Source organism: Pseudomonas sp. RIT-PI-q, assembly GCF_001297125.1.
Lineage (GTDB): Bacteria > Pseudomonadota > Gammaproteobacteria > Pseudomonadales > Pseudomonadaceae > Aquipseudomonas.
Map to the genome: position 1 here is coordinate 286,685 of NZ_LHPC01000025.1, position 55,474 is coordinate 342,158.

Sequence of the window (55,474 nt, forward strand, 5' to 3'; positions counted from 1 at the left end):
TTCCGCGAGGTCGGACTGAAGCATTTGCGCGCTGAGGCTCGGATTCGGGTTCAGCAGGCTGCCGGAAGGGCGGGTCCAGATCGTGGTCTTGAAGCCGTCCTTGAGCCCGGCCTTGGCCATCAAGGCTTTGGCCTTTTCTACGTCATGCGGATAACCCGGCAAGCCTTTGGCGTAGCTCCAGGTGTTGGGTGGGTACGGGCCATTGGCGGGCTCGGCGGTGTCTTCGAAGACGGCTTTGATGTAGTTGGCCTTGTCGAACGCGAGGTTGATCGCCTGGCGCACCTCAGGTTTATCCAGCGGCGGATGCTGGCTGTTGATGCCGACGAACGCAGTCATGAAGGCGTCAGTCTTTTCGACTTTCAACGTCGGCTCTTTCAGCGCGGCCTGTACGTCCAGCGGCTTGGGCGACAGGGCGATCTGGCACTCATTGCGGCGCAATTTCTGCAAGCGCACGTTGGCGTCCGGCGTGATGGCGAAGATCAGCGGGTCCACCGATGGCTTGCCACGGAAGTAATCCGGATTGGCCTTGTAGCGGATCGAGGCGTCTTTCTGGAAACGCGTGAAAATGAACGGGCCGCTGCCGATTGGCTGGCTGTTGAGCTTCTCCGGGGTGCCGGCCTTGAGCAGTTTGTCGGCGTATTCAGCCGAATAGATCGAGGCGAAACCCATGCTCAGGGTCGCGAGGAAGGTCGAGTCCGGGTGATCGAGGGTGAACCGGATGGTGAGCGGGTCCAGTGCGTCGATCTTCTTGATCAATGCCGGCAACTGCATCGACTGGGCGTGCGGGAAGCCGCTCTGGGCGACTTTGTGCCAAGGGTGCGCCGGGTCGAGCATGCGGTCGAAGCTGAATTTCACGTCTTCGGCGGTCAGTTCACGGGTCGGGCTGAAGTATTCGGTGCGGTGGAATTTCACCTGCGGGTGCAGCTTGAACACATAAGTCAGGCCATCCGGCGTGACTTCCCAGCTGTCCGCGAGGCTGGCGACCACTTTGCCGCTGGCCGTGTCGAAGTCCACCAAACGGTTCATCAGCACATCGGCCGAGGCGTTGGTGGTGGTCAGCGAGTTGTATTGCACCACATCAAACCCTTCCGGGCTGGCCTCGGTGCAGACGCTCAGGGCGGCGGCAAAAGCCTGTGGGCTCAGCAGAAGCGGGGCAAGCAACAGCGGTAGGGCAGCGAGGCGCATGGTCGGATTCCTTTACAGATCGAAGGCCCATCTGCAAGTGCAGTCTGGAAAAGGCTTACCCTAGTGGGCTCTTTTGCAAATGACTATCCCCTTTTTCATTTTAAGGGGAGTATGTGCGATTGTTTTCGGTGAGCGCTGGCTGAGAAAAATCCTGAATTGGCCTGTTGGTCGATTCTCTGCGACGAGCGGTCTGCATCGACGATAGCCTTTATCCAAGGCGCTCGGCGCCCTGAAAATGGGGTTTTTATCAACTCAACGCACACGGAATGTTGTTGCTCTCTAGTCTTTCTGGTATAAAGCAGCGCTCTTTTCTAGGGGCCCGGTTCCTTCACTGTAGGTGTAGCCGGTAAGACCTCTAAAGAAACGCGGCGCCTGGCGCCAAATGACTGAGAGATTAAGCGGCCAACCCATGCCGGGTTGGGCATGTGGTTTTAGAGGGCTGAGGCATGTCGAGAGTATGTCAAGTTACCGGTAAGGGTCCGGTGACTGGGAATAACATTTCCCACGCAAACAACAAAACCCGTCGTCGTTTCCTGCCGAACCTGCAGCATCACCGCTTTTGGGTTGAAGAAGAGAAACGTTTCGTGCGTCTGCGCGTATCTGCCAAAGGCATGCGTATCATCGACAAGCGTGGCATCACTGTCGTGCTGGCCGAAATCCGCAAAGCTGGCAAGATCTAAGGGAGCTAATCATGCGTGAATTGATTCGTTTGATTTCGAGCGCCGGTACTGGTCACTTCTACACTACCGACAAGAACAAGCGTACTACCCCGGACAAAATCGAGATCAAGAAATTTGATCCGGTTGTTCGCAAGCACGTGATCTACAAGGAAGGCAAAATCAAGTAATTGATTTTTCCGACTGATGAAAAAGGCCCGTATCGCGAGATACGGGCCTTTTTTGTTGCCTGCGGATTGTGCAGTGCCTGTTAGTGCCCCTTCGCGGGCAAGCCTCGCTCCTACAGGGGATTGGTGGCGTTCACAAAACCTGTAGGAGCGAGGCTTGCCCGCGAAGAGGCCGGCCCAGCTAACACAAAACCTCAAGCCTTCTGTTCAAACGCCACATAGATCTTGCGGCACGTTTCCAGCACCTCCCAGGTGCCCCGGAACCCGGCCGGGATGACGAAACGGTCCCCCGCGCGAACGGTCTTGCTGTTGCCGTCGTTATCACGCAGCACGGACACGCCCTGAACGATTTCGCAGTATTCATGCTCGGTAAAATTCACCAGCCATTGGCCGACTGCACCTTCCCAAACGCCGGCGTTCAACTGGCCGCAAGGGCTGTTGTAGTGGTTGTACACTACTTGTTCGGGGTCGCCCTTGAGGACTTTCGCCTGGTCCGGCCGATAGCGATCGGGCTGGGTGGTGGCCTGGCTGAAGTCGACGACATCCTGGATATTCATTTTGTTGTAATCCCCCGTGATTGCGGCGCGATGGCTGAAAAGACCCAAAGTCTATGTTTATTAAAATGAACACTGCAAGGCCGTTTGCCGACCTTGTGTCAAATATATTGAAACAACCCCGGCCACTGGTTTAGGGTGGCAGGTGCCTTGGGCCGATAAGCAGGCTGGCCGGGCAGAATTCCTGAGACCGCCCGCGAAGACCGCGGGGCGCTCGTATTCAACAAGAGGAGGACACTCGTATGACCACCCTGACTCGTGCCGATTGGGAACAACGGGCTCGCGATCTGAAGATCGAAGGCCGCGCCTACATCAATGGCGAATACACCGATGCCGTCTCCAGCGAGACCTTCGAGTGCATCAGCCCGGTCGATGGCCGTCTGCTGGGCAAGATTGCCAGCTGTGACGCCGCCGACGCGCAACGCGCTGTTGAAAACGCCCGCTCCACGTTCAATTCCGGCGTCTGGTCGCGCCTGGCGCCAACCAAACGCAAAGCCACCATGATCCGTTTCGCCGGCCTGCTCAAACAGCACGCCGAAGAACTGGCGCTGCTTGAAACCCTGGACATGGGCAAGCCGATCAGCGATTCCCTGTACATCGACGTTCCCGGCGCGGCGCAAGCCCTGAGCTGGAGCGGCGAAGCCATCGACAAGATCTACGACGAAGTCGCCGCCACTCCGCACGATCAATTGGGTCTGGTCACTCGCGAGCCAGTCGGTGTCGTCGGCGCCATCGTGCCGTGGAACTTCCCGTTGATGATGGCCTGCTGGAAACTCGGCCCGGCGCTGTCCACCGGTAACTCGGTGATCCTCAAGCCGTCGGAAAAATCGCCGCTGACCGCCATCCGCATCGCTGCACTGGCCGTTGAAGCCGGCATTCCGAAAGGCGTGCTGAACGTGTTGCCGGGCTACGGGCACACCGTCGGCAAGGCCCTGGCCCTGCACAATGACGTGGACACCCTGGTGTTCACCGGTTCGACCAAGATCGCCAAGCAACTGCTGATCTACTCCGGCGAATCGAACATGAAGCGCGTCTGGCTCGAAGCCGGCGGCAAGAGCCCGAACATCGTGTTCGCCGATGCGCCGGACCTGCAAGCTGCCGCTGAAGCAGCGGCCGGTGCCATCGCCTTCAACCAGGGCGAAGTCTGCACCGCCGGTTCGCGTCTGCTGGTCGAGCGTTCGATCAAGGACAAATTCCTGCCGCTGGTGATCGAGGCCCTGAAAACCTGGAAGCCGGGCAACCCGCTGGACCCGGCGACCAACGTCGGCGCGCTGGTGGACACCCAGCAGATGAACACCGTGCTGTCCTACATCGAATCCGGCCATACCGACGGTGCCAAACTGGTGGCGGGCGGCAAGCGCATTCTTCAGGAAACCGGTGGCACCTATGTTGAGCCAACAATTTTCGACGGCGTGAGCAACGCGATGAAAATCGCTCAGGAAGAAATCTTCGGCCCAGTGTTGTCGGTCATCACTTTCGACACAGCCGAAGAAGCCATTGCGATTGCCAACGACACGCCTTACGGCCTCGCCGCCGCGGTGTGGACCAAAGACATCTCGAAGGCTCACCTGACCGCCAAGGCCCTGCGTGCCGGTAGCGTTTGGGTCAACCAATACGACGGTGGCGACATGACTGCGCCGTTCGGTGGCTTCAAGCAGTCCGGCAACGGTCGCGACAAGTCGCTGCACGCGTTCGACAAGTACACCGAGCTGAAGGCGACCTGGATCAAGTTGTAAGTCGGTTTCCCTAACGACGTAGATCCCCTGTGGGAGCGGGCTTGCCCGCGAAGGCGCCGTGACAGCCAACGATGATGTTGGATGTGATGGCCTCTTCGCGGGCAAGCCCGCTCCCACATTTGTTTTGTGCCGTCTGAAAATAATATCCACAGGAGCGTGGAACATGCGTTGGGCGACTTATTTCGCCGTGTTGGCGTCTGTCTTGAGTGTCGGCCTGGCCCTGGGTGTCAGCATGCCGCTGGTGTCGTTTCGCCTGGAAGGCTGGGGTTATGGCTCGTTCGCCATCGGTGTGATGGCGGCGATGCCGGCCATTGGCGTATTGCTGGGGGCGAAGATTTCCAGCCATCTGGCGGCGCGCCTCGGCACGGCCAATCTGATGCGCCTGTGCCTGTGGGCCGGGGCCGTGTCTATCGGCTTGCTGGCGCTGTTGCCGAGCTATCCAGTCTGGCTGGTGCTGCGGCTGATGATCGGGGGGATCCTGACCCTGGTCTTCATCCTCGGTGAAAGCTGGATCAACCAACTGGTGGTCGAGCAATGGCGCGGACGATTGGTGGCGCTGTATGGCAGCAGCTATGCGCTGAGTCAGCTGGCCGGGCCGTTGCTGCTGGGGGCTCTGGGCACCGAACACGATTACGGATTCTGGGTCGGTGTCGGTTTGCTGATGACGGCACCGCTCCTGTTGCTGGGCCGCAGCGGCGCGCCCTCCAGCGAAGCCAGCAGCGTGACCTTCGGCGACTTGCTGACCTTCTGCCGTGGCCTGCCGGCGATTGCCTGGGCGGTGTCGCTGTTCGCGGCGTTTGAAGCGATGATCCTGACCTTGCTGCCGGTCTATTGCCTGCGTCAGGGCTTCACCACGGAAATTGCGTTGGCGATGGTCAGCACGGTGGTGGTCGGTGACGCGTTGTTGCAATTGCCGATCGGCGCGCTGGCGGATCGTCTGTCCCGGCGCACGTTGTTCACCGGGTGCGCGGTGATCTTGCTGCTGTCGAGCCTGGCGATTCCGCTGTTGATCGACACGTTGCTGATCTGGCCGCTGTGGGTGCTGTTTGGCGCCAGTGCCGGCGGTTTGTTTACCTTGTCGCTGATTTTGATCGGCGAGCGTTATCGCGACGATGCGCTGGTGCGGGCCAATGCGCATATCGCGCAGTTGTGGGGGATTGGTTGTCTGGTCGGGCCGCTGGCGGCCGGAGCTGGCAGCCAGTGGATCAGTGGGCACGCATTGCCGCTGCTGATGGCGGCCGGTGCGTTTGGCCTGGTGATTTTGCTGTCGCGCCAAGGTGCATTTGGCGCCGTGCAACCGGCATAGATCAGAAGATCGCAGCCTCGTTTCACTCGACAGCTCCTACAGGGGGAGCGCGTTCTCTGTAGGAGCTGTCGAGTGAAACGAGGCTGCGATCTTTTGATCTACAACATTCGCTCAAGTCCGACGGTGGTGCTCATCCACGCATTGAAGCGCCGCCACCAGCTCGCCGGTTCCTTGGTCAGCGTGTGCAGTTTGCCGTCATCTTCGGTTACCCAAACGATCTGCCCCTGCTCCAGTTTCGCCTGATAACTCAGGGGCGGCGCCATGCCCTGCAAGGCCAGTTCGCGCACATGCGCGGCCAGCTCCGGGCTATCCACCAAGACGCCGACTTCGGTGTTCCACAGCACCGAGCGCGGGTCGAAGTTGAACGAGCCGATGAAGGATTTTTGCTGGTCGAAGATCATCGCCTTGCTGTGCAGGCTGGAATCGGAACCTTGTGATGATTTGCTGGCAAACAAATGCGGCCCGCTGCCACCGCCCTCGCCGGGTTGGCGACGCAGCTCGAACAACTTCACGCCATGCTCCAGCAGCGCCTTTCGATACGGCGCGTAACCGCCATGCACCGCCGGTACATCTGTGGCTTCCAGTGAGTTGGTGAGCAAACTCACCGACACCCCGGCATCGGCGCGCCCGGTCAGGTACACCAGCCCCGGTGGGCCGGGTACGAAGTAGGCCGAGATCATGATCAGTTCTTTGCTGACGCCATTGAGCTCGGGCGCCAATTGTGTGGTCAGCAGCAATTGCGGGTCAGGCTCGCCGTCGGACAGCACCTTGCTCGGTGCGTCCCATAACGCCTGGTTCCAGGCCCAGATCAACTCCCTGCGCCAGACATCAAGGCGCGGGTGAGTGGCGTAGGTCATCAGTTGCTGATAGAGCGCGTGATTCTGTTTGCGCGTTTCCTCCAGCGATTCTTCCAGCCGGGTCCGGGTGTTTTGCAGGTCCTTGGCGGTCGGTTTGCTCGAGAGGAATTCGTCGATCGGCTTGCTCAGGGCGCTGTTCCAGTACTGGTCGAAACTGTGGCCCAGTTGCTCGGCGACCGGGCCGACGCTGAGCATGTCGATGTCGGTGAAATTCAGATTGGGCTCGGCATCGAAATACTCGTCGCCCAGATTGCGTCCGCCGACGATGGCCACGCTGTTGTCGGCCAACCACAGCTTGTTGTGCATACGCCGGTGGTGCAGCGACAGGTTGAACAGCCGCCCCATGGTTCGCGTCACGCCGGTGCTGCGGCCCAAGTGCAGCGGGTTGAACAGGCGGATCTGGATCTGCGGGTGCGCGGCCAGGGGGGCGATGATCCAGTCCAGGCCATCGCTGGTGGTGTCGTCGAGCAGGATGCGCACGCGCACACCACGGTCGGCCGCCTTGAGCAGTTCCTCCACCAGCATCCGCGTGCTGATGCCGTCATGGACGATGTAGTACTGCAAGTCGAGGCTGCTTTGCGCGTTACGGATCAGTTCGGCACGGGCGGTGAAGGCTTCGGTGCTGTTGGACAGCAAGCGAAATCCGGACTGCCCCTCATGGGGCGCCGCTTGAGCCTGGATCGAACGGCCGAATGCGGAATCACTGGCGGGCAGCGCCTGGCTCGGTTCGCGCTGTACGTCGAAGCTGGCGCAACCGCTCAGGAGCGAGGCGAGGAGCAGAAAAGCGAGCAGGGGCTGTCTGACTCTCACGTGGGATCGTTCCGTTTGGCGGCTGGGGTCGGCATATGGACGCTGGTTTCCCGAGAAAGGTCAGTCGGTAATGCTGTCAGTTTCCGCCAGCAGTTTGATGGCCAAGGCACCGACCTTGCGCACCGCCTCTTCAATCTGCGGTGTTGGCTTGGCAGCGTAGTTCATCCGCAGGCAATTGCGGTATTTGCCGGAGGCGGAAAAAATGCTGCCGACGGCAATCTGTACGCCCTGGTCGTGCAAGGCACGATTCAGTTTCAGCGTGTCGAAGCCTTCCGGCAGTTCGACCCACAGCATGAAGCTGCCTTGCGGGCGACTGGCGCGGGTGCCGGCCGGGAAATAGCGGCTGACCCAATCGATCATCAGGTCGCGATTGCGCTGGTATTGGGTGCGCATCCGCCGCAAATGCGGTTCGAAGTGCCCGGCCTTGAGGAATTCCGCAATTGCGATCTGTGGTTGCGGCGCCGTAGAGCCGGTGCTGATGTATTTCATGTGCAGCACCCGCTCGAGATACCGGCCCGGTGCAACCCAGCCGATACGCAGCCCTGGCGCGAGGGTCTTGGAAAATGAACTGCACAGCAGGACGCGGCCGTCCTCGTCGAAGGATTTGATCGTGCGTGGTCGCGGGTAGTTGTAGGCCAGTTCGCCATACACATCGTCTTCGATGATCGCCACGTCGAACCGCTGTGCGAGCGTCAACAACGCGCGTTTGCGCGATTCCGGCATGATGTAGCCCAGCGGGTTGTTGCAGTTTGGGGTCAACTGTATGGCCTTGATCGGCCATTGTTCCAATGCCAGTTCCAGGGCGTCGAGGCTGATCCCGGTGAGCGGGTCAGTGGGGATTTCCAGGGCTTTCATGCCCAGGCCCTTGAGGGTCTGCATGGCGCCGTGAAAACTCGGCGAATCCACGGCCACGATGTCCCCGGGCTCGCAGATCGCGCGGATGCTGGTGGACAGCGCTTCATGGCAACCGGTGGTGACCACCAGGTCGCTGGCACTTAACTGGCAGCCGGAATCGAGCATCAGGCGGGCGATTTGTTCGCGCAGTTCGAGGGTGCCGTGGATGTTGTCGTAATACAGACCGGGCATGTCCTGACGCCGACTGATGCGCGCGAGATTGCGCAGCAGCGGTTTCATGGTCGGCGTGGTGATGTCCGGCATGCCACGACCCAGTTGCACCACATCCTTGCGCGGCACTGCGCGGATCAGCTCCAGCACCTGTTCCCACTGGGAAATATCCACCGGCCGTTGCGCCGGACGACCAATTGCCGGCAACTCCGGCAGTTCTCGGCCCACAGGCACGAAGTAACCCGACTTGGGTTTCGGCATCGCCAGCCCGCTGTCTTCCAGCATCCGATAGGCCTGCTGCACCGTGCTCAGGCTGACCCCGTGCTCGACACTCAACGCCCGCACTGACGGCAGCCGGTCACCGGGGCGATAGAACCCCTGTTCGATACGCGTGCCAAGCAATTCGGCGAGGTTGACGTAAAGGGTCATGGCGCAGTCTCGGTAGATGGATTCGGATGACCAGTACAGATTAGGCAAAAAACTGAGATTCAGAGGTTACAGCGCGGGATCTGTATGGAATTAATACTGCCGTGTTGAATCTGTAATGCTTTTCGCCGTCCACGCATCATGAAAGCTCTGGCTACCCAAGTAAACAGGAGCAATCAAAATGAACGGCTTGAGTGATGTGCGGCTGACGTTATGCAGTCAGGAACTGGCGGCAGGGCAAAATTACGGTATGCGCGAGGCGGTCAAGCGCAACGCGCCGTCCGACCTGAGTCGCTGGGGTCTGTTCTGGCATCGTCTGCACACGCGCAAGGCGTTGCTGAGCCTGACCCCGGAGCAGCTCAGGGATGTCGGGTTGAGTCGGGATCAGGCGCAGGAGGAGGGGCTTAAGCCGTTCTGGCGGATCTGAGTTCTTTGGCGTTCTTGCGGCCTAATCGCGGGCAAGCCCGCTCCCACAAGGTCTGTGTCGCTCACAAATCCCTGTGGGAGCGGGCTTGCCCGCGATTGGGCCCGTAAGAACACAGGTAAACTGTCAGACCAACTCTTTCAACCGATGCCACAACATCCCCAACGCCAACAACGGCGAGCGCAAATGCTTGCCGCCCGGAAAGGTAATGTGTGGCACCTTGGCAAACAGATCGAAACCGCCACTGTGCTGCCCAGTGAGTGCTTCAGCCAACAACTTCCCCGCCAGGTGCGTGGCATTCACGCCATGACCGGAATACGCCTGGGCGTAATACACATTCGGCTGGTCCTTTAGCCGGCCGATCTGCGGCAGCCGATTGGCACCGATACCGATCATCCCGCCCCATTGATAGTCGATCTTCACGTCGGCCAATTGCGGGAAAACTTCCAGCATCTTCGGGCGCATGTAAGCCGCAAGGTCATGCGGGTCGCGGCCTGAATAGTGGCAAGCGCCGCCGAACAGCAAGCGCCGATCCGCCGAGAGCCGGTAGTAATCCAGCGCCACTCGTTGATCGCAGACGGCCATGTTCTGTGGCAGTAGCGAGTGCGCCAGTTCTTCACTCAAGGGTTCGGTGGCGATGATGTAGCTGCCGGCGGGCAGCACTTTGCCGCTGAGTTCGGGGTTTAGCTCATTGAGGTAGGCGTTGCAGCCGAGCACCAGCGTCTTGGCGCGAACCGAGCCTTGGGCGGTATGAACCTTGACCTGAGGGCCGTAATCGATACGGGTCACCGCCGACTGTTCGAAAAGCTTCACGCCCAGTTGCTGTGCGGCGGCCGCTTCGCCAAGGGCCAGGTTCAACGGGTGCAGATGCCCCGAGCCCATGTCGATCAAGCCACCGACGTAGCGGTCGGAACCCACCACCGAGTGCATTTCATGGGCTTGCAGCAGGCGGGTTTCGGAGCGGTATCCGAGACCGCGCAGTTCTTCGGCGTCTTCGGCGAAACCTTCCAGGTCGCGGGGCTTGTTGGCGAGGTCGCAGTAGCCCCAGGTCAGGTCGCAAGGGATCTGAAAACGCTCGACCCGCTGTCGGACGATTTCCACCGCTTCCAGGCCCATGAGTTTCATCTGACGTACGCCGTCTGCACCGATGACATTGGCGAACTGATCGAGGCCATGGCCGACCCCGCGAATCAGTTGCCCGCCATTGCGGCCGCTGGCGCCCCAGCCGATCTTGTGAGCTTCGAGCAGCACCACGCTGAGGCCGCGTTCGGCCAGTTCAAGCGCCGTGTTCAGCCCCGAAAACCCGCCACCGACCACGCACACATCGGCCACCAACTCGCCGGCGAGCACCGGATGATCAGGCTGCGGCAGGCTGCTGGCGGCGTAATAAGAAGCGGTGTGCTGAGCGCGGGCATTCATGCGCGGAATCCTGATTTTTTGTGTTTCGAAAATTTGACGGAGCATAAGCCGGACCTTCACAGACGGGCAACACTGGTCGGTTGGTGCTGTCTGGATCGGGGCTTTTGCGTCAGAATCCCGGTCTATTCCGCTTTTGGTTACCGCTTCGATGAGCTGCAACAGTCAGAAAATTCGCACGCTTCGGCAGCAGATTCCCTCGTTCGAGTGCGTGCCCGGCTGCCATGACTGCTGCGGGCCGGTGACCACCTCGCCGGAAGAAATGTCGCGCCTGCCGCGCAAGACCCGCGCCGAGCAGGACACGGCGATGGATGAGCTCAATTGCGTACACCTGGGGCCCAACGGCTGCACCGTGTATGACGAACGACCGCTGATTTGCCGGTTGTTCGGCACCACCAAGACCTTGCCATGCCCCAATGGGCGCGGGCCGGTGGAGCTGATTCATCCGAGGGTCGAGAAGCAGATCCATGAATATATGGCCAGCACCCGGCAGGTGTTGGTTTAAACAGTGGTGTTAATTTAGTCAGCCCGAGTCGACTCCATCGCGGGCAAGCCCGCTCCCACAGGTATGGCGTCGAACCTTGTGGGAGCGGGCTTGCCCGCGATGGGGCCAGAACAGGCAGCATAAATCTCAATCCGGAATCGGCAGATTCAAGCTCTCTTTCACCTCTTCCATCACGATGTAGCTCTTGGATTCGCGCACATGCGGCAGCTTGAGCAGGATGTCGCCCAGCAGCTTGCGGTACGAGGCCATCTCGGAAATCCGCGCCTTCACCAGATAATCGAAATCCCCTGACACCAAATGGCATTCGAGCACGTGGGGCAGTTTCAGCACCGCGCGTCGGAACTCTTCGAAAGTATCGCCGGATTTGTAGTCGAGGCTGATCTCGACGAACACCAGCAGACTGCCCTTGAGGTGCTGCGGATTGAGCCGGGCGTTGTAGCCCATGATGATCCCTTCGCGCTCCAGGCGCCGGACCCGCTCAGTACAGGGCGTGGTCGAGAGCCCGACCTTTTCCCCCAGTTCGGTAAAGGAGATGCGCCCGTCCGTTTGCAGGATCCGCAGGATGTTGCGATCGATCTTGTCCAGCTCACGTTTGGTCTGAGTGTTGGTACGCATAGGGGATGCGCCTCCGTGAAAAGGGTTTTTGCCGAGAATTGTCGCCAAATATAGGCACTTATATAGTGAAAAGCACTGCCTAATCTTTTTTACACTGCGCACATCAATGCTCGACAACTACGAACGTCAGCGGCAAGCCGCGATGAGGGATATGAAAATGCGCGTTATGGTCTTGGGTAGCGGCGTCATCGGTACTGCCAGTGCTTATTATCTGGCCCGTGCCGGGTTTGAAGTGGTGGTCGTGGACCGTCAGCCGGCCGCTGCCATGGAGACCAGTTTCGCCAACGCTGGCCAGGTTTCGCCGGGTTATGCCTCGCCGTGGGCCGCGCCTGGCGTGCCGCTCAAAGCCATCAAGTGGCTGTTGCAGCGTCACGCACCGCTGGCGATCAAGGCCACCGCCGACATCGACCAGTACCTGTGGATGGCGCAGATGCTGCGCAACTGCACCGCCAGCCGTTATGCAGTGAACAAGGAGCGCATGGTCCGTCTGTCCGAGTACAGCCGTGACTGCCTCGACGAACTGCGTGCCGAAACCGGCATTGCCTACGAAGGCCGCAGCCTCGGTACTACACAATTGTTCCGCACACAGGCTCAACTCGATGGCGCTGCGAAAGACATCGCCGTCCTGAAAGAGTCCGGCGTGCCGTTCGAACTGCTCGACCGCGCCGGCATTGCCCGCGTCGAGCCGGCCCTGGCCAGCGTCACCGACATCCTCGCCGGTGCCCTGCGCCTGCCGAACGACCAGACCGGCGACTGCCAGATTTTCACCACCCGCCTGGCCGAAATGGCTGTGAAGCTGGGTGTGGAATTCCGTTTCGGCCAGGACATCCAGCAACTCGACTACGCCGGTGATCGTATCAACGGTGTGTGGATCGACGGCAAGCTGGAAACCGCCGACCGCTACGTGCTGGCCCTCGGCAGCTACTCGCCGCAATTGCTCAAGCCGCTGGGCATCCGTGCCCCGGTGTACCCGCTCAAGGGTTACTCCCTGACCGTGCCGATCACCAACCCGGCGATGGCCCCGACGTCGACTATTCTCGACGAGACCTATAAGGTCGCGATCACCCGCTTCGACAACCGTATCCGCGTCGGCGGCATGGCTGAAATAGCCGGTTTTGAGCTGTCGCTGAACCCGCGTCGGCGCGAAACCCTGGAGATGATCGTCAACGACCTCTATCCTCAGGGCGGCGATCTGGCCCAGGCGAGTTTCTGGACCGGTCTGCGTCCGACCACTCCGGACGGCACACCGATTGTTGGTGCCACGCCGTTCAAGAACCTGTTCCTGAACACCGGTCACGGCACGCTGGGATGGACCATGGCGTGCGGCTCCGGTCGTTTGCTGGCTGACCTGATGGCGAAGAAAACGCCGCAGATCAGCGCCGAAGGCCTCGATATTTCTCGTTATGGCAACAAAACCCAGGAGTCCGCAAAACATGTCAATCCAGCGCCAGCTCACCAATGAGCGCATGAGCCAGATCGTCGTTAACAACGGCACCGTGTATCTGGCAGGGCAGGTCGGCGACGATATGAACGCCGGGATTGAACAGCAGACCCGTGAAACCCTCGCCAACATCGAGCGTCTGCTCGATCTGGCCGGGACCGACAAGAGCCGTTTGCTGTCGGTGACGATTTACCTGAAAGACATTGATGCGCACTTCGAAGGCATGAATGCGGTGTGGGACAAGTGGCTGCCAAAAGGCGTCGCCCCGGCTCGCGCCACGGTTGAATCGAAGTTGTGCGAACCGGAAATCCTGGTTGAGCTGTCAGTTGTAGCCGCTCTGCCATAAGCCTGTCAGAAAGATCCCTCTTCCGGTGCTGCTGGCGGTTTACGCCGTCAGCCAGCGCCGGTTTTTTTTCAATGACCGACCAGAAGTCTGCCGCCATGCGTCCTGCCCGTGCCCTGATCGACCTTCAAGCCCTGCGTCACAACTACCAGATCGCCCGTGAAATCACCGGGGCCAAGGCCCTCGCGGTGATCAAGGCCGATGCCTACGGCCATGGCGCGGTGCGTTGCGCCCAGGCGCTGGAAGCCGAGGCGGACGGGTTCGCCGTGGCGTGCATCGAAGAAGCCCTGGAGCTGCGCGCTGCGGGCATTCGTGCGCCGGTGTTGCTGCTGGAAGGTTTTTTTGAGGCCGATGAGTTGTCGCTGATCGTCGAGCATGACTTCTGGTGCGTGGTGCATTCGCTGTGGCAGCTCGAAGCCATCGAGAAAGCCGCGCTGAGCAAGCCGATCACGGTCTGGCTCAAGCTCGACTCGGGCATGCATCGGGTCGGCCTGCATCCAAAAGATTACCAGGCGGGCTATCAGCGGCTGCTGGCCAGCGGCAACGTGTCGAAAATCGTGCTGATGAGCCACTTCGCCCGCGCCGATGAGCTGCACAGCCAGGCCAGTGCCGAGCAGGTCGCGGTGTTCGAAGCGGCGCGTCAGGGTTTGTCAGCCGAAGTCAGCTTGCGCAACTCGCCAGCGGTGATGGGTTGGCCACAGGTTCCAAGCGACTGGGTGCGCCCGGGCATCATGCTGTACGGCGCGACACCCTTCGAAGAAGCCAATGCCGTGGCGTCCCGCCTGCAACCGGTGATGACCCTGGAATCGAAAGTGATTTGCGTGCGAGAACTGCCGGCCGGCGAGCCGATCGGCTACGGCGCCAAATTCATCACTCAGAAGCCGATGCGCGTTGGCGTGGTGGCGATGGGGTATGCCGATGGCTACCCGCGTCACGCACCGACCGGCGCGCCCGTGAGGGTTGCCGGGCAACGCAGTCAGTTGATCGGCCGGGTGTCGATGGACATGCTCTGCATCGATTTGACCGATGTGCCGCAAGCCGGCCTCGGTTCGACCGTCGAGTTGTGGGGCAAAAATGTCCTCGCCAGCACCGTGGCTGAGGCTGCCGACACGATTCCTTACCAGATCTTCTGCAACCTGCGCCGGGTGCCGCTGCTCTATTCCGGGGCTTGACCCGAAACGTTGCGCACCGGAAGTCGCTTCGCCGAACAGGATTCAGGCCAAAGTGTTGTAAATACTGAACGCTGTCGCCATGATAACGCTCAATATTCCTACAACCTGAATCCTGGAGGCGCAAGCTTGGACGTCGGTGAACGACTGCAATCCATCCGAAAGCTCAAAGGTCTTTCGCAGCGTGAACTCGCCAAACGCGCGGGCGTCACCAACAGCACCATTTCGATGATCGAGAAGAACAGCGTCAGCCCCTCGATCAGTTCGCTGCGCAAGGTTCTGGGCGGGATTCCCATGTCCATGGTCGAGTTCTTTTCCGAAGAAATCCTGCAGGAAAAACCGACTCAGATCGTCTACAAAGCCAACGAGCTGATCGATATTTCCGATGGCGCAGTGACCATGAAACTGGTCGGTCGGGCTCATCCGAGCCGGGCCATCGCGTTCCTCAATGAAATCTATCCGCCTGGCGCCGATACCGGTGACGAGATGCTCACCCACGAGGGTGAGGAAACCGGGATTCTGCTCGAAGGGCGACTGGAGTTGGTGGTCGGGCTTGAAACTTTTGTGCTCGAAGCCGGCGACAGCTACTACTTTGAAAGTACCAAGCCGCATCGCTTCCGCAATCCGTTCGATGCGCCGGCGCGACTAATCAGCGCAGCCACACCCGCGAATTTCTAAGGGAAGAGGCGTCCTGCTAGCATTGCGCAGGCGCCCAAGCAGTTTTTCCGCCGATGATAAGACCCCTTCGACTTTGGGGTTGTTTCAGAGTGGCGGGCTTACCGCTATACTTGCGCCCGCCTGCGAACCGTGGCCGTAGGCGTGACTAGCCACCATTGAGGGTGAACGCGTGAACCTAATTATGAAAATGCTGGCTGCACCAGCAACCGTATTGGCCCTTTGGGCAGTGAGCGCACAAGCAGCAACCAACGACGATATCGCTAAACGCCTTGAGCCAGTCGGCCAGGTCTGTGTTCAGGGTCAAGAGTGCAAGGGTATGGAAGTCGCTGCTTCGGCAGGCGGCGGTGGGGCCAAGACCCCGGACGAAGTGATTGCAAAACATTGCAACGCTTGCCACGGCACCGGCCTGTTGGGCGCGCCGAAAATCGGTGATGCCGCCGCTTGGGGCGAACGCTCCAAGAAAGAAGGTGGCGTTGATGGCCTGCTCGCGAAGGCGATCTCGGGTATCAACTCGATGCCGCCAAAAGGCACTTGCGCCGATTGCGCAGACGAAGAGCTCAAAGGTGCCATCCAGAAGATGTCCGGCCTGAAATAAGCCTTCATCTTCATCGAAAAGCCGCTTACGAGCGGCTTTTTTGTGCCCGCGGATCCCTGATCCCCTTTTCTCTGTAGGAGCGAGCTTGCTCGCGAAGAATTCGAAGACGCCGCGGGGTGTCAGGTTCGCCGCGTTATCGTTGACGTCCATCGCGAGCAAGCTCGCTCCTACAGGTTTGAGTGTTTGGTTTTTTGAGGCTGTTCATTGCAGCAAAGACCCGGCAAGCTCGGTCCAACCCCAATTCACGGAATGTAAGGGAGGATCAGATGGTGCAGCTGTGTTCTATCGAGCAAGCGGTCGATGACGTTTTGGCACGGTTGCCAGCGCATATCCACATGGGCCTGCCCCTCGGCCTGGGCAAGCCCAACCCTTTCGTCAACGCGCTGTATCGGCGGATCGTGCAACTCCCTGAGCGGCAGCTAACCATTTACACCGCCCTGTGCCTCGGCCGCCCGTCCTTGGGTGACGGTTTGCAAAAGCGCTTTCTCGAACCCTTCATCGAACGGGTATTCGGCGACTATCCAGAACTGGATTTCCTCGCCGACCTGCATCGCGACAGTGTGCCGTCGAACATCCATATCCAGCAATTCTTCATGGCGCCCGGCAGCCTGCTCCACAGCACACAGGCCCAGCAGGACTACATCAGCAGCAACTACAGCCACGCCGCCCGCGACATCAACGCCGCCGGCTTGAACCTGGTCGCGCAACTGGTGGCCAGCCATGGCGAACATCCCGATCGCCTGAGCCTGAGCTGCAACCCGGACATCACCCTCGACCTGTTGCCGATGATCGCCAAACGCCGCGCGGCGGGGGAGACGATCCTGCTGGTAGGCCAGGTGCACAACGACTTGCCCTACATGCCGGGCGACGCGGAAGTCGGCATGGATACCTTTGACCTGCTGATCGACGAGAAGGACAACACCACGCTGTTCTCCACCCCGAACATGCCGGTGGGTTTCCAGGATCACTTCATCGGCCTGCACGCCAGCACGCTGGTGCGCGACGGCGGCACCTTGCAGATCGGCATCGGCGCCATGGGCGACGCGCTGACCGCTGCGTTACTGGCGCGGCAGGCGGATAATGGCGGTTATAAGGCCTTGCTGGCCGACGTGAACCTCAGCCAGTGGGCGCAGTTGATTGAGCGCGAAGGTGGTCTCGAGCCGTTCGCCCAAGGCCTCTACGGTTGCAGCGAAATGTTCGTCAACGGCTTGCTGGTACTGGCCGATGCCGGGATCGTGCGGCGCAAGGTCTACCCGGACGTGCCGACCCAACAGCAAGCGAATGCCGGCACCCTCGACGAAGCCGCGCAGACTGATGGCATCTCGGTGCATGGCGGTTTCTTTCTCGGGCCGCGCAGTTTCTATGAGCGCTTGCGCGAGTTGCCGCAGAACAAACGGCTCGAATTCAACATGACCCGCATCAGCTACATCAACGAGCTCTACGGTCAGGAAGAACTCAAACGGCTGCAGCGCCTCGATGCACGCTTCATCAACACCGCGTTCACCATGACCCTGCTCGGCGCTGGCGTGGCTGATCAGCTGGAAGACGGGCGCGTGCTCAGCGGCGTCGGCGGGCAGTACAACTTCGTGGTTCAGGGGCACGCGCTGGAAGGCGCGCGTTCGGTGTTGCTGCTGCGCAGCTGGCGCGAGGCGGGCGGTGAGGTGAGTTCGAACATCGTCTGGGAATACGGCCACTGCACGATCCCACGCCATCTGCGCGACATCGTGGTCACCGAATACGGCATCGCCGACCTGCGCGGCAAGAACGATGCGGCGGTGATCGAGGCGTTGCTGAACATCAGCGATTCACGCTTTCAGCCGGGGCTGATCGAGCAGGCGCAGAACGTTGGCAAATTGCCGAAAAACTTCCGCATCGATCCACGTTTCGCCGATAACAACCCGCAGCGTTTACAGGCGATTCAGGCGCTGCACCCGAACCTGTTTCCGGAATATCCGCTGGGCTGTGATTTCACCGAGGTTGAGCGCGATCTGCTGCGAGCGCTGAACTGGTTGAAGAGCAAGTTCAAACTCACCGAGATTCTGGAATTGGGCAAGGCGGCTCTGGACGCACCGGAGCCTGCAGCGTTTCCCGAACATCTGGAACGCATGCAGCTGACCAACCCGGAAGGGCTGAAAGAGGATTTGTTCCAGCGGCTACTGCTCACCGGCCTTAAAGCCACCGAGCAATAACCAGACACCACAATCCCCCGTATGAACTGGCTTGCCAGCGAAGAAGCCATCACATCCAACGTCAATGTTGGCTGTCACACCGCCTTCGCTGGCAAGCCAGCTCCTACAGGTTTATGTCGGCCACAAAATTTGGCACGACACAAACCCTGTAGGCGCGAGGCTTGCCCGCGAAGAACGATGACGCGGTTCATCAGAAGAACCGCATCACCCTTATTCGATAAACGTCACAACACCGCCCGCCAAGGACTGCACGCGAGCCAGCGATTCAACCCGATAACCCTGCGCATCCAGTTCCGCACGGCCACCCTGAAACGACTTCTCGATCACGATCCCCAAACCAGCCACTGTAGCGCCGGCCTGTTTGATGATCGAGATCAGCGCTTGCGAGGCCTTACCGTTGGCCAGGAAGTCGTCGATGATCAGCACGCGGTCGCTGCTGGTCAGGTGGCGCGGGGAGATGGCCACGGTGCTTTCGGTCTGTTTGGTGAACGAGTAAACGGTCGCCGACAGCAGGTTTTCGGTCAGGGTCAGGGACTGGTGCTTGCGGGCGAAAATCACCGGTACGCCAAGGTTCAGGCCGGTCATGATCGCCGGCGCGATGCCCGAGGCTTCGATGGTGACGATTTTGGTGATGCCCGAGTCCTTGAACAGCGTGGCGAATTCGTCGCCGATCAGCTTCATCAGGGCGGGGTCGATCTGGTGGTTCAGAAAGGCGTCGACTTTCAGGACCTGGTCGGAAAGCACGATGCCTTCTTCGCGGATTTTCTTGTGCAGTGCTTCCATGAAGCTTTCCTCTAATGACGCCTGTGCGTCCAGGGCTGGTTAAAAAGTAGTCGATTCTAGCGCTTTAACATCGCGCGTATATCCGCCAATGCGGTATTGCCGCGAACGGCTTTGACTTCAACGGGTGTGTCGTCGGTGCCTTCCCAGGCCAGGTCGTCCGGCGGCAGTTCATCGAGGAAGCGGCTCGGCGCGCAGTCGATGATCTCGCCGTATTGCTTACGCTTGGCGGCGAAGGTGAAGGCCAGCGTCTGACGTGCGCGGGTAATGCCCACGTAGGCCAGGCGGCGCTCTTCTTCGATGGTGTCGGCTTCGATGCTGGAGCGGTGTGGGAGGATTTCCTCTTCCATGCCCATGATGAACACGTAGGGAAATTCCAGACCCTTGGAGGCGTGCAAGGTCATCATCTGCACACCTTCGGCACCGTCTTCCTCTTCCTGCTGACGTTCCAGCATGTCGCGCAGGACGAGTTTGCCGATGGCGTCTTCGACGGTCATCTCGCCTTCTTCGTCCTTCTCCAGCGTGTTCTTCAGCGCCTCGATCAGGAACCAGACGTTGCCCATGCGGTAGTCGGCGGCCTTGTCGCTGGAGCTGTTGGTGCGCAGCCAGTTCTCGTAGTCGATGTCCATGACCATGCTGCGCAGGGCCGAGATCGGGTCTTCGCCGGCGCATTGCTCCCGGACCCGGTCCATGAAGCGCTTGAAGCGCGACAGGCGATCGGTGAAGCGCGCATCCAGATGTTCGCCCAGGCCGATTTCGTCGGTGGCGGCGTACATTGAGATTTTTCGCTCGGTGGCGTAGTTGCCAAGCTTTTCCAGCGTGGTCGAACCGATCTCCCGGCGTGGGACGTTGATCACCCGCAGGAAGGCGTTGTCGTCGTCCGGGTTCACGATCAGGCGGAAGTAGGCCATCAGGTCTTTCACTTCCTGACGTCCGAAAAAGCTGTTGCCGCCGGACAGTCGGTAAGGAATCTGATGGTGCTGCAGCTTCAGCTCGATCAGCTTGGCCTGATAGTTACCGCGATACAGGATGGCGAAATCGCTGTACGGCCGATCCGTGCGCAAGTGCAGGGTCAGCAATTCCACGGCCACGCGCTCGGCTTCGGCGTCTTCGTTGCGGCAACGGATCACGCGGATCTCGTCGCCGTGGCCCATCTCGCTCCACAGTTGTTTTTCAAACTCGTGGGGATTGTTCGAAATCAGCACGTTGGCGCAACGCAGGATGCGGCTGGTGGAGCGGTAGTTCTGCTCCAGCATGACGACTTTCAGCGACGGATAGTCGTCCTTGAGTAGCATCAGGTTTTCCGGGCGGGCGCCGCGCCAGGCGTAGATCGATTGATCGTCGTCGCCCACCACGGTGAACTGGTTGCGCGTGCCGATCAGCAGTTTCACCAGCAAGTACTGGCTGGCGTTGGTGTCCTGGTATTCGTCCACCAGCAGGTAGCGGACTTTGTTCTGCCATTTTTCGAGAATGTCGGCGTGTTCCTGGAACAGCTTCACCGGCAGCAGGATCAGGTCGTCGAAGTCCACCGCGTTGAACGCCTTGAGCGTGCGCTGATAGTGGGTATAGACGATGGCGGCGGTCTGCTCCTTGGGATTACGCGCGTTTTCCAAGGCTTCGGCCGGCAGGATCAGGTCGTTTTTCCACGAGCCGATCATGTTCTTGATCTCGTCGACGCCGTCGTCGCCCGCGTATTCCTTCTGCATGATGTCGGTCATCAGCGCTTTGACATCGGTCTCGTCGAAGATCGAGAAACCCGGCTTGTAGCCCAGCCGCACGTGTTCCTTGCGGATGATGTTCAAGCCCAGGTTGTGGAAGGTGCAGACCGTCAGGCCGCGACCTTCGCCACCCTTGAGCAGGGTGCCGACCCGCTCCTTCATCTCGCGCGCGGCCTTGTTGGTAAAGGTCATGGCGACGATGTACTGGGCGCGGATGCCACAATTCTGGATCAGGTGCGCAATTTTGCGGGTGATCACGCTCGTCTTGCCGGAGCCTGCGCCGGCGAGCACCAAAAGAGGGCCGCCGACGTAGCTCACGGCTTCTTGCTGCCGGGGATTGAGTCGGGACATACAGGATTGTCGGAAGTCGTTTGCGAAATGGGCCGGCATTTTAACAGGCTCAGCGAATTGTGCTGCTCTCTCCGACTTGTGACGCAGCACGCGATCTCTAATTGCCGGTTTTGTTACTTTCACGCAGGATGCGCAGTGGAATTGCGACTAATGTCCGTAACGCCTGATGCTAAAGCCACGTTTGATAATCGATGTCATTTGGTCATTGGTTAGGGGCGCGGCATAATGCCCGCCGCCTACATCTTTGCAGAGTCTAGGGAGCTAGCTTGTCTACGCCTGTCGAACCCTTGCGTTTGCTGCTACTGGCTGAAGAGCCAGCGTGGGCAGCGTTGTTGCGCGAGTGTCTGGCTCCGATGGGGAGCTCGGCCGTGCTGATCAGCGCGCCGAGCTGGGAGTCAGTCAGCAGTCTGTTCGAAGACAACCGCAGCGCGGTGTTGTTGACGATCCCGGCTCTCCAGCCTTTGCCTGGCCAATGCAGCCTGCCGACCGTGTTGCTGCTCGAGCATGAGCCGCTGACGCCACCCGACGGTGTGAGCGACTGGCTGGTGCGCGATCTGCTCGATCCCGGCATGTTGCGCCGTTGCCTGCGCCATGTGCGCGAGCGTGGCTTGCTGGAAAACACCCTGCAACGGCTGGCCGAGCAAGACCCACTGACCGGCATCGCCAACCGCCAGGGTTTCCAGACCTTGCTGGCAGCGCGCCTGGTGGAAAACGACGGTCGCGGTTTGGCCCTCGGTCACCTCGACCTCGACAACTTCCGTCACGCCAACGATGCCCTCGGTCATCAGGCTGGCGACCGCCTGATCTTGCAAGTGGTCGCGCGGTTGAAAAGCCAGCTTGAGGCCGGCGATCAACTGGCGCGGCTGGGCAGCGACGAGTTCGCCCTGCTGATCGACACCCGCCGCGCCCCGCAGCGCGCCGAGTGGATGGCCGAACGCATCACCGAAGCGCTGGCCGAACCTTATTGGGTCGACGGCGAAAGCCTGTTGATCGGTTCCAGCCTCGGTATCGCCCACGCCCGCGCGCAAGCCGGTGCCGACCCGCTGATGTGGCACGCACACATCGCCATGCAGCAGGCCAAGAGCACGCAGGGCTGCACCTTTCACATCTTCAACGAGCGCATCAACCGCAATGCCCGCAGCATGGCCGACCTGGAAAGTGAGCTGCGCCGGGCCTTGCGTCGCGATGAGCTGGAATTGCATTACCAGCCACGCCTGAACCTAGAGGACGGGCAGATCGTCGGCCTCGAAGCCTTGGTGCGCTGGCGTCACGCCGAGCGCGGGTTGCTGGCGCCGAGCGAATTTGTTCCGTTGGCCGAGCAAAGCGGTTTGATCGTGCCACTGGGTTACTGGGTTATCTCCCGGGCCTTGCGTGACATGCAGGCGTTGCGCGAACGAGGTTTGCCGGCGCTGCACATGGCGATCAACCTGTCGTTCCGGCAGTTCCAGGACAGCCAATTACTGTCGACCCTGAGCCGGCTGATTGCCGAGCGCGGTGTCGAGGCGCAATGGCTGGAATTCGAACTGACCGAAACCGCGGTCATGCGCCGCAGCGATCTGGTGAAGCAGACCATGGACGCCCTCGGACGCTTGGGTGTGCGCTTCTCCCTCGACGATTTCGGCACCGGGTTCTCCTCGTTCGTGCACCTCAACAGCCTGCCGATTGCCTTGCTCAAGGTCGACAAGAGTTTTGTCGGCGGCATGGAGGAGCGCGAGGAAAATCGCAAACTGGTGCACGCGATGATCAACCTGGCCCACAACCTCAACCTTGAAGTGGTCGCCGAAGGTGTGGAAACGGCTGAGCAGCTGGAGTTGTTACGCGGCTTCGGTTGCGATCAGGTGCAGGGGTATCTGATTAGCAAGCCGTTGCCGCTGGCGGGGGTGATTGGGGACCTGACCTTCGACAGCCGCCCGCAGCCGCCACTGGAAGTCGTGAGCTAACCCTCCTGGACCGAACCTGTAGGAGCGAGGCTTACCCGCGAAGGCGTCGTATCAGTCGACATTGTTGTTAACTGACACGACGCCTTCGCGGGCAAGCCTCGCTCCTACAGGGATCTCATTCGGTCTGAATGGCCTCGAAACGTTGTTGTGCCGGCTCCCGCCGAATCCTCCGCTTCATCTTCCACTCAAACGCCAATGTCAAACTCACCGCCGCGCACGCCAGCCCCAGCGCCAGGCCCCACCAGACGCCCGTCGGGCCCCAGTGCAAATGGAAGGCCATCCACCAGGCGGCCGGTGCACCAATCAGCCAATAGCAACCCAGGCCAACAAGAAAGGTGGTCTTGGCATCCTTGGGCCCGCGAATGCAGCCCAGGGCGATGGTTTGCGTGCCGTCGAACAGCTCGAGCCGCGCTGCCACCGCCAACAGGCTCACCGCCAGGTTGATGACGTCGCGAAACGCCGGGTCATTATGGTCGAGGAACAAGCCGATCAACTGGTTCGGCAGCAGCCAGAAGACCATCGCAAAGCCGAGCACCGCCGCCGCGCCGAAGGCGATGCCGACCCGGCCGGCCAGCCGTGCATCGAGCAATTGCCCGGCGCCATAGTGCTGGCCGCTGCGCATGGTGATCGCATAGGAAATGCCCGCCGGAACCATGAACGCCACCGAGACGATTTGCAGGGCAATCTGGTGGGCGCCCAGTTGCGTACTGCCCATGGTGCCCATGCACAGCGCGGCGAAGGCAAACAATCCGACTTCCACCGCGTAGGTGCCACCGATCGGCAGGCCGAGGCGCCACAGTTCTTTCAAGTACCGACGGTTGGGCCGCGACAACCCCTGGCGCAACGGATAGGCGTCGTAGGCCGGATGCTTGCGAAGGTGCAACGCCAGCGCCACGGCCATCAGGTTGGCGACAATCGCGGTCACCAGGCCGATCCCTACCAGACCCATTTTCGGCAAGCCGAACATGCCGGTGATCAACGCATAGTTGAGTAGGAAGTTGGCCACGGTGCCGCCGAGGCTAATGACCATCACTGGCGTCGCCCGGCCGATGGCGCTGGTGAAACCGCGCAGGGCCATGAAGCTCAGGTAGCCGGGCAGGGCGAACGGCAGGATCAGCAGGAACTGCCCGGCCGCCTGGACGTTGGTTTCGGTTTGCCCGAACAGTAGCAACACCGGTTTGAGGTTCCACAGCAGCAGCCCGGCCACCAGCGCCATCAACCACGCCAGCCACAACCCGGCCTGGGTCAGCCGCGCGGCACCGACGATGTCGCCGGCGCCCTGACGGATCGCCACCAGGGTGCCGACCGCCGCGATCACGCCAATGCAGAAAATCGACACGAACGAATAGGACGCCGCACCCAGTCCGCCACCGGCCAGGGCTTCGGGGCTCAGGCGCGCCATCATCAAGGTGTCGGTGAGGACCATTAGCATGTGCGCCAGCTGCGAGGCGATCAGCGGCCCCGCCAGCCGCAGGATGGCCCAGAGTTCAATACGCGCTGGATGCTTCATGATCATCACGCTCGGCTATTTAAGAGGAAAAGGAAAACCCAAAGAGATCTGGAAGGGTCGATTCTCGGCGCTCTGGAGGGTTTGCACAAAGGGATAAAAAGGATGGGTGGCATGATTAAAACTCATGCAGGGGAGTTTCTGATAAGTTGGCGGAATCCCGTTATAGGAGCTTTCCGAATGTCCCGTCGTCTTCCTCCCTTGTATGCCCTGCGCGCATTCGAAGCGGCGGCGCGGCATAGCTCGTTTACTCGCGCTGCCGAAGAGTTGTCGATCACCCAAAGTGCGGTCAGCCGGCACATTCGTACGCTGGAAGAGCATTTCGCCTGTCGGCTGTTTCATCGCAGTGGGCGCAATCTGCAATTGACCGAGTCGGCGCGGCTGATCCTGCCCGGCATTCGTGAAGGCTTCACGGCGCTTGAGCGGGCCTGCAATACCCTGCGCGCCGAGGATGACGTCCTGCGCATGAAGGCGCCGTCCACCCTGACCATGCGCTGGTTGCTGGCGCGGCTCAGCCGTTTCCGTCATTTGCAGCCGGGCAACGAGGTGCAGTTGACCAGCGCCTGGATGGACATCGACACCGTGGACTTCAACCACGAACCCTTCGACTGCGCCGTCATCCTCAGCAACGGAAATTTCCCACTGGACTGGGAGGCGACATTGTTGTTTCCGGAAGAGCTGATTCCAGTGGGCGCCCCCAATTTGCTGGACGACCAGCCGTGGGACGTTGCACGCCTGGCCAGCACTGAGCTGCTGCACCCGGCACCGGACCGTCGCGACTGGCGCAATTGGCTTGAGCGCATGGGTCTGTCTGATCAGGTGTCGCTCAAGGGCGGGCAGGTGTTCGACACGCTGGAGCTGGGCATGATCGCCGCCGCCCGAGGGTACGGCGTATCGATGGGCGATCTGCTGATGGTGGCGGAAGATGTGGCGCAGGGACGTTTGAGCCTGCCGTGGCCGACGGCGGTCGCCAGCGGTGAGAAATATTACCTGGTGTGGCCGAAAACCCGTCCCGGTGGCGAGCGCATGCGTCGGCTCAGCGACTTCCTCCAAGGCGAAGTCCGCGCCATGGAATTGCCCGACGTCGAGCACTTGAGCTGAATCGATAGAGCCGTCGCAATGGCGGCCTTGAGCTATATCCCGGCTAATCACTCAAGTATACAGGTTTGGCGCCGAAAATCTGCACATGGAACCTTCGTGCAGGTTCGACGTATTCCCCATCATTGGAAATTTTGCCGAGTGTGCGTCGGGATCAGGATGATCCGCTCACTCGGCCAGGAGCTGTCATGCCTCAACCTCGTGCCCGGATCGCCTCACAGCTTGGTCTTGCGCTCGCCGTGATACTGGCGATTGTCATCAGCGGCAGCACCGTGTTCGCCCTGCGCTCGCTGGACACCGCCAATCTCGCCACCCGCGAAGAGCACCTGGCCAGTGAAGCCCGGTTGCTGGCCGATCAGTTGCGCACGTTTCACGGCACCCGGCGTGAAAGCACCCAACGCCTGGCCGGCCTGTTCGAGAAACGCTTTAGCGCGGGGCTGAGCGTGCACCCGGACGAACCGGTGGCCGTGGCCGGCGCCCAGACGCCGGGCCTGCACCTGGGCAGCGAAGTGCTGAACAACAACTTCAAGGAAGTCGACGAGTTCAAGCAAATGACGGCGGGGGTCGCCACGGGGTTCGTGCGCAGTGGCGAAGACTTTATCCGGGGCAGCACTTCCCTTAGCAAACAGGACGGCAACCGGGCCATCGGCACGCTGCTCGATCACGCCAATCCGGCCTATGCACGACTCATGGCGGGGCAGAGCTACGTCGGACGCGCGTTGCTCTTCGAACGGTCCTACATGACTCAGTACACCCCCGTACGCGACAGTGGCGGTAAGGTGATTGCCGTGCTGTTCGTAGGATTCGATTACACCGACGCGCAGAACGCGCAGTTCGCCAACCTCAAACGCTTTCGCATCGGCCAGACCGGTTCGTTGGCGTTGCTGGATGAGCAAAACAAATGGCTGGTGCCGATTGCCGGTGTGCAGGCGCCGGATCAAGCCGTTACGGCCATCACCGGGCTGGCGAAGACGCCGGGCAAAGGCGAGTTCTGGAGCGACAAGTCCGAAGCGTTCTACAGCATTGCCGTGCCGTTCGAAGGCGGGCCGGGGTCGGTGGTGGCAAGCATGCCGAAAACCGAAATCAGTGCCGTGACCTGGAGCGTCGGTATCCAGTTGGCGATCGGCAGTCTGCTGGCGATGTTGATCGCGGTGGGTTCGGCGGTCGGGCTGCTGCGCAGCAAACTCGCGCCGCTGGGCGATCTGGTGCGTCAGGCCGAAGCGTTGGGCGCCGGTGATTTGAGCGTGCGATTGAACGTGTCGAGCAACGACGAGATCGGTCAACTGGCCCGCGCCTTCAACCAGATGAGCCAGGCTTTGTCGACCATGGTCGAGCACATTCGCAAGGCCTCGCAAGAGGTCAACAGCCGTGCCCAGGCGTTGTCCGGCCTGTCCGGTGGCGCCTATGAAGGGATGGAGCAGCAATCAGGCGAGATCACCAGCATGGCCGGCGCCGTGGAAGAATTCAGCGCTACGTCCCTGAACATTGCCGACAACATGGGCAACACCCAGCGTCTGGCTCAGGAAAACGCACAGCAAACTCAGATCGGTCGTACGTCGATGGACGAAGCGTCCTCGTCACTGGAGCAAATTGCCGGCGCACTGAACAGCACCGCCACCGTGATCAACACCTTGGGTCAACGCTCTCAGGAAATCGGCGGCATCGTCGGGGTGATTACCTCGATTGCCGAGCAGACCAACTTGCTGGCGCTCAATGCCGCCATCGAAGCCGCCCGGGCTGGCGAGCAGGGGCGTGGGTTTGCGGTGGTTGCCGATGAGGTTCGCAACCTGGCTTCACGCACTCGTCAGGCGACGGACGAAATTTCCGGGATGATCCAGAGCATCCAGCAGGAAACCGGCAACGCCATCAGCACCATGGAACAGGGCAACGTGCTGATGCAGGAAGGTCTGTCGCGCAACGCCAACGTCGCCACGGCGCTGGCGCGGATCGATGAGCAGAGCCGTTCTGCGGGCCAGCAATTTGCCGCGATCACGACGGCGACCCAGGAACAGAGCAGCACCGCGACGTTGCTCAGCAGCAATCTGCAAAGCATTGCCTTGGCGAACAGCGAGCAGCGGGAGGTTGTTTCCAATCTGGCCATCACCGCCAAAGAGCTGGAGAAACTCGCAGCGGACTTGCGGCATGAGGTTGACCGGTTTCGTTGACGCGCCGCTGAAACCGCCATCGCGGGCAAGCCCGCTCCCACAGAATTTGTGTTGATCGCAATTGCGCAAACGCAGCAATACCTGTGGGAGCGGGCTTGCCCGCGATGGGATCAACTCAGCTCCCCGGTTTTAACCCCAAAACCCACATCACTATCAATTTGCCTTCGGATCAGTGCTTTTTAAACTTGATGAATCGTTTCAGCAAGACTATAAAAACCGCACAACTCCAAAAAAGGCTCCCCTCATGACCCCGCTCAAACTCGCGATAACCCTCGGCGCGCTGACCGCTGCCTCCCACGCCATGGCTTGGGATTACGTGCTGCTCGACACCGACCAAGCCGCGCAAAACTGGCAAATCACCAGCCAACAACTCGGCGTAAAAACCGACAAACCCTTCTCCGTGACCCTGCGCACCTTGCACGGCGGTCGGCAGGAGGGCGTCAGCATTGTCGACATCGATAACGGCACCCTGAAACTCTCGGTAGTGCCGACTCGCGGGATGAACGTCCTGCAAGCGTCGGTAGGCACTGTGCGCATGGGCTGGGATTCGCCGGTCAAGGACGTGGTCAATCCGTCCTTCATCGAACTCAACGGCCGCGGTGGCCTGGGTTGGCTTGAAGGCTTCAACGAACTGGTCACCCGCTGCGGTTACGAATGGGTCGGCCACCCCGGCATGGACAATGGCGAACTGCTGACCTTGCACGGTCGCGCCGCCAACATCCCTGCCAGCAAAGTCACCCTGCACATCGACGAAAAACCGCCCTACGCCATCAGCCTGCGCGGTGAACTGAAAGAGCAGGCGTTCAAGAAAGTCGACTTCTCGGTGCTCACCGAACTCGTCACCGAGCCCGGCAGCGTAGTGTTTGCCCTCAACGACACGCTGACCAACAACGGCGACTATCCGAAGGAGTATCAGGCGCTGTACCACAGCAACTTCAGCACGCCATTCCTGGAGCTAGGCGCGCGTTTTGTTGCGCCGGTCAAACAGGTATCGCCGTTCAACGACAAGGCCAAGGGAGATCTGCCGGACTGGCAAACCTACCGCGCGCCGACCAAGGATTACGACGAGACGGTTTACAACGTCGTGCCGTATGCCGATGCCGAGGGTGACACCCTGACCGTGTTGCATAACAAGGCGGGCAGCCTCGGGGTATCGGTGGGTTTTAATACCCAGCAGTTGCCGGTGTTCTCCCTGTGGAAAAACACCGACACGCAAGGGCAGGGCTATGTCACCGGGTTGGAGCCGGGAACCAGTTTTTCCTACAACCGCCGGTATCAACGGCCGCTGAACCTGGTGCCGACGATTGGCCCTAAAGAGCAGAAACAGTTTCAGATCAGCTACAGCTTGCTGGCGGATAAAGGGGCTGTGGATAAGGCGTTGAGTCGGGTGAAAGAGATTCAGGGTGGGCGGGAGACGGAAGTGCGACAGGCGCCGTTGGTGGACCTCACCAAGGAGTAAACCGATCAATTGGCGCTTGGCCGATATTGCAGCGCTTCGGCCAGATGTTCACGGGTGATGCCATCGACTTGCTCAAGGTCCGCCAAGGTACGCGCCACTTTGAGCAGTCGATGGGCTGCTCGCAGGGACAAGGTCAAACGCTCGCAGGCGGTTTCCAGCCAGGTTTCGTCGGTTGTGGATAACTTGCAGTGGCGGCGCAGGCCAGGCAGATCGAGGAATGCGTTTGCGCAGCCCTGACGTTTTTGTTGCCGCTCTCGTGCATCGGCCACCAGGGCGGCAGCGGTGGCCGTGTCGTCACCGGGCTTGAGCGCAGGATTCAACGCAGTGGCCTCCCGAGCGACGGTCAGGTGCAGGTCTATACGATCCAGCAGCGGGCCCGACAGTTTGTTGCGATAGCGTTGAACCATGTCGGGCGTGCAACTGCATTTGCCACTGGGTTCGCCAAGGTATCCACAGGGACACGGGTTCATCGCCGCCACCAATTGAAAGCGCGCCGGGAAGCGCACGCGGTCTTTGGCGCGGGAAATCACGATGCAACCCGACTCCAATGGCTCCCTCAAAACCTCCAATACCTTGCGATCAAACTCCGGGAGCTCATCGAGGAACAACACGCCATGGTGGGCGAGGGTGATTTCGCCAGGTTGTGGCTGTGAGCCGCCACCCACCAACGCCGGGCCAGAGGCGGAGTGGTGGGGCTGGCGGAAAGGGCGCTGTGGCCAGTGGCTTAACGGTACGCAACTGGTGACGGATTGTATGGCCGCGACTTCCAGCGCTTCACTCTCGGACAATGGCGGTAACAGCCCCGGCAAACGACTGGCCAACAGAGTTTTTCCCGTGCCCGGCGGCCCTCTGAACAGCAAGTTGTAATCAAATGCACCAATTCAGAAAGACGTACGTTCCTTGTGAAAATCTGCTCGCCCTGCAAGCACAACCCTCGCAGCATCATGCAGGAGGTGGCCTGAAATTTTAGGGCGTCTACCGCTTATCAATATTCGCTTGCATTATATGTAGAACTGTGATTTGCATCTTGACAAAACCAAATATGTGTGTTTAAATAGGTATATTGTTAGAAGCACTTCTTGGTAACTCCCCCCTGCTCGACAATATAGTTAGCTTTGATCCTGCCTGACTATGTTGTTAAATACTTGTTGTCGATTCCAAGTGCAGAAGATCGACTTTATTCCTTGAGAGTTGTTGCCGTTGTGGTTATAGAGTTAGGCATATCTCTATTGTCGTAATGTCAGTTCTTGGCCGTCAGGATGCAACAGGAGACGGTCGCTAATTCATTTTCCCTGCAACGCAGGAAAAGTCTAAGCACTATTCAGTGCACGCAACCTAACAGCTAAGCTCCCCGAGCCTCTCTATAAAGAGGGTGGGGATTTTCCTTGGCTGCTGCTTTTCAAATTAAGAGATATATCCTATGACAAAACGTTATCCCCTCAAACGTAAGGTCTGCGACCACTGTGGTGCAACTTATTACGCACGTAGTCACAGAGCACGCTGGTGTTCAGCGGTCTGCCAGAGTCAGAACTGGCGGGCAACCCAGAAGAAGACACAAGCGGAACTCGCAGTAGAGTTCGTTGCTCAGGAAGCAGAGCAAGTTAATAATCAGGAAACACACAATGACTAATACGGTTTTCCTGGAAGTGGATAAGGCCAATGGCGCCATACTGTCTTACAGTAACGAGAAACTAAAGTCTTCGACTTCAGACTTTATTGAAGCTACGGCAGTAGAGTTGAACTACTTGAATTATCTGGAAGCCAATGTGCTTCCTGCTGGCATGATCACTACCCTTGCAGACTTACAAGATTACCGGACGAAGACTAAGGCACTTGCCCAGGCAAAGGCAAAGGCCGCCCAGTCCAAGCTCCAGCTTGCCAAGAGTGAGGCAGCCGTTAGGGCAGCCAAAGCCAGTCTAGAAATTTTCATGAATGCAGAAGCGGCTAAGCGGAACATCTCCCGTGCAGAGTTGGAATCCCTTCTAGCAGACCGCCAGAAGCGTCTTGCAGCCGCCAACGATACAAACAATACCAATCCACCCCCTGATGATGATAAGGCCCGTCAAAGCCTTATTCAGCAGATTAAAACACGTAACAACTTTAAGTAACCAAAGGAAAATCAGTATGGATAATACGCAATACAGATATGGCAGTGAGGTTGTCGAGTTCTTTAAGTATGATGATGAAGAGCTACAGGCACTAATTAAGCAGAGAGAGGCGCAATACTTTCGTAACTGTATGTCGTCAGCTTACCCGGATTTAGGCGTTAATGTGTCTTGGGTTAACGAGGAGCCGCTAACTGTGGCTCTCAATGAACTAGCAGGCTGGCTTGTTCAGGGGTACACCGTTGCAACTTCTCTTTGTCGCCCGCTATATCTTAGCGTGCAGCTTAAGAAGCCGGCGACTATTGTCGATGCCGATCTTCTTGAAGTTGCAGAGCAGGCGAAGGTTGATTATGCCGCAAGCCGTTATACCCGCAATATTGGAGAAACGAAACGCCAGATTGCTATCAGCGTAGAACGCAGGACGAGAGAACATGCAGCGGCGGCCGCCAAAGTTGCCGCAGAACATCAAGCAACAGAAGAAGCACGGGCGCTGGCTGATTTGCAACAGGCCTACTCGCCAAAGAAAGCCTCGACAGCCAAGTAAATTCTTCTGCATCATATCCGCCTTCCCTGATACAGCCTCCCGATAGTCAAGCCGAATGGCCCAACTGACTACGTCGGTTTTCTGCTGTCTGGCGAAAGGCGTTTAGTGGCGCTAGGTAGGCTGGGGATTGCATCCGTTTCAGGCTATAACACCTGATTTAGACGCCTCCAGCCGGCTTTCACTTTGCATAATTTCCATTTCTACGGAGTACCAACCATGAGGATTTCCCTCAACAATTCATCCACAGGGCGTCTGCTGGCCTTCATGGCCGAACGTGGCATCACCAACCCAACACACGGCCTGAACGTGCTCATCACAGAGGCCGCACTACTAAACCTGATCCCGGAAACAGCGGACAAAGATGGCAACGACACCCGTAACTACAAACAAGCAGCGTGAGTTCGCCTGCACCAACTGCGGAACAATGTTCAATCGTCGGCCCGGTGGCCGTTCCACCTGCAAGAGTACCTGCAAGTCAGCAGCACAGCGTAAGCAGAAGGCACCCAAGATCACCCCCCAGCAGCAGAAGGTGCAGCGCCGTAAAGAGCGCCTGACTGAGAATCCGTTTGGCTTGTGGTTCATCGAACAGGCCGAGCGGGCAGGCACCGTCCAGACTTATCAGGGCATCGATGCTGCTGGCCTGCACCAGCTATTGGCCATGCACAACTTCCGTAAGAAGCGGTACGGCTGGATTGATAAAGGCCACGGTAAAGATGCATATCACCTGTGCCACGTGCAAGGTCTTAAGGGGCGTGATGGTTCTACAGGCTTGACAACTTCACTGAATCTGTTCGTTGGCCTCGACTATCTGAACCAGCAGCACGGCAACAAACCCGTAAACGCTTGGGCGGGTGAATCGATCCCCAAGTCTGCCCGGAAACGTAAGTGGGACATCACCCCCAGCATGACGTTGGATCAGAAGCTACAGAAGCTTGCTGACTTCCTCGGTGCCGAGCTGGACACCTTCCTTGATGAGCTGGACGAGATGCCCCAGCGGACTGCACGACTACGGTTAGCCAGGTCAATTCACAAGGGGCAGGGCGACGAACTGTTAGAGCCGCTAGACCGTCGCTACACATTGGCGGAACTTGGGGCATTGAAGCTACCGGAGTTGCAGGCACTGGCAACCATGCAAGATGGCCGAAATCGGGACAAGGAACGTATTTTCAGGAACTGCCCACCCGATTCCCAGTTGGGCGTAATGCACGATGAGTTGAAGCGATTCTCTACGGATTTGCCGGAAGGCAAGCATCGGGATAACTGTCGGTTCATGTTATCGCTGGTGCGAGTGCTCGGTAGTTATCTTGCCCCGATCAACGACGCACAAGGTAAGGCCAGAGGTCGCTTCGACTTTCCGAACGCAAGCTGGTCTCCACTACAGTACTGCAACCCAGTTTACCCGTGGAGAACACCCGTTAGCCTTCTGGAGTCCGACCGACAGGCTTTGGTTACGTCGATCATCGAAGCAGCCCACAACGCATTACAGGGGCTGAACATTGACGGAGAAGCATTGGAGGCACAACTAGAAGTACGCCTGCATCTGCAAACATTGGTGCCGGTAGTGATGGCTCCCGACGAGATGACTTGGGAAGCCTGTGGAGCGAACTGGATCACCTACATCGACGACTTGTACAACTCGTTTGAGAGTACATGGCAGGCGCTGCTGGATCTGGGTATCTGCACTGAATCGCAAGTCTTTGCCGCTCAGGATGGCGTCCTGCGGAGTTTGCAAGCTGCTATAGAGCAGGGGCGTGAACAGTATCGTAATAACCGCATGCACACGGTGTACGGCGTGCAATTTCAACGCTACCCGGCGTATCTGGAATACCCGCCAATGGCCGTAGATGGGCAACAACTAGCAGTATGAGGGGACTGCCCACCGGGCGTGAAAGATGTCTCCAAGATTAGGGGCATGTTGTAGCGGGCATCTCCCTCAAATAACTAATGCAACATCTATTGCAATATCTAATCCTAGTATCCTGATATCTCGCCTCTCAGGCTGCCATCACACCCTCTATCCCCGCCAAGTCCCCTATAAATGGTGCGTTGCCGCTACAGGGGCTAAGCCAACCTCTCTTTTCGTGGAACTTTCAATGAATGCAACTTTGCGTTGATGTCTCACGCCATAAGTGTGCGAAAACTGCCCATTTCTCCGGACTCCTCCAGCCCATTTGATGGTCCAGTTTTGGATCCTAGAAGTGAAGCTGCCACAGCAGCCGTACCTAGGCAGCCCTGACTTTTCAGGGTTATCTACTGTGTCATTTCGGGTATGCATCAGGTGCTACGGAATAGCTACACAGAAGGTGACCCGAAAACCTCCTAAATATGTGTCATTTAAAGGCTTTACCAACCCTATGTAACACGTTACTGTGTGACACATCCTAAGTGATACAAAGGGGCTTCACCATGTTCATCCGTGCTTACCTTCGCGCTTCAACTTCTGAACAGGATGCGTCCCGTGCCAAGGCGGCCCTTGTAGCGTTCGCTGCAAAGCATGATCACAAGGTGGCAGCCTTTTACATAGAGAACGAATCCGGCACCAAGCTTGACCGGCCAGAGTTGTTCCGCCTGCTGGAAGACAGCCATGAAGGCGACATACTGCTGATCGAAGGCGTTGACCGCCTGTCCCGACTCACTGCCCCAGACTGGGACTTGTTGAAAGCGAAGATCGCAGCCAAGCGAGTGACGGTGGTATCTATCGACTTGTCTACCAGTCACGCAGCCTTGAAGCCGGCCCAAGGGATGGACGACTTCACGAAAGGAATGATTGCAGCCGTTAATGGCATGTTGCTCGACATGCTAGCCGTGGTGGCCCGTAAGGACTATGAAGACCGTCGTCGCCGGCAAGCTGAGGGTATCGAGAAGGCAAAGCAGGGCGGCGTGTATAAAGGCCGTCAGGTGGATACAGACCTTCGCGACCGCATCACGGTATTGCTGAACGACGGTAAGAGCATTCGCGGAGTAGCCCACATAGTGCATTGCAGTACGACCACAGTTCAAAGGGTGAAGGCCGCCCTGAATTCAGAACTATAAGCTCCTGTAGAAGTGCCCAAGCCCCGCCAAGTGCGGGGCTTTTCATTGGGTCTCGATATTTTGAACTCATAATTGCCGGCAGCAAGGTGGCACGGCAATGGCGTTAAGGACCGAGCCAGCCTAGGTCAAGATTTCGCCTTTTGCCGGATACCCGTCACGATATTTCGTATGCAACTTCACGGGCCATGTACGACCTGGGGCAAGTGTCAGTTTGAAAAGTTTCGGGTATCAGCGGATTAGTAAGTGATCCCCAGCGAGCGGCGAGATGGACTTAGTGTTTTGACGACATAACCCCGAATAAATATTGTTTCTCGTGGACGAAAACCCTTACGCCCTATAACGTAGGGGTGAAGGCCCTGAAGGACGCCCATCTTTGCGTCCACCAAAGCGAAGGAATGCTATGAGTAAAACCTCGGATGGATTGCAAACATCAGTGACGCCCGGTATCCAGAATGAACTCGTGCAAGATTATTCGGTATTAACCGGTCATGTGTCGCTGCAAGTAATTCAAATGCTTAACTTGCAGGATCTGGAAACTTCACAGTTTGTAGAGCGTTTAGAGCGACAGCATCAGGATCTGGTAGTTGCCAAATCAGCGAGTGTCGATGCTCAACCAGATGAGTTATTAAGAGTAGCCCGGCAGCATTACAAGCTTGAGGCAACTAAAAAGGCGATTATGACATTCGAAAGTTCCGCAAGCATCCTCGCGGGCTCTATTTTGCAGATTGTTCAGCAAGGTATGTCTAGAGTTCACTCCAGTATTAGGACGTACCCTCATAAAGGTCGAACGATCCATGGAGTCAGTTTGTGTGATTTGGTTTGGCAAGGGCGCAATCAGGCCATGCATTATGAAACCACGGCAAAGAGAGCTGATTGGAGTGCTGTTTTTGCGACTCTAAACGTCGCTATGCCTAGTGCTTTTTCAATTGCACCGCCTTATGTCTCTCGTGCCAAATCGATTTTTGATTTGCTCGGATGGGGAAGCTACTCCGTTTATGAGCGCGATGTGAAGTTCCTGCTGCTGGGTTGCCGGGACAGCGAAGAGCAGCCTCAATAAGCAGTTCCAAAAGTTAAAGGTAATTCTATGAAACGCTTCATAGCGGTCATGCTTTCCGTAGCTTCAACTACCGTCGATGCCGCAACCTTGGAGGATCAGGTTAAGGCGACGAAAACTGTAGAGCAGCAGTATCAAGAAGCTGTTAAAGACCTAACCGACAACGTCTTCCTCAAGTACCGAGATAATCTCCAAATAGATACTCCGGTGCTTGAGGTAGTGTCTAGCACCAGCAAGACGGCCGATATAAAAATCACGTATACGTGGCGCGTGCCAGAGTTAGTCCTCGTGCAGATGCGGGACACTCTGGGCAAATACTTCCTGACGACGCTGTATGAATCAAAAATCACTGTCGGCACGTACAACTGTAACGGTCACATCGGGAGTAATTATTGTAGCATCAGGGAAAAGCTAGGGCGATTCTTGGAGTCAAAGTCAGTAGGGACTGAAGTAAGTCTGCTTGGAGTGAAAGATGTCTTTTCTTATAATCACCGTGGGATAGAATTTCCAGAGTCTCGAACATATAGCATCATTTACACTGTCGACAAGGCGAAGATTAAAGGTGATCCAACTCCGAAATTTGAAACCCACGTCTATAATATCAGTGGATGCATTCCGTTCCAACCAGAGTGTAATATAAAGGGCGTGTACCGGAAGTAACTGGGTCAATACAGTACTAAGGCTATTGGGCGTTTCTACCAGTCATGGGTATGGTTAGTTCTTGATGTCATTACGTTGTTAGTCCAAGGACTAGGTATTGTCTTTAGTGTGGTCACCATACGCATAACCCATCCGCGATGTTTCCCGTTCCCTGTCACGGCTATACATGTCACTAAGCGTCCACTTCAACCGCTCGTGTTCAATCTTCAGGGCGGCCAGCTCCGTCGAGCTTTCCCGGTACATGACAATCAATCCAGCGATGTTCTGGTGGGCCTTCCTTAAGTCCCGGCGCGTTGTCTCCAGCTCGGCACACAGCAAATCACATTGGTGCTTGAGCATCTCTACGCGGGTGGGCATCCCCAATTCAAAGCCATTATCGTCGATCAAATCGTCTTCCATCACTCACGCTCCGCATACTGTATGTTCGTACAGTATACGGCTGGGTGACGTTGTTCAATCTGTCTGCGATGGGTGGGTTGCCGCTTATTTGGTCTTCCCGAACGCGCTTCCAAACCATTGTCCGTCAATGCCGCCTTCGTAGTCGCGGTTGACTTCCTCGGATGTGATTTCGCCCTGTTCGATCTGCCTGCCAAAGACATCGTTGTCCAACGCTTGCACCGTCAAAACTCCATCCTTATAGAGGATACCGAACAGCATCTGATCAATCTCCTCGGTGATTTCCTCATTGGATTTGTCGAGCACCCAGCATCTGAAGTTTTTGGGGCTGTGCCGCTTGAACAGGACGACAATGCGGAGTCGTTTCAACAGGCTGTTAGCAGCCGCCCTGCCTTCGTAAGTCACGAGGTCTAGCTTCTGGAAAAAGTCTTCTTTGCTAATTACGTGGGTTGATGCGAGCTGCTGCCGAAGTTCATCGCGTTTTGTCGAGATATCTTCGTGTTCCTGCTCTAAATCGTGCAGAAGCTTTCCCCCTGCTTTCGACGGGAATGCGGTTTGGGCTTCGGTTGCTTGGTCCAGTTTCCTCATAACCCCTACCAGCCTACCTTCGGCAACCTCCAGATTCTTCCGGATCTCTGCACTTCTCCCGTGGACGAGCGACATACTGTCCACCTTCGCCAAGACTTCCTTAAACACCAATTCCGCATGTTCAATTCGGATGATGCCGTTCTTGCAGATGCCTTTTTTGGTGCCGAAGCATTGAAGGTAGACGTAGCCCTTAGGCGGCTTCCCCTTGTTAACCAGGTGCATTGCATCGCCACATACACGGCACCTTGCAAGTCCCTGCCAGCAGTTGAAGTTCTTGGTTTGTTTGGTGGCTCCGCTGGTCTGGCGCTGACTACGTGCAGCTTTCGCCTGTAGGAAAATGTCTTCCTCGATAACAGGCGGGTAGAAGCCCGTAACAACCTCTCCGTCATTGCATCGAACTCCGTCGACGATGTGCATCGGCTGGTACTCTCCCAGCAAAGAGCGATTGTTAAGAATCTTCGATACCGAACTGGTGCCCCAAGCGCCACTCATGTTCCGGCGCTTCTCACCCACGGTGCCAAACACCGGAATGCCATCTTCGTTCAGCCGCTTCGATACGGCTGTCTGCCCGTATCCTTGAATGGTCATTTCGAAGATTTTGTGAATTACGTTCACTCGTATGTCATTCGGCTTATACGCTCCGTTCTCTAGCACCAACCATGCGGGACAAGCATTACCGAGTGGCACTTTCTTCTCTCGAGCGAGGTTTCGCTTGTTCTGCCACGCTGCCGACACCCGCTTGCCCTTGGTGGCACTCTCTTCGTGTGCCCGCATCATCACCGTGATGCTGATGATGAGTTCCATAGCGATGCTGGGTGAGTCCTCGGAATAAACCCTCTTATCAGACAGGGTCACGATCCTGATGCCCTTGCGGAGTAAGTCTGTGAACTGACTTAGGGCAACCATAACCTTGTCTCTGCTCAAGCGGTCGAGCGACTCCACCAGCAGGTAACTACCTGCGAGGATCGTCCCACTATCAACGTGAGTCAGGAACCGGGCAAGCTCGCCTGAATCATCTATATGCTCGCCCGTGTAGGCACTGCGTCCCGAATCGAAAAACCGATACTCCCGTGTGTTGGCCAGTTCCAGCCCATGTTCCTTGCAGTAGTTCTCAGCCGCTTCCCGCTGCCTTCTCTGGCTGTCACCCTTGGCTTGCTCTGGACTGCTGAATCGTATGTAGCTGTAAGCCTTGGGCTTCATCAGAACTGATCCTGAATAGGTTTTGGTGCATTGTTACACAACAATAACAGGTTATGAGCGCCCGCCGCTGCGATCAGCAATGCGCGCTTGGCTGCGATTTGGCCCTGCACTTCATTCAAATCGGGATACGGTTTGCTGGCGTACAACAATCCATTGGAAACGTAAGGCTCAACCGGTGTGTGACCATTAAAGTGCGCCACGGCTTCCAGCAGATGATCCACCGCAATTACCTTCAGCCCGGAAGCCAGGCACGCCTCTTCAGCATTCGCTCGCGGCACCACTAGCGACCGCCCGGCCTTGCGCGCCGCCAGGGCCGCAGGCAACACGCCCCGAACCGCCCGCACCGCGCCCGACAGTGCCAATTCCCCAAGGCATTCCACATCGTCCAGCGTCAACGTCGGGACTTGCACGCTGGCGGATAGAATCCCGAGGGCAATCGCCAAATCAAATCGCCCGCCGTCCTTGGGCAAATCGGCAGGAGCGAGATTCAACGTGATGCGCCGAGCGGGGAATTGCAGACCCGAATTGATGATCGCGCTGCGCACCCGATCTTTGCTTTCCTTTACGGCGGCTTCGGGCAAACCCACCATCGTCAACGACGGCAAGCCGTTGGCCAGATGGACTTCTACGGTAACGGCGGGCGCATCCACACCTATCTGGGCGCGGCTGTGGACGATGGAGAGGGACATGGTCGTTCCTTGAGTTGGCGGGAGCCGCTTCCTGCGGGTTTTTGAAGGGTAGACGGGGGCGATGGATTTGGGGCGTGGTCACGCAGGCAAACTTTCACTGGATGTTGCGGACATGGAGCGGGGTAGTTGCGAGGCACAAAAAAACCGCCATTCAGACGGTTTTTTTCAAGAAGCGGTATTTAGTTTCTTCCACCGGCCAACCATCCACTTGGTTCAAGTTCTTTGCCACGGGCCGCAGCGACCTCAAAAAAGCGGAGTTGATTGGCTGACACGTTCCCGGCTAACCGGCGTGCCTCGTTATGAAGTTCAATGATGTGTAACAGTTTTGCGCGACGGCTTTTTTTCATAGCGAGCTCCAGTTGTGTTGTGATCTATTTTTCGGCCAGTCAGCTTAAGAGGCGAGCACGGTCTGGACGCAATCAGAATTGCCGTTTGTTTTTGTAGGAAGCAGCCGGATTTCAATGACTTTCTGAAGGCCGCTCGTAGTCCTTTTCCTAGAGTTTTGAAAGGGTGGTCAAGCTTTAATGCAGCGCGTTTGCATTTATGATTTCGGGTTATACACTCAAGATTAATGCATAACGTTAAGCTTTAAATTATGATCGTTAGCTTTAAGTGTTCTGAGACCGAGTACCTGTTTTGCAACGGTAAGACCCGTTTGTGGTCAGCCATTCTGAGTGTCGCGGAACGAAAGCTGACGATGCTTGATGATGCTGTCGTGCTGAAAGACCTTCGATCTCCGCCGGGCAATCGCCTGGAGGCGTTGGAGGGAAATCGAAAAGGTCAGCACAGCATCCGCATCAACGCTCAATGGCGAATTTGCTTTGTCTGGAGCTGCAACGGGCCGGAGAATGTAGAAATCGTCGATTATCACTGAGGTGAGTAATGACTAAGAATGGTATGCGCCCGGTGCACCCTGGCGAGATCCTCAAAGAGGAATACCTGGAGCCTCTGAGCCTGACGGCTGCCGCTCTGGCCAGAGCGTTGAACGTGTCGACACCTACGGTCAACGATATTGTGCTTCAGCGTCGGGGTGTCAGTGCTGATATGGCTCTACGGCTATCTATCTGTCTGGATACGACCCCGGAATTTTGGCTCAACCTTCAATCGACCTACGATTTGCGTAAAGCCGAGATTGAGCGAGGGGCCGCGATTCGGGATCAGGTCGAGCGGCTTGCACACTGCGCCTGATTGTTGTCTTGGATTTAACGAACCCCACGCCAAAAGCGTGGGGTTTTTTTATCAGAATGCGTGAAGCATCTTCGTGGCTCTTTTCCACCAAGGCGCACTGATAGCAGGCCTTGAAGTCTTCTGATCAGGCAACATCTGCGGAACATCCTGCAACCGAATCCACGGCTGGTTATTCCAATGCAGCAAGCTCAACGACATTTCCGGCCAGTTCAGCAGGCTCAGTTGTGGGCGTTCGGTTGAGGTGGGTTGCTGGGCGTCTCTGAGGGCGGGGACGACGTCGTGGGTTAGCCATTCGCGCAGCGCCCGGTATTCGGGGCAGTAGTGGTAGACCAGTAAGGCGTAGACGCCGGATTCGCTGATCATCAGGGTGGTTTCGAGGCTGCAGTGGATGAGCATCCGTATTGACTGGTGTTGGTCGGGATCGAGTTTTCGGACGGCGCGTTCATTGAGGTAGAGGCGTAGCAGGCGGCCCAGGTCGCGGGCGCTGAACCAGGGTTGGTTTTCCAGGAGGAGGGCGTGGAGGTGGAGTTTGTGGCGGGTGAAGACTTGGGGGATTAGATAGTTTTCGTCCATAGCGCAGTACCCAAAATTCGCTTGATAGATAACTGCCACTTATCGTCGCCAAACAATAAGGGTGGCAGCTGCGTGCGGGTTGGCGAACCGGCCAAGCGAATACCGGCAGACCCGAAGGTCTCCCACACGCAGCCGCCATAATTCGAATCGGAAGAGATATCCATAATCGAATGAGGTTGCGTAGCTTGGTTCCAGGTCGCCAAACCCGGTGCTGAACATTCAGCATTGGGTGAGCTTAGGAACCGGAGCTTTGCGACGCAATCGGACGGCGGTGTGATCTTTGTAGGACGTTGCCGAGATGGTGGCGAGGCGGAAGATCAAAAGATCGCAGCCTTCGGCAGATCCTACAGGTGAAGCGGAAGGTCGTGCCGACCTTCAATCGCGAGCAGGCTCGCTCCCACAGGGGTTGTGGCGTTATTCGGCAGGTGGATTCAGCTTCGCTTCCAGCTCTGCAACCTTCGCTTCAAGACTCTCCAGCCGAGCGCGGGTGCGTGCGAGCACGACCATCTGGCTATCGAACTCTTCCCGGCTGACCAGATCCAGTTTGCTGAAGCCGCTTTGCAGCAAAGCCTTGAACTGGCTTTCGATTTCGCTTTTCGGCAGTGGGGTGTCGCCGCTGAAGAGGCGGGAGGCGGTGCCGGTCAGGGCGTCGAGGAAGTCTTTGGGCGCGAGCATGGGAAATGTCCTGTCAACAATGGCGGGCAGTGTATCACGCAGTGTCTATAGTCAATCCCGACCGCTGGCCGTGCACGCTTTTCGCGCATGCGGACGGACGGCATCGCACTGTTGTTGTGCGTAACACGGCAGGAGTTGCGGCGAAGTGGTTGGCATCTACGGTCAAGGGCTTGAAAACAGAGGGTTTTGTGGAGATGGCAAGCTTTCTGCTTAGTCGGTAGTGACCCATGCACTGATGCAGTCGCTGTGACGAATGCAGTGCGCCAAGCGGAACGGGGGGATGCGTTTCGTGCGGAGTGGTTAGCAGGCGTCGGACGGGCAGGTAAGGCCGACGATGCGTTACAAAGCCAGGCACTGCGCTTAGACTTGAGTCGGGTTTGTTTTCCTGGGGCAAGTCCACCAATTCGGGAGAGAGTTTTCATGAAGCTAGTCACTGCCATCATCAAGCCGTTCAAACTGGACGACGTGCGCGAGTCGCTGTCCGAGATCGGCGTGCAGGGCATTACCGTTACTGAAGTCAAAGGCTTCGGGCGGCAGAAGGGTCACACCGAGCTGTATCGCGGCGCGGAATACGTGGTCGATTTCCTGCCCAAGGTGAAGATCGATGTCGCCATTGACGACAAGGATCTTGACCGGGTTATCGAGGCGATAACCAAGGCTGCCAACACCGGCAAGATCGGTGACGGCAAGATCTTCGTGGTCAATCTGGAACAGGCGATTCGCATCCGTACCGGCGAAACCGATACCGACGCAATCTAAGCCGCCACAAACCCAACGCCCCAGGAGAAAACAATATGACTCTGCGTAAATTCGCAGGGCTAGGAGCCCTGTTGTCCCTCGTAATGCCCAGCCTGGCCATGGCGGCAGACGAAGTGGCGGCCCCAGTCCTCAACTCCGGCGACACCGCCTGGATGATGACCTCGACAGCCCTCGTGCTGTTCATGACCATTCCCGGCCTCGCGCTGTTCTACGGCGGCATGGTTCGCTCCAAAAACATTCTTTCCGTGATGATGCAGTGCTTCGCCATTACCGGTCTGATCAGCGTCCTGTGGGTCATTTATGGCTACAGCATCGCGTTCGACACCACCGGCATGGAGCAGGGCGTCGTCAATTTCAACTCGTTCTTTGGCGGCATGGGCAAGGCGTTCCTCGCCGGCATCACGCCAGCCAGCCTGACCGGGCCTGCGGCACTGTTCCCTGAAGCAGTGTTCGTCACTTTCCAGATGACGTTCGCCATCATTACCCCAGCGCTGATCGTCGGTGCCTTCGCCGAGCGGATGAAGTTCTCCGCCATGCTGGTCTTCATGGGCATCTGGTTCACCCTGGTTTATGCACCGATCGCGCACATGGTCTGGTCCGGTAACGGCGGCCTGCTGTGGGACTGGGGCGTGCTGGACTTCGCCGGCGGCACCGTGGTGCACATCAACGCCGGTGTGGCCGGTCTGATTTGCTGCCTGGTACTGGGCAAGCGCAAAGGTTTCCCGACCACCCCGATGGCACCGCATAACCTCGGTTACACCCTGATGGGCGCGGCTATGTTGTGGGTCGGCTGGTTCGGCTTCAACGCCGGTTCCGCCGCTGCCGCCAACGGCACGGCCGGTATGGCGATGCTGGTCACCCAGATCGCAACCGCCGCTGCTGCACTGGGCTGGATGTTCGCCGAGTGGATCACTCACGGCAAGCCAAGTGCACTGGGTATCGCTTCGGGTGTTGTCGCCGGCCTGGTTGCCATCACTCCAGCCGCTGGCACCGTGGGCCCGATGGGCGCTCTGGTGATCGGCCTGGCAGCGGGCGTGGTGTGCTTCTTCTGCGCCACTACCTTGAAACGCAAACTCGGTTATGACGACTCCCTCGACGCCTTCGGCGTGCACGGTATCGGCGGTATCCTCGGCGCGATCCTCACCGGTGTGTTCGCTGCGCCGTCCCTGGGTGGCTTCGGCACCGTCACCGACATCGCCGCACAAGTCTGGATTCAGTGCAAAGGCGTGGGCTTCACGGTGATCTACACCGCGATCGTCACCTTCATCATTCTCAAGGTGCTGGACGCGGTCATGGGGCTGCGCATCACCGACGAAGAAGAGGCTGTCGGCATCGATCTGGCACTTCACAACGAACGCGGCTACAACTTGTAAGCACGCGCATAAAAAACTTGCCCGGCTTGCCGGGCATTTTTTTGTCTGGCGTTTGTCAGTGTAGGAACTGCTGAAAGGTTTTTTCGTACACGTTTAGTAGCGTTTACGACGGGTGATTTTCTGCGGCCAATGGCTTACATGATTGAAGGAATATTAGGGCCTTTGTTTTTTCCCAGAGCGCGCTAGAATGCGCCCCGAACGTGCGGAGAACTGTATGTGGCAACAGACTCTGATTACCCTGCGGGCGAGGCCCCGGGGCTTTCATCTGGTAACGGACGAGTTACTCGCCGGCCTGCCTGAACTCAAGGCATGTCGGGTCGGTCTGTTGCATTTGTGGCTGCAGCATACCTCGGCGTCGTTGACCATCAACGAGAACGCCGATCCGGCGGTACGTCGCGACTTCGAACGATTTTTCAATCGTCTGATCCCACAAGGAACAGACGGCTATGAGCATAACGACGAAGGCCTGGACGACCTCCCGGCGCACTTCAAGGCCAGCGTACTTGGCTGTCAGCTCAGTTTGCCGATTTCGGCAGGCCGACTGGCGTTGGGGACCTGGCAAGGCGTTTATCTGGGCGAGCACCGTGATCATGGCGGTGCCCGTAAAGTCCTCGCCACCTTGCACGGTGAAGGGGCATAAGCCGCTGGTTACCAGCGGTTGTAGAATTTTTTCCGGCGGCCTTCGACAGACGGCGAAGCTGGGCTATAACTAATCTGCTTTTCGCAAGTCATGAGGTAGAACATGAGCGACGATGATCTGGAAAACGACGACCTCGAAGTAGGCGACGACGACGAAACCGAAGAAGGTCTGGAAGCAGCGGCGGACGACGTCGTTGAAGACGACGGCGGTGAAGCGCCCGTTCCGACCGCCAAAGGCAAAGCCAAGGCAGCGGTATCGGTCGATGAGCTGCCGAGCGTCGAAGCCAAAAACAAGGAACGTGATGCCTTGGCCAAGGCCATGGAAGAGTTCCTGGCCAAGGGCGGCAAGGTGCAGGAAGTGGAGGCCAATGTGGTCGCCGATCCGCCCAAGAAGCCTGATAACAAGTACGGCAGCCGGCCTATCTGAGCCCGCTGCTTGCTTGCTGAAAAAGCCCGCCGTCGCTGCGGGCTTTTTCATGGGTGGAATATAAGTCTCGAATCTGCAGTGATCCCTGTGGGAGCGGGCTTGCCCGCGATAGGGACGTCATATGCGCAATTGTTGTTGCCTGACACACCGCTATCGCGGGCAAGCCCGCTCCCACAGGATTTGTGTCAGGCCGAAGCAGCGTTCCACCGGGCCAGCAGCGCCGGCAACTCGGTCAGGCTGCGAATCTCGGCATCCGGGGCCTTGTCGGCTTCCCAGGCTTTGCCCGCCGGGTTGAACCAGATTGCCCGCAACCCCGCCTGCTGCGCACCGGCAATGTCATCACCCGGATGATCGCCGACATGCACCGCCGTCGCGGCCGTTGCCCCGCCACGCTGCAACGCTTCGTGAAACAGTCGCGCATCCGGCTTGGCGATGCCGATGTCTTCGGCGCACAGCGCAAACTTGAAGTAATCCGCCAGCCCTAAACGGCGCACATCGGCGTTGCCGTTGGTGACCACGCCCAAGGCGTAATGCTTGGCCAACGTCTCCAGCGTCGGTTCGACTTCAGGGAACACCTCGATCTGATGGCGAGCATGCAGGAACACTTCAAAACTCTTGTCGGCCAGGTCCGAAGCCTGGCCGTGGTCGTAACCGGCCTCTTCCAGCGCATGGAACAGCACTTTGCGGCGCAAGGCACTGATGCGGTGCTTGAGGTTCGGTTCGCTGCTGAGGATTCGTTCACGAATGGCCCACAAGTGCTCCACCGGCACGGCACCGAGGTTTGGCGCGTGCTCGGTCAGCCATTCACGCAATATGGCTTCGGCGCTGACGATCACCGGAGCGGTGTCCCACAGGGTGTCGTCGAGGTCGAAGGTGATCAATTGAAGCGTCATGAATCATCGCCCTTTATGCGTTTGGCCCGTGGATGGGCGCTGTCGTACACCGTGGCCAGGTGCTGGAAGTCCAGGTGGGTGTAGATCTGGGTGGTCGTGATGTTCGAGTGGCCTAGCAGTTCTTGTACCCCTCGCAGGTCTTGGGAAGACTCCAACAAATGGCTTGCGAAGGAGTGCCGCAACATGTGCGGGTATAGGTTTTGCCCCAGTTCACGCGCTCCCGCCGCTTTGACTCGTAGCTGGATTGAGCGTGGGCCAAGGCGCCGGCCTTGCTGGCTGATAAATACCGCATCGTCTGCCGGGTTGGCCATGGCGCGGAATGGCAGCCAAAGCTCCAGAGCTTCGCGCGCCTTTCTGCCCACCGGCAGCAGGCGAGTCTTGCTGCCCTTGCCGAGCACCTGAACCATGCCGTCAGCCAGGTCCAGATGATCGAGATTGAGCCCGGTCAGCTCCGACAAGCGCAAACCCGATGAGTAGAACAGCTCCAGGATCGCCTGGTCCCGACGGGCCAGGAAATCATCCTCCACCGCGCCTTCAAACAATTGAAGAGCGCGGTCGGTGTCGATGACTTTCGGCAGCTGACGTTTGTCCTTGGGCGTCGCCAGACCGCTCGCAGGATCGTGTTCGCATAAGCCTTCGCGGTTCAGGTAGCGATAGAGCCCACGCACCGCCGATAGCAATCGCGCCAGGCTACGGGAGGATTGACCCTTGCCATGCAGGTGGATGATCAGGCCACGCATTCGCTGAGTGTCTAGCGCAGCCCAGCTGCCGATGTTCTGTTTAACGCACCAGCCCAGCACTTTGTCGAGGTCGCGGCGGTAGTGGTAAAGCGTATGGGGCGACACCTGCCGCTCACTGCGCAGGTGTTCGCAGTAAGCGTCCAGTTGCCGTTCCACGATCAGCGTACCGAGCGCAGAGAGTTGTTGACCCGTGGCAGCACGCGGCCCATGACTTCGGCGATGTAGCTGAGGAACAGCGTGCCCACCGAACTCTTGTAGTGCTGCGGATCGCGGCTGGCGATGGCCAGCACGCCGTGGATGCCCTGGTAGCTGATGGCGACGACGGCGGTGGAGCCGATCTGCTTGCGTTGTTCTTCGCCGAACAGGAAGTCCAGTTCGTGTTCACGCAGGCTGCCGCTGACGCTTTTGTCTTCCGAGAGCAAGCCGCCAATGGCCGTTTGCGCGTCGGCGTGGGTCACCCAGCGGCCGACCGGCATCGGGTTGTCACCCAGCAGGATCAGGCTGACAAAGGGCACCTGGAAGTCTTGGCGCAGGCTGTCTTCGACGCTGATCACCACGTCTTCCAGGCTGCTGGCGTCCATCAACGCGAGAATCAGGCGGCGGGTCTTGTCGAACAGCCGGTCGTTGTCGCGGGCCACGTCCATCAGGTGCGAGAGACGATGACGCAACTCGATGTTGCGGTCACGCAGGATGGTCATCTGCCGTTCGACCAGCGAAATGGTGTCGCCGCGCTGGTGCGGAATGCGCAAGGCCGGGAGCAGTTCTTCGTGCTCGACGAAGAAATCCGGATGAGCCTCCAGGTACGCGGCAATCGCCGCCGCCTCAAGGCTTTCGGAAGGGGATTCGTCGGGCTGTAGGGCGGGGACCTGAGGCTTATCTTTCATGGATTTGACTCTCTCAAAGACGCACTTGTCCTTCATATACGCGTACTGCCGGGCCGGTCATCATGACCGGTTGGCCTGGGCCTGCCCATTCAATGGACAAGCGCCCGCCAGGCAGGTCGATCAATAGTGGCGAATCCATCCACCCCTGGCTGATCGCGGCCACTGCTGCAGCGCAGGCGCCGGTTCCGCAGGCCTGGGTTTCCCCGGCACCGCGTTCCCAGACGCGCAACTGCGCGCGGTTTCGGTCGATGACCTGGAGAAAACCGACATTGACCCGCGCCGGAAAGCGCGGGTGATGTTCGATTTTCGGCCCGAGTTCATGCACCGGTGCATTGTTGATGTCACTGACCCGCAGCACGGCATGGGGGTTGCCCATGGACACGGCGGCCAGCTCGATCGGGGTGCCGTCGACGTCAATCTGATAGCTCTTGGCCTGTTCCGGCGCGTCGAATGGAATGTCGGCCGGCACCAGGCGCGGCGCGCCCATGTTCACACCAATCTGGCCGTCGCTGCGGATATCCAGCTCGATAATGCCACTTTTGGTTTCGACGCGAATCTGCCGTTTTGCGGTCAGGCGCTTGTCGAGCACGAAGCGGGCGAAACAGCGCGCACCGTTGCCGCACTGTTCCACTTCAGAGCCGTCGGAGTTGAAGATCCGATAACGGAAATCCACGTCCGGATTACTCGGTGCTTCAACGATCAGCAACTGGTCGAAACCGATGCCGGTGTGCCGATCGCCCCATTGCTTGGCGTGTTTGGGCAGGATATGCGCGTGCTGGCTGACCAGGTCGAGGACCATGAAGTCATTGCCCAGGCCGTGCATCTTGGTAAAACGCAGCAGCATGGTTTTACTCCGGCAGCAGGCTTTCGCCAGCAAACAACTCGGCTACCGTCTCACGGCGACGCACTTCAATTGCTTGATCACCGTCCACCAACACTTCAGCGGCGCGGCCGCGGGTGTTGTAGTTGGAACTCATGACAAACCCATAGGCACCGGCCGAATGCACGGCCAGCAGGTCGCCTTCTTCCAGGGCCAGCTCACGGTCCTTGGCCAGGAAGTCGCCGGTCTCGCAGATCGGCCCGACGATGTCGTAGGCACGAGCGGCGGCAGTGCGCGGGCGCACGGCGGTGACGTCCATCCAGGCTTGATACAGCGCCGGGCGGATCAGGTCGTTCATGGCCGCGTCGACGATGGCGAAGTCTTTGTGCTCGGTGTGCTTGAGGTACTCGACCTGAGTCAGCAGCACGCCGGCGTTGGCGACGATGAAACGGCCCGGCTCGAACACCAAGGCCAGGTCGCGACCGTCGAGACGCTCGCGCACGGCTTTGATGTAGTCGGCAGCCAACGGCGGCTCTTCATCGCGATAACGCACGCCCAAGCCGCCACCGAGATCGATGTGGCGCAGGTAGATGCCGCAATCGCCGAGGCGGTCGACCAGGCCCAGCAGGCGATCGAGCGCGTCGATGAACGGCGGCAGGGTGGTCAGTTGCGAGCCGATGTGGCAATCGACACCGACCACTTCCAGGTTAGGCAGTTGGGCGGCGCGGATGTACACGTCTTCGGCGTCGGCAATGGCGATGCCGAACTTGTTCTCTTTGAGACCGGTGGAAATGTACGGATGGGTCCCGGCATCGACGTCCGGATTCACGCGCAGCGAGATCGGCGCGCGAACGCCCAGCTCGGCGGCGACAACCTGCAGGCGCTCCAGCTCGTCGGTGGATTCGACGTTGAAGCAATGCACGCCGACTTCCAGGGCGCGACGCATGTCGTCACGGGTCTTGCCGACACCGGAGAAGACGATCTTGTCGGCGCTGCCGCCAGCGGCCAGTACGCGTTCCAGCTCGCCACGGGAGACGATGTCAAAACCGGCGCCGAGACGCGCCAGGACATTCAGTACACCCAGGTTGGAGTTGGCCTTGACTGCAAAGCAGACCAGGTGTGGCATGCCGGCCAGCGCATCGGCGTAAGCCAGGTACTGGGCTTCGATGTGCGCGCGGGAGTAGACGTAGGTCGGTGTACCAAAGCGCTCGGCGATGGCGGACAGGGCAACACCTTCCGCGAACAGCTCACCGTCACGGTAGTTAAAAGCGTCCATGGTTTTCCCTTATTGGTAGACGTCGTGCTTGTGTGCTTTGGACGGTTGCTTTTGCGAGGACTGGGCCTGCTCCGCAGGATCCTGGTTCTCGTCAGGCAGGTACAGCGGGCCTTTTTGACCACAGGCCGACACAAGGCAGGCAACCGCGACGGCCGCAGCAAGGGAAGAGATCAGGCGCTTCATGGCGAAATCCTTGAAAATGCGTTAATTGCGCCGGAGTATACCGGCCACCCGGCAGCTTGCCTATGTAACGGAGCTCCCGTCCGGCGGGGCTTGGACTGATGCAGGCGGGCCATACACAATACCTGTGGGAGCGGGCTTGCCCGCGAAGACGGAGTATCAGTCAACAATTATCTTGAATGTGCCGGCCTCTTCGCGGGCAAGCCCGCTCCCACAGGTCGGGTGTTTAACCTGGCAGTATCGACCCCTTGGTCGTTATCCTTTGCAATCACCGGGGCTCGCCCGTATCTTGCGGCGCTTGAGCGTGAGTAGACACTTTTTGAGGTTGCCGTAATGAGTTTGACCGAAGCCCGTTTCCACGATCTGGTCGATGCCACCCAGCAGACGCTGGAGGATATTTTCGATGAGAGTGACCTGGATATCGATCTTGAGAGCTCGGCCGGTGTGCTCACCGTCAAGTTCGAAAACGGCAGCCAGTTGATCTTCAGCCGTCAGGAACCCTTGCGTCAGCTGTGGCTGGCGGCCGTGTCCGGTGGTTTCCACTTCGATTACGACGAAGAGAGCGAGCGCTGGATGTGCGACAAGAGCGAAGAGCAGTTGGGCGAGATGCTTGAGCGTATCGTCAAGCAGCAAGCGGGCGCTGATTTCGATTTCGAAGGCCTGTGAGATCGTGACCCAGCCTGCGCCCGCTCGCCCGCCCAAGCCGCTCTACAGTAACGTCAGCCCGGCGGTGCCTTCGCCGTGCAGCGGCGTGTGTCGGCTGGATGAGCAAAAGGTCTGCCTCGGGTGTTTTCGCCATGTCGAAGGCATCCGTGAATGGCGCTCGGCGGACGACGAGCGCCGCCGGGTCATCTGCGCCGAGGCAGCTCAACGCAAGCATAACGGTTGACCCAACCTCCTGTAGGAGCGAGCTTGCTCGCGAAGAACTTGAATGCACCGCGTTCATCAGGCAGCCCTCGTCATCGTTAGCCCCCTTCGTCGGAACGCCGCCCGGAGACAAGCTCGCTCCTACAGAAGCGGTGGCGATTGCAGGCTGTCCGGTGCTCACTTGTATATTTATTGAGCTGTGATAGTGTCCGGGTACGCCTCAACTCATCGAGGCTCGTGAAAACCCCGCCTTTTTCTGGCGGGGTTTTGCTTTTTTCGTGCAGAAGAAAGGAGTCTGCCCTGATCATGACCGCACCTTCCATCACCCTTACCCGTCTGGACGTGCAACGTCTGGAGCGCCTGATCGACAGCCTGGATGACACGCTGCCGGGCGTTATCGCGCTGCAAACCGAACTGGACCGCGCCGATACGCTGGTCAGTCACGAAGAAGTGCCCGCCGATGTCGTGACCATGAACTCCCGTGTACATTGCCGTGAAGAAATCAGTGGCAAGGACTATCACCTGACGCTGGTTTATCCCAAGGACGCCAACGCCGACGAAGGCAAGATTTCCATTCTGGCGCCTGTGGGCAGCGCATTGCTCGGCCTGAAAGTTGGCCAGCACATCGACTGGCCGGCACCGGGCGGCAAGACGCTGAAACTGACCCTGCTGGAAGTTGAATCGCAGCCAGCCGAGGGCGGCCACTTTCCGGAATAAACCCGTCAGACCTGCTCGAGCGCCTCATTCAACGCGCGCTCCAGGTCAGCCTTGTAGCGCAGATAGATATTGCTTGAACTCTGACCATCACCGAGCAGGCCCGACAGATCCAGGTCGGTGATGTAGCAGCGGTAGCGTTCGGTCTCGCGGCGCTGCCCGACGATTTCCCGGGCGACCGCGCTGAACAGTTGCTCGCCATGCTCCAGCTCTGAAAACTCCCGCTGATTGCAATACAACGTGACCTGCACCTCGCCCGGCGCGGCTTTGCCGACGATTGCCTGCACGTCGTAGAACGGTTTGTTGACCGGGGTTTGCGGCGCCGGCCTGGCTTCGACCCGGCGCGCTCGGCCGGGGCCTGATGGCAGCAGTTGGCAGTACAAGGTTTCCAGGCTCATGGGCTGGGTTGCGTCCATCGGCAGCAAGGCGTCGCGCCGGTACTGGATCGATTGCAGGAAACGTTGCAACGGCACCAGCAGGCTTTGTTCGTCATGCCAGGGCAAGCGCTGCTGCCACAGGGCGTTGAATTCATCGAGCACGTACAGATCGGCCTGGTCTTCGTTGATTCGGTAAAACACCTGAATACAGTCAGGCTGACCCATGGGCAGGAGCAGTGCCAGGTCGTGATCTTCCAGTGCCATCGGGTCCAGATGCAGCGGGCTGTAGCTTGCGAGTTCTTCGCCCAGGTAATCGACCAGCGCCGGCAGTGTGGCGAGAGCGACGTGGTTGACCTGGCCGGGCACCAGCTCCAGCACGTGGTAATGCTGCTGGACCTGGATCAGGTAGCGATGATTGAGTTTGCTCAGCAACAGGTTCTGCGCGGTGTCGAGGATTTCTTCGACCCGTCGGGCAATGAACTGCGCGCGGTTGTGGCAGAAGCAACGGACTCGCAACTTTGGTTGCTGTAGCCCGCCGGGCAGCCCGTTGAGGTAATCGCGCAGGCAGTCGAGCAGCGCGTGGGGCCCGTCGAAGCGGTTGACCAGCACCTCGTTCCAGCTATTGAGCGTGACCTGGTCCAGGGTCAGCACCAGGTTTTCCCTGACGCCTGCGTAACTCAGGGAGTCGGTGCGCTCGGTGGTCATCAGGATGTTCAGGTCGCGATGATGTTTGAGCGGATCGACGCCGACATTCACCAGAATCAGCACTTCGCTCGGCACGCTGGCGCGCAACAGCGGCTCTTCGGCGACGGTCGTCAGGGGCAGGGCGATGCTTTGTTGCAGGCTGCCGAGCAGGTTGAACAGTTCGAACTCGCTCAGGTCGCTGCTGCCAGGATGCAAGGCCAGGCGAGTGCTGCTGTCGATCACGCCGTTGCGGTGGCACCAGGTCAGCAGTTCGAGCAATTGGCGGCTGCGCTTGATCGGCGCGAAATGCTCCCACTCGTGGGCGGTCAGGCTGCCGTTATACAAACCCCATTGGGTTTGCCCCGATTCCTTTTTGTTCGGCGCCTGCACCAGGGTCAGTGTGTCTTCGGCCAGGTCCGGGGCAATGCCCGGATTGATGAATTCGATCTTGTCTGCCTTGCGCTCGAAGGCCGCGTAAAGCCGTCGGCCCAGCACGTTGAGGTCGCGTTTGTTGATCAGGCTGACCGTCTGTTCGTGGCGGGCAAACTGGGTCAGGAAGCGGTAGCTGTAATTCAATTCGTTGACCAGGGCTCGGCGTTCAGAGCTGACCTGGCGGACTTTCCACTGGCTGCGGCTATCGAGCAGGGCCAATTGGCGATGATCCCAGCGCCATTCGCGGGCCAGACGCTCAAGCAGCGAGCGCTGCCAGCTCTGGGTGCGACTGCCGCTGCCGGTGAGTTTGCGATTGACCTTCAGGTACAGCGCCCGACGTACCAGTTCCAGGCGTTCCGGCTCACCACGGCCGAGGAGGTATTCCTCGATGCGCCGGTAGACCACGACGTACGGGTCCAGCTCATCAAGGTCCAGTTGATTGGCGAATACGGCTTGCTTGAACCGCAGGCTCAGGCAATGGACCTTGGGGTGTTCGCTGGCGTAGACCTCGGTCAACAGCAGCTTGAGCACCGATTTGTACGGCGACTCGATGCCCTTGAACAACTGCCAGAGCCCGGCGCCAATGAATTCGCCGGGCGGAATGAACGCCAGATGCCCCAGGTCCAGGGTTTCGTCTGCACGAATGAAACGCTTGGACAGCAATGTGTGGGTGTAACGGTCGTAAGCCGATTCTTCGTAAACCGGCACCAGCCACCAGATCGGCGTGCGCCCGGCCAGCCAGATCGCGGTGCGGTAAAACTCATCCAGCAGCAGATAGTGCTGGGTGGTGCCGCAGTCTTCGGAACTCAGTTGATTGTCACGCTCGCCCAGTACAAAGCGCGCCGGGTCGATCAGGAAGAAATGCGCCTCGGCGCCCTGGCTGGCGGCCCAGACTTCAAGCAACTGGCACTTTTTGCGCAGCTCGATGAGCTCGCTTTCGCTCAAGTCCGGTGCGTGACACACCCACACGTCCATGTCGCTCTGGTCGGCCTGAGCCAGTGTGCCGAGGCTGCCCATCAGGAACAGGCCGTGAATGGGGCGCGGCGGATTGTTGCTGTGGCGGGGCTTATAGGAAAACGAACGGGTCAGGCGTTGGGCTTCGGCGAGGGTGTTGCTGTCCGGCTCGTAGTTCGACAGCCCGGCCGGCGTGCTGCCCGACACGTAGCCCGGCAACAGCGGATGATTGACGTGGAAGAACAACGGCAGCAGGGTCAACACCCCTTGCTGGCGGGTCGACAGCCCTTCCATGGCACGCGCCATGCGACCTTCGTTGAGCTTCAGAAATCGTGCGCGCAGTTGGCTGAGCACCTTGCGGTCGATTCCCTCGTCCAGGTCGGGTCGGATTTCGTGGGTGCGGGTCATGTCAGCTCAAACCGGCTCGCAGGGCTCGGACGTGGGAGGTCTCAGGATGAGGGGCAGTTTAGCGCCTCGGCCTCGGGACTTTTTAGCTGATTTTGTTTTTTTGGCGTCAGATTTCTATCGTCTGGCGACAGCAGGCAACAGAACTGCCCGCGGAAATCCCTTAGCAGGGTTTCCGTGGGCGATGCAGTGATAGTCAGGCTGTTTCCTGGACGTTCAGAATGGTCAGGACGGTTTGCACATTTTGCGCGGCGTCACGACCCAGGCTGGTCAGGTAACCGCCATCGGGCTGGTCGATCAGTTCTTTTTCGTACAGGCGTTGGGCGGCGGCAATGGCTTTCGGGGCAGCGGTCTGATGAATTTTCAAACCTTCCTGGGAACTGTCCAGGTTGAAGAGGGCAAGGATTTCCAGTTCGGCAACCAACTCAGGGGTAAGCGACATAAGGACTCCAGACTTTCTAGGAATTGGACGACAGCGCCCCTAAGGTGAGCCCACTCGTGCGGCATGTCCAGTGCTCGCAACAGGGTTTTTTCGCCTCGGGCCACATTCCCCGGTAACGGGGTGTTGTAGGAGCGAGGCTTGCCCGCGAAGAACGGTGACGCGGTTTTTCTGATAGACCGCGGTGAGGCCTTCGCGGGCAAGCCTCGCTCCTACAGGGGAGGGGTGTTGGACTATTTCTTTTCTGGTGGCAGCTCTGGCAATGCACGTAGCGCGGTTTCGTACCATTCGGTGTTGAACGCGCGGTCTTCTTCGAGGATCGCGTCGATTTCTACTGCCAAAACGTGGGCCATCAGGTTGAGGATTTCTTCACGCTCGTAACCCACCAGGGTCAACTTGTTGAAAGTCGCCTTGGCGGCCGGCGGGTTGTCGCTTTCGATCTGGTTTTCGATGGCTTCGATCAGGGTGTTTTCGGCGAACTCTTCTTCGTCGATCTCGATATCAGTTGGCTCGCTCATGGCAGGCTCCTCAAGTTAAGACGGGCAGTTTACCTGCATTCAGCGCTGTGATGCTGCTGGCGAGAAGCGCCGGAGCGTTCTATAACTGGCGCTGCCAACCCCCTGCACGGCCTGGAGGCTATGTGATGCTCAAGCTTTATGGATTTTCGGTCAGCAACTACTACAACATGGTCAAGCTGGCGTTGCTGGAGAAGGGACTGCCGTTCGAAGAA

Annotated in this window: 55 protein-coding genes and 2 pseudogenes (2 of these 57 cut by a window edge); 33 read left to right on the forward strand and 24 right to left on the reverse strand. The window is 58.7% G+C overall.

Annotation, left to right across the window (positions count from 1 at the left end; all coding sequences use genetic code 11):
* On the reverse strand, positions 1 to 1,185 hold the 5' portion of the coding sequence (locus AEQ67_RS10985) for an ABC transporter substrate-binding protein (protein ID WP_059403888.1). 402 nt of this gene lie to the left of the window's left edge; 1,185 of the gene's 1,587 nt are visible here — the first part of the coding sequence; the start codon lies at positions 1,183 to 1,185; the stop codon falls past the left edge of the window.
* A 446-nt stretch (positions 1,186 to 1,631) separates the two neighbouring features.
* Here AEQ67_RS10985 and rpmB point away from each other — a divergent pair, with 446 nt between their 5' ends.
* Positions 1,632 to 1,865: a 50S ribosomal protein L28 gene (gene rpmB / locus AEQ67_RS10990; protein ID WP_007894701.1), complete on the forward strand. Its 234-nt coding sequence runs from the start codon at positions 1,632 to 1,634 to the stop codon at positions 1,863 to 1,865.
* Between the two features lie 11 nt (positions 1,866 to 1,876).
* On the forward strand, positions 1,877 to 2,032 hold the full coding sequence (gene rpmG / locus AEQ67_RS10995; RefSeq protein WP_007894709.1) for a 50S ribosomal protein L33: 156 nt from the start codon (positions 1,877 to 1,879) through the stop codon (positions 2,030 to 2,032).
* A 191-nt stretch (positions 2,033 to 2,223) separates the two neighbouring features.
* Here rpmG and AEQ67_RS11000 read toward each other — a convergent pair whose 3' ends face one another.
* The gene (locus AEQ67_RS11000; RefSeq protein WP_059403889.1) at positions 2,224 to 2,586 is read right to left on the reverse strand and encodes a cupin domain-containing protein; all 363 of its coding nucleotides are present in this window, start codon (positions 2,584 to 2,586) and stop codon (positions 2,224 to 2,226) included.
* Between the two features lie 239 nt (positions 2,587 to 2,825).
* On the opposite strand from AEQ67_RS11000, the gene AEQ67_RS11005 reads away from it, so the two are divergent.
* A complete protein-coding gene (locus tag AEQ67_RS11005) occupies positions 2,826 to 4,319 on the forward strand; it encodes an aldehyde dehydrogenase (protein ID WP_059403890.1) in 1,494 nt (497 codons plus the stop codon).
* 163 nt (positions 4,320 to 4,482) lie between these two features.
* Complete coding sequence (locus tag AEQ67_RS11010) at positions 4,483 to 5,625, forward strand: MFS transporter (RefSeq protein WP_059403891.1); 1,143 nt, start codon at positions 4,483 to 4,485, stop codon at positions 5,623 to 5,625.
* Positions 5,626 to 5,723: 98 nt separating this feature from the next.
* Here AEQ67_RS11010 and AEQ67_RS11015 read toward each other — a convergent pair whose 3' ends face one another.
* Both AEQ67_RS11015 and AEQ67_RS11020 read right to left on the reverse strand, forming a co-directional pair.
* Positions 5,724 to 7,292, reverse strand: a complete 1,569-nt coding sequence (locus tag AEQ67_RS11015; RefSeq protein ID WP_059403892.1) for a phospholipase D family protein — start codon at positions 7,290 to 7,292, stop codon at positions 5,724 to 5,726.
* A gap of 60 nt (positions 7,293 to 7,352) precedes the next feature.
* Positions 7,353 to 8,786, reverse strand: a complete 1,434-nt coding sequence (locus AEQ67_RS11020; RefSeq protein ID WP_059403893.1) for an aminotransferase-like domain-containing protein — start codon at positions 8,784 to 8,786, stop codon at positions 7,353 to 7,355.
* 178 nt (positions 8,787 to 8,964) lie between these two features.
* On the opposite strand from AEQ67_RS11020, the gene AEQ67_RS11025 reads away from it, so the two are divergent.
* Positions 8,965 to 9,210 carry a DUF1127 domain-containing protein gene (locus AEQ67_RS11025; protein WP_059403894.1) on the forward strand — a complete coding sequence of 82 codons (246 nt, stop codon included), beginning with the start codon at positions 8,965 to 8,967 and terminating at the stop codon, positions 9,208 to 9,210.
* A 123-nt stretch (positions 9,211 to 9,333) separates the two neighbouring features.
* Here the strand turns inward: AEQ67_RS11025 and AEQ67_RS11030 are convergent, their stop codons facing one another.
* Positions 9,334 to 10,626 (reverse strand): NAD(P)/FAD-dependent oxidoreductase, encoded by a 1,293-nt coding sequence (locus AEQ67_RS11030; RefSeq protein WP_059403895.1) that lies wholly within the window; start codon positions 10,624 to 10,626, stop codon positions 9,334 to 9,336.
* Positions 10,627 to 10,774: 148 nt separating this feature from the next.
* On the opposite strand from AEQ67_RS11030, the gene AEQ67_RS11035 reads away from it, so the two are divergent.
* Entirely contained in the window at positions 10,775 to 11,128 is a 354-nt protein-coding gene (locus tag AEQ67_RS11035; RefSeq protein ID WP_059403896.1) for a YkgJ family cysteine cluster protein, read from the forward strand.
* A 126-nt stretch (positions 11,129 to 11,254) separates the two neighbouring features.
* Here the strand turns inward: AEQ67_RS11035 and AEQ67_RS11040 are convergent, their stop codons facing one another.
* Positions 11,255 to 11,743: an Lrp/AsnC ligand binding domain-containing protein gene (locus tag AEQ67_RS11040; RefSeq protein ID WP_003176896.1), complete on the reverse strand. Its 489-nt coding sequence runs from the start codon at positions 11,741 to 11,743 to the stop codon at positions 11,255 to 11,257.
* Between the two features lie 157 nt (positions 11,744 to 11,900).
* Here AEQ67_RS11040 and dadA point away from each other — a divergent pair, with 157 nt between their 5' ends.
* The 6 genes from dadA to AEQ67_RS11070 all read left to right on the forward strand — a co-directional run bounded on the left by dadA (position 11,901) and on the right by AEQ67_RS11070 (position 18,158).
* A complete protein-coding gene (dadA, locus tag AEQ67_RS11045) occupies positions 11,901 to 13,205 on the forward strand; it encodes a D-amino acid dehydrogenase (RefSeq protein WP_059403956.1) in 1,305 nt (434 codons plus the stop codon).
* The gene (locus AEQ67_RS11050; protein WP_059403897.1) at positions 13,177 to 13,530 is read left to right on the forward strand and encodes a RidA family protein; all 354 of its coding nucleotides are present in this window, start codon (positions 13,177 to 13,179) and stop codon (positions 13,528 to 13,530) included. The genes dadA and AEQ67_RS11050 overlap by 29 nt, the downstream gene beginning before the upstream one ends.
* Before the next feature lie 95 nt (positions 13,531 to 13,625).
* Positions 13,626 to 14,699: an alanine racemase gene (alr, locus tag AEQ67_RS11055; protein ID WP_059403957.1), complete on the forward strand. Its 1,074-nt coding sequence runs from the start codon at positions 13,626 to 13,628 to the stop codon at positions 14,697 to 14,699.
* A 126-nt stretch (positions 14,700 to 14,825) separates the two neighbouring features.
* Entirely contained in the window at positions 14,826 to 15,374 is a 549-nt protein-coding gene (locus AEQ67_RS11060; RefSeq protein WP_008150195.1) for a cupin domain-containing protein, read from the forward strand.
* 181 nt (positions 15,375 to 15,555) lie between these two features.
* Complete coding sequence (locus AEQ67_RS11065) at positions 15,556 to 15,969, forward strand: c-type cytochrome (protein WP_177333641.1); 414 nt, start codon at positions 15,556 to 15,558, stop codon at positions 15,967 to 15,969.
* Positions 15,970 to 16,235: 266 nt separating this feature from the next.
* Positions 16,236 to 18,158 (forward strand): acetyl-CoA hydrolase/transferase C-terminal domain-containing protein, encoded by a 1,923-nt coding sequence (locus AEQ67_RS11070; protein ID WP_059403899.1) that lies wholly within the window; start codon positions 16,236 to 16,238, stop codon positions 18,156 to 18,158.
* A gap of 210 nt (positions 18,159 to 18,368) precedes the next feature.
* Here AEQ67_RS11070 and AEQ67_RS11075 read toward each other — a convergent pair whose 3' ends face one another.
* Together AEQ67_RS11075 and rep are read right to left on the reverse strand one after the other, a co-directional pair.
* A complete protein-coding gene (locus AEQ67_RS11075) occupies positions 18,369 to 18,941 on the reverse strand; it encodes a xanthine phosphoribosyltransferase (protein ID WP_020799401.1) in 573 nt (190 codons plus the stop codon).
* Between the two features lie 56 nt (positions 18,942 to 18,997).
* Positions 18,998 to 21,007, reverse strand: coding sequence for a DNA helicase Rep (rep, locus tag AEQ67_RS11080; RefSeq protein WP_059403900.1), 2,010 nt, complete (start codon positions 21,005 to 21,007; stop codon positions 18,998 to 19,000).
* Positions 21,008 to 21,273: 266 nt separating this feature from the next.
* On the opposite strand from rep, the gene AEQ67_RS11085 reads away from it, so the two are divergent.
* Positions 21,274 to 22,947 carry a putative bifunctional diguanylate cyclase/phosphodiesterase gene (locus AEQ67_RS11085; RefSeq protein WP_059403901.1) on the forward strand — a complete coding sequence of 558 codons (1,674 nt, stop codon included), beginning with the start codon at positions 21,274 to 21,276 and terminating at the stop codon, positions 22,945 to 22,947.
* Between the two features lie 115 nt (positions 22,948 to 23,062).
* Here the strand turns inward: AEQ67_RS11085 and AEQ67_RS11090 are convergent, their stop codons facing one another.
* Positions 23,063 to 24,457: a NorM family multidrug efflux MATE transporter gene (locus tag AEQ67_RS11090; RefSeq protein ID WP_059403958.1), complete on the reverse strand. Its 1,395-nt coding sequence runs from the start codon at positions 24,455 to 24,457 to the stop codon at positions 23,063 to 23,065.
* Positions 24,458 to 24,634: 177 nt separating this feature from the next.
* On the opposite strand from AEQ67_RS11090, the gene AEQ67_RS11095 reads away from it, so the two are divergent.
* From AEQ67_RS11095 to AEQ67_RS11105, 3 genes are all read left to right on the forward strand, one after another.
* Positions 24,635 to 25,555, forward strand: a complete 921-nt coding sequence (locus AEQ67_RS11095) for a LysR substrate-binding domain-containing protein (protein WP_059403902.1) — start codon at positions 24,635 to 24,637, stop codon at positions 25,553 to 25,555.
* 185 nt (positions 25,556 to 25,740) lie between these two features.
* Entirely contained in the window at positions 25,741 to 27,717 is a 1,977-nt protein-coding gene (locus AEQ67_RS11100) for a methyl-accepting chemotaxis protein (RefSeq protein WP_059403903.1), read from the forward strand.
* Positions 27,718 to 27,961: 244 nt separating this feature from the next.
* Complete coding sequence (locus tag AEQ67_RS11105; protein WP_059403904.1) at positions 27,962 to 29,176, forward strand: aldose 1-epimerase family protein; 1,215 nt, start codon at positions 27,962 to 27,964, stop codon at positions 29,174 to 29,176.
* A gap of 5 nt (positions 29,177 to 29,181) precedes the next feature.
* Here the strand turns inward: AEQ67_RS11105 and AEQ67_RS11110 are convergent.
* Positions 29,182 to 30,042, reverse strand: a pseudogene (locus tag AEQ67_RS11110) (YifB family Mg chelatase-like AAA ATPase); the annotation flags it as partial.
* Positions 30,043 to 30,798: 756 nt separating this feature from the next.
* On the opposite strand from AEQ67_RS11110, the gene AEQ67_RS11115 reads away from it, so the two are divergent.
* The 7 genes from AEQ67_RS11115 (at position 30,799) to AEQ67_RS11145 (ending at position 36,572) form a co-directional block, all read left to right on the forward strand.
* Positions 30,799 to 31,284 (forward strand): hypothetical protein, encoded by a 486-nt coding sequence (locus tag AEQ67_RS11115; protein WP_059403905.1) that lies wholly within the window; start codon positions 30,799 to 30,801, stop codon positions 31,282 to 31,284.
* A gap of 16 nt (positions 31,285 to 31,300) precedes the next feature.
* Entirely contained in the window at positions 31,301 to 31,825 is a 525-nt protein-coding gene (locus AEQ67_RS11120) for a hypothetical protein (RefSeq protein ID WP_059403906.1), read from the forward strand.
* Between the two features lie 216 nt (positions 31,826 to 32,041).
* Entirely contained in the window at positions 32,042 to 32,224 is a 183-nt protein-coding gene (locus AEQ67_RS11125; RefSeq protein ID WP_059403907.1) for a hypothetical protein, read from the forward strand.
* A complete protein-coding gene (locus AEQ67_RS11130) occupies positions 32,187 to 33,692 on the forward strand; it encodes a hypothetical protein (protein WP_152974826.1) in 1,506 nt (501 codons plus the stop codon). The genes AEQ67_RS11125 and AEQ67_RS11130 overlap by 38 nt, the downstream gene beginning before the upstream one ends.
* Positions 33,693 to 34,231: 539 nt before the next feature.
* On the forward strand, positions 34,232 to 34,858 hold the full coding sequence (locus AEQ67_RS11135) for a recombinase family protein (protein WP_059403909.1): 627 nt from the start codon (positions 34,232 to 34,234) through the stop codon (positions 34,856 to 34,858).
* Positions 34,859 to 35,258: 400 nt separating this feature from the next.
* The gene (locus AEQ67_RS11140; RefSeq protein ID WP_059403910.1) at positions 35,259 to 35,915 is read left to right on the forward strand and encodes a hypothetical protein; all 657 of its coding nucleotides are present in this window, start codon (positions 35,259 to 35,261) and stop codon (positions 35,913 to 35,915) included.
* Positions 35,916 to 35,942: 27 nt separating this feature from the next.
* The gene (locus AEQ67_RS11145) at positions 35,943 to 36,572 is read left to right on the forward strand and encodes a hypothetical protein (RefSeq protein ID WP_059403911.1); all 630 of its coding nucleotides are present in this window, start codon (positions 35,943 to 35,945) and stop codon (positions 36,570 to 36,572) included.
* A gap of 90 nt (positions 36,573 to 36,662) precedes the next feature.
* Here the strand turns inward: AEQ67_RS11145 and AEQ67_RS11150 are convergent, their stop codons facing one another.
* The 3 genes and pseudogenes from AEQ67_RS11150 to AEQ67_RS11160 form a co-directional block, all read right to left on the reverse strand.
* Positions 36,663 to 36,971 (reverse strand): hypothetical protein, encoded by a 309-nt coding sequence (locus tag AEQ67_RS11150; protein ID WP_059403912.1) that lies wholly within the window; start codon positions 36,969 to 36,971, stop codon positions 36,663 to 36,665.
* A gap of 84 nt (positions 36,972 to 37,055) precedes the next feature.
* Complete coding sequence (locus tag AEQ67_RS11155) at positions 37,056 to 38,756, reverse strand: recombinase family protein (protein WP_059403913.1); 1,701 nt, start codon at positions 38,754 to 38,756, stop codon at positions 37,056 to 37,058.
* Between the two features lie 41 nt (positions 38,757 to 38,797).
* Positions 38,798 to 39,445 (reverse strand): annotated as a pseudogene (locus AEQ67_RS11160) (magnesium chelatase domain-containing protein); the annotation flags it as partial.
* Positions 39,446 to 40,040: 595 nt separating this feature from the next.
* Between AEQ67_RS11160 and AEQ67_RS11170 the strand changes: the two are divergent.
* Complete coding sequence (locus tag AEQ67_RS11170) at positions 40,041 to 40,319, forward strand: type II toxin-antitoxin system RelE/ParE family toxin (protein WP_059403915.1); 279 nt, start codon at positions 40,041 to 40,043, stop codon at positions 40,317 to 40,319.
* Positions 40,320 to 40,327: 8 nt separating this feature from the next.
* The gene (locus AEQ67_RS11175; RefSeq protein WP_007980826.1) at positions 40,328 to 40,633 is read left to right on the forward strand and encodes a HigA family addiction module antitoxin; all 306 of its coding nucleotides are present in this window, start codon (positions 40,328 to 40,330) and stop codon (positions 40,631 to 40,633) included.
* 51 nt (positions 40,634 to 40,684) lie between these two features.
* Here AEQ67_RS11175 and AEQ67_RS11180 read toward each other — a convergent pair whose 3' ends face one another.
* On the reverse strand, positions 40,685 to 41,206 hold the full coding sequence (locus AEQ67_RS11180; protein WP_059403959.1) for a BRO-N domain-containing protein: 522 nt from the start codon (positions 41,204 to 41,206) through the stop codon (positions 40,685 to 40,687).
* 414 nt (positions 41,207 to 41,620) lie between these two features.
* A complete protein-coding gene (locus tag AEQ67_RS11185; RefSeq protein WP_007942366.1) occupies positions 41,621 to 41,881 on the reverse strand; it encodes an accessory factor UbiK family protein in 261 nt (86 codons plus the stop codon).
* Positions 41,882 to 42,301: 420 nt separating this feature from the next.
* Here AEQ67_RS11185 and glnK point away from each other — a divergent pair, with 420 nt between their 5' ends.
* The 4 genes from glnK (at position 42,302) to sutA (ending at position 45,079) form a co-directional block, all read left to right on the forward strand.
* Positions 42,302 to 42,640, forward strand: coding sequence for a P-II family nitrogen regulator (gene glnK, locus AEQ67_RS11190; protein ID WP_002555808.1), 339 nt, complete (start codon positions 42,302 to 42,304; stop codon positions 42,638 to 42,640).
* 35 nt (positions 42,641 to 42,675) lie between these two features.
* Positions 42,676 to 44,013, forward strand: coding sequence for an ammonium transporter (locus tag AEQ67_RS11195; protein ID WP_059403916.1), 1,338 nt, complete (start codon positions 42,676 to 42,678; stop codon positions 44,011 to 44,013).
* 214 nt (positions 44,014 to 44,227) lie between these two features.
* Entirely contained in the window at positions 44,228 to 44,653 is a 426-nt protein-coding gene (locus AEQ67_RS11200; protein ID WP_046818495.1) for a secondary thiamine-phosphate synthase enzyme YjbQ, read from the forward strand.
* 102 nt (positions 44,654 to 44,755) lie between these two features.
* A complete protein-coding gene (sutA, locus tag AEQ67_RS11205; RefSeq protein WP_059403917.1) occupies positions 44,756 to 45,079 on the forward strand; it encodes a transcriptional regulator SutA in 324 nt (107 codons plus the stop codon).
* A 185-nt stretch (positions 45,080 to 45,264) separates the two neighbouring features.
* Here the strand turns inward: sutA and AEQ67_RS11210 are convergent, their stop codons facing one another.
* Genes AEQ67_RS11210 through lptM form a run of 6 tightly spaced genes read right to left on the reverse strand, consistent with a single transcriptional unit; the run spans position 45,265 to position 49,875 of the window.
* Positions 45,265 to 45,972 (reverse strand): HAD family hydrolase, encoded by a 708-nt coding sequence (locus AEQ67_RS11210; RefSeq protein WP_059403918.1) that lies wholly within the window; start codon positions 45,970 to 45,972, stop codon positions 45,265 to 45,267.
* Positions 45,969 to 46,868 (reverse strand): tyrosine recombinase XerC, encoded by a 900-nt coding sequence (gene xerC, locus AEQ67_RS11215; RefSeq protein ID WP_059403919.1) that lies wholly within the window; start codon positions 46,866 to 46,868, stop codon positions 45,969 to 45,971. The genes AEQ67_RS11210 and xerC overlap by 4 nt, the downstream gene beginning before the upstream one ends.
* Positions 46,869 to 46,870: 2 nt before the next feature.
* Entirely contained in the window at positions 46,871 to 47,596 is a 726-nt protein-coding gene (locus AEQ67_RS11220) for a DUF484 family protein (RefSeq protein ID WP_059403920.1), read from the reverse strand.
* A gap of 13 nt (positions 47,597 to 47,609) precedes the next feature.
* The gene (gene dapF, locus AEQ67_RS11225) at positions 47,610 to 48,440 is read right to left on the reverse strand and encodes a diaminopimelate epimerase (protein WP_059403921.1); all 831 of its coding nucleotides are present in this window, start codon (positions 48,438 to 48,440) and stop codon (positions 47,610 to 47,612) included.
* 4 nt (positions 48,441 to 48,444) lie between these two features.
* Positions 48,445 to 49,692 carry a diaminopimelate decarboxylase gene (gene lysA, locus AEQ67_RS11230; protein ID WP_059403922.1) on the reverse strand — a complete coding sequence of 416 codons (1,248 nt, stop codon included), beginning with the start codon at positions 49,690 to 49,692 and terminating at the stop codon, positions 48,445 to 48,447.
* A 9-nt stretch (positions 49,693 to 49,701) separates the two neighbouring features.
* The gene (lptM, locus tag AEQ67_RS33695; protein ID WP_082377813.1) at positions 49,702 to 49,875 is read right to left on the reverse strand and encodes an LPS translocon maturation chaperone LptM; all 174 of its coding nucleotides are present in this window, start codon (positions 49,873 to 49,875) and stop codon (positions 49,702 to 49,704) included.
* A 330-nt stretch (positions 49,876 to 50,205) separates the two neighbouring features.
* On the opposite strand from lptM, the gene cyaY reads away from it, so the two are divergent.
* From cyaY to rnk, 3 genes are all read left to right on the forward strand, one after another.
* Entirely contained in the window at positions 50,206 to 50,538 is a 333-nt protein-coding gene (gene cyaY / locus AEQ67_RS11235) for an iron donor protein CyaY (RefSeq protein ID WP_059403923.1), read from the forward strand.
* Positions 50,539 to 50,542: 4 nt separating this feature from the next.
* Positions 50,543 to 50,761 (forward strand): DUF1289 domain-containing protein, encoded by a 219-nt coding sequence (locus AEQ67_RS33700; RefSeq protein ID WP_082377814.1) that lies wholly within the window; start codon positions 50,543 to 50,545, stop codon positions 50,759 to 50,761.
* Between the two features lie 284 nt (positions 50,762 to 51,045).
* Complete coding sequence (rnk, locus tag AEQ67_RS11240) at positions 51,046 to 51,456, forward strand: nucleoside diphosphate kinase regulator (protein WP_059403924.1); 411 nt, start codon at positions 51,046 to 51,048, stop codon at positions 51,454 to 51,456.
* 5 nt (positions 51,457 to 51,461) lie between these two features.
* Here the strand turns inward: rnk and AEQ67_RS11245 are convergent, their stop codons facing one another.
* From AEQ67_RS11245 to AEQ67_RS11255, 3 genes are all read right to left on the reverse strand, one after another.
* The gene (locus tag AEQ67_RS11245) at positions 51,462 to 54,308 is read right to left on the reverse strand and encodes a class I adenylate cyclase (protein WP_059403925.1); all 2,847 of its coding nucleotides are present in this window, start codon (positions 54,306 to 54,308) and stop codon (positions 51,462 to 51,464) included.
* Between the two features lie 193 nt (positions 54,309 to 54,501).
* Positions 54,502 to 54,747, reverse strand: a complete 246-nt coding sequence (locus AEQ67_RS11250) for a TIGR02647 family protein (protein WP_059403926.1) — start codon at positions 54,745 to 54,747, stop codon at positions 54,502 to 54,504.
* A gap of 230 nt (positions 54,748 to 54,977) precedes the next feature.
* The gene (locus AEQ67_RS11255; RefSeq protein WP_007894899.1) at positions 54,978 to 55,262 is read right to left on the reverse strand and encodes a hypothetical protein; all 285 of its coding nucleotides are present in this window, start codon (positions 55,260 to 55,262) and stop codon (positions 54,978 to 54,980) included.
* Positions 55,263 to 55,387: 125 nt separating this feature from the next.
* On the opposite strand from AEQ67_RS11255, the gene AEQ67_RS11260 reads away from it, so the two are divergent.
* Positions 55,388 to 55,474 carry the 5' portion of a glutathione S-transferase family protein gene (locus AEQ67_RS11260; RefSeq protein ID WP_059403927.1) on the forward strand. It continues 573 nt past the right edge of the window, so the window shows 87 of its 660 coding nt (coding positions 1-87); its start codon is at positions 55,388 to 55,390; its stop codon lies off the right edge, out of view.

Excerpts from the sequence above, each read along its gene's own strand:
- rpmB (WP_007894701.1), top strand. The coding sequence starts at position 1,632 with ATGTCGAGAGTATGTCAAGTTACCGGTAAGGGTCCGGTGACTGGGAAT.
- rpmG (WP_007894709.1), top strand. The coding sequence starts at position 1,877 with ATGCGTGAATTGATTCGTTTGATTTCGAGCGCCGGTACTGGTCACTTC.
- AEQ67_RS11000 (WP_059403889.1), bottom strand. The coding sequence starts at position 2,586 with ATGAATATCCAGGATGTCGTCGACTTCAGCCAGGCCACCACCCAGCCC.
- AEQ67_RS11005 (WP_059403890.1), top strand. The coding sequence starts at position 2,826 with ATGACCACCCTGACTCGTGCCGATTGGGAACAACGGGCTCGCGATCTG.
- AEQ67_RS11010 (WP_059403891.1), top strand. The coding sequence starts at position 4,483 with ATGCGTTGGGCGACTTATTTCGCCGTGTTGGCGTCTGTCTTGAGTGTC.
- AEQ67_RS11020 (WP_059403893.1), bottom strand. The coding sequence starts at position 8,786 with ATGACCCTTTACGTCAACCTCGCCGAATTGCTTGGCACGCGTATCGAA.
- AEQ67_RS11025 (WP_059403894.1), top strand. The coding sequence starts at position 8,965 with ATGAACGGCTTGAGTGATGTGCGGCTGACGTTATGCAGTCAGGAACTG.
- AEQ67_RS11030 (WP_059403895.1), bottom strand. The coding sequence starts at position 10,626 with ATGAATGCCCGCGCTCAGCACACCGCTTCTTATTACGCCGCCAGCAGC.
- AEQ67_RS11035 (WP_059403896.1), top strand. The coding sequence starts at position 10,775 with ATGAGCTGCAACAGTCAGAAAATTCGCACGCTTCGGCAGCAGATTCCC.
- AEQ67_RS11040 (WP_003176896.1), bottom strand. The coding sequence starts at position 11,743 with ATGCGTACCAACACTCAGACCAAACGTGAGCTGGACAAGATCGATCGC.
- dadA (WP_059403956.1), top strand. The coding sequence starts at position 11,901 with ATGCGCGTTATGGTCTTGGGTAGCGGCGTCATCGGTACTGCCAGTGCT.
- AEQ67_RS11050 (WP_059403897.1), top strand. The coding sequence starts at position 13,177 with ATGTCAATCCAGCGCCAGCTCACCAATGAGCGCATGAGCCAGATCGTC.
- alr (WP_059403957.1), top strand. The coding sequence starts at position 13,626 with ATGCGTCCTGCCCGTGCCCTGATCGACCTTCAAGCCCTGCGTCACAAC.
- AEQ67_RS11065 (WP_177333641.1), top strand. The coding sequence starts at position 15,556 with ATGAAAATGCTGGCTGCACCAGCAACCGTATTGGCCCTTTGGGCAGTG.
- AEQ67_RS11070 (WP_059403899.1), top strand. The coding sequence starts at position 16,236 with ATGGTGCAGCTGTGTTCTATCGAGCAAGCGGTCGATGACGTTTTGGCA.
- AEQ67_RS11075 (WP_020799401.1), bottom strand. The coding sequence starts at position 18,941 with ATGGAAGCACTGCACAAGAAAATCCGCGAAGAAGGCATCGTGCTTTCC.
- rep (WP_059403900.1), bottom strand. The coding sequence starts at position 21,007 with ATGTCCCGACTCAATCCCCGGCAGCAAGAAGCCGTGAGCTACGTCGGC.
- AEQ67_RS11090 (WP_059403958.1), bottom strand. The coding sequence starts at position 24,457 with ATGAAGCATCCAGCGCGTATTGAACTCTGGGCCATCCTGCGGCTGGCG.
- AEQ67_RS11095 (WP_059403902.1), top strand. The coding sequence starts at position 24,635 with ATGTCCCGTCGTCTTCCTCCCTTGTATGCCCTGCGCGCATTCGAAGCG.
- AEQ67_RS11100 (WP_059403903.1), top strand. The coding sequence starts at position 25,741 with ATGCCTCAACCTCGTGCCCGGATCGCCTCACAGCTTGGTCTTGCGCTC.
- AEQ67_RS11105 (WP_059403904.1), top strand. The coding sequence starts at position 27,962 with ATGACCCCGCTCAAACTCGCGATAACCCTCGGCGCGCTGACCGCTGCC.
- AEQ67_RS11115 (WP_059403905.1), top strand. The coding sequence starts at position 30,799 with ATGACTAATACGGTTTTCCTGGAAGTGGATAAGGCCAATGGCGCCATA.
- AEQ67_RS11120 (WP_059403906.1), top strand. The coding sequence starts at position 31,301 with ATGGATAATACGCAATACAGATATGGCAGTGAGGTTGTCGAGTTCTTT.
- AEQ67_RS11125 (WP_059403907.1), top strand. The coding sequence starts at position 32,042 with ATGAGGATTTCCCTCAACAATTCATCCACAGGGCGTCTGCTGGCCTTC.
- AEQ67_RS11130 (WP_152974826.1), top strand. The coding sequence starts at position 32,187 with ATGGCAACGACACCCGTAACTACAAACAAGCAGCGTGAGTTCGCCTGC.
- AEQ67_RS11135 (WP_059403909.1), top strand. The coding sequence starts at position 34,232 with ATGTTCATCCGTGCTTACCTTCGCGCTTCAACTTCTGAACAGGATGCG.
- AEQ67_RS11140 (WP_059403910.1), top strand. The coding sequence starts at position 35,259 with ATGAGTAAAACCTCGGATGGATTGCAAACATCAGTGACGCCCGGTATC.
- AEQ67_RS11145 (WP_059403911.1), top strand. The coding sequence starts at position 35,943 with ATGAAACGCTTCATAGCGGTCATGCTTTCCGTAGCTTCAACTACCGTC.
- AEQ67_RS11150 (WP_059403912.1), bottom strand. The coding sequence starts at position 36,971 with ATGGAAGACGATTTGATCGACGATAATGGCTTTGAATTGGGGATGCCC.
- AEQ67_RS11155 (WP_059403913.1), bottom strand. The coding sequence starts at position 38,756 with ATGAAGCCCAAGGCTTACAGCTACATACGATTCAGCAGTCCAGAGCAA.
- AEQ67_RS11170 (WP_059403915.1), top strand. The coding sequence starts at position 40,041 with ATGATCGTTAGCTTTAAGTGTTCTGAGACCGAGTACCTGTTTTGCAAC.
- AEQ67_RS11175 (WP_007980826.1), top strand. The coding sequence starts at position 40,328 with ATGACTAAGAATGGTATGCGCCCGGTGCACCCTGGCGAGATCCTCAAA.
- AEQ67_RS11180 (WP_059403959.1), bottom strand. The coding sequence starts at position 41,206 with ATGGACGAAAACTATCTAATCCCCCAAGTCTTCACCCGCCACAAACTC.
- AEQ67_RS11185 (WP_007942366.1), bottom strand. The coding sequence starts at position 41,881 with ATGCTCGCGCCCAAAGACTTCCTCGACGCCCTGACCGGCACCGCCTCC.
- glnK (WP_002555808.1), top strand. The coding sequence starts at position 42,302 with ATGAAGCTAGTCACTGCCATCATCAAGCCGTTCAAACTGGACGACGTG.
- AEQ67_RS11195 (WP_059403916.1), top strand. The coding sequence starts at position 42,676 with ATGACTCTGCGTAAATTCGCAGGGCTAGGAGCCCTGTTGTCCCTCGTA.
- AEQ67_RS11200 (WP_046818495.1), top strand. The coding sequence starts at position 44,228 with ATGTGGCAACAGACTCTGATTACCCTGCGGGCGAGGCCCCGGGGCTTT.
- sutA (WP_059403917.1), top strand. The coding sequence starts at position 44,756 with ATGAGCGACGATGATCTGGAAAACGACGACCTCGAAGTAGGCGACGAC.
- AEQ67_RS11210 (WP_059403918.1), bottom strand. The coding sequence starts at position 45,972 with ATGACGCTTCAATTGATCACCTTCGACCTCGACGACACCCTGTGGGAC.
- AEQ67_RS11220 (WP_059403920.1), bottom strand. The coding sequence starts at position 47,596 with ATGAAAGATAAGCCTCAGGTCCCCGCCCTACAGCCCGACGAATCCCCT.
- dapF (WP_059403921.1), bottom strand. The coding sequence starts at position 48,440 with ATGCTGCTGCGTTTTACCAAGATGCACGGCCTGGGCAATGACTTCATG.
- lysA (WP_059403922.1), bottom strand. The coding sequence starts at position 49,692 with ATGGACGCTTTTAACTACCGTGACGGTGAGCTGTTCGCGGAAGGTGTT.
- lptM (WP_082377813.1), bottom strand. The coding sequence starts at position 49,875 with ATGAAGCGCCTGATCTCTTCCCTTGCTGCGGCCGTCGCGGTTGCCTGC.
- cyaY (WP_059403923.1), top strand. The coding sequence starts at position 50,206 with ATGAGTTTGACCGAAGCCCGTTTCCACGATCTGGTCGATGCCACCCAG.
- rnk (WP_059403924.1), top strand. The coding sequence starts at position 51,046 with ATGACCGCACCTTCCATCACCCTTACCCGTCTGGACGTGCAACGTCTG.
- AEQ67_RS11245 (WP_059403925.1), bottom strand. The coding sequence starts at position 54,308 with ATGACCCGCACCCACGAAATCCGACCCGACCTGGACGAGGGAATCGAC.
- AEQ67_RS11250 (WP_059403926.1), bottom strand. The coding sequence starts at position 54,747 with ATGTCGCTTACCCCTGAGTTGGTTGCCGAACTGGAAATCCTTGCCCTC.
- AEQ67_RS11255 (WP_007894899.1), bottom strand. The coding sequence starts at position 55,262 with ATGAGCGAGCCAACTGATATCGAGATCGACGAAGAAGAGTTCGCCGAA.